The organism is Serratia sp. HMSC15F11 (assembly GCF_001808215.1).
Taxonomy (GTDB): Bacteria; Pseudomonadota; Gammaproteobacteria; order Enterobacterales; family Enterobacteriaceae; genus Serratia; species Serratia nevei.
The window spans coordinates 1-55,777 of the sequence record NZ_KV792461.1; the positions used below are offsets into that span (position 1 = coordinate 1).

The 55,777-nt window shown below is 62.1% G+C and carries 52 protein-coding genes and 1 pseudogene (1 of these 53 cut by a window edge); 24 read left to right on the forward strand and 29 right to left on the reverse strand.

Annotated elements, in window-relative coordinates; all coding sequences use genetic code 11:
- Positions 1-47: 47 nt before the first annotated feature.
- The gene (locus tag HMPREF3138_RS12065) at positions 48-578 is read right to left on the reverse strand and encodes a M10 family metallopeptidase C-terminal domain-containing protein (RefSeq protein WP_049193415.1); all 531 of its coding nucleotides are present in this window, start codon (positions 576-578) and stop codon (positions 48-50) included.
- A 602-nt stretch (positions 579-1,180) separates the two neighbouring features.
- On the opposite strand from HMPREF3138_RS12065, the gene HMPREF3138_RS12070 reads away from it, so the two are divergent.
- Positions 1,181-1,534 (forward strand): protease inhibitor Inh/omp19 family protein, encoded by a 354-nt coding sequence (locus HMPREF3138_RS12070; protein ID WP_038880671.1) that lies wholly within the window; start codon positions 1,181-1,183, stop codon positions 1,532-1,534.
- A 4-nt stretch (positions 1,535-1,538) separates the two neighbouring features.
- Here HMPREF3138_RS12070 and HMPREF3138_RS12075 read toward each other — a convergent pair whose 3' ends face one another.
- Together HMPREF3138_RS12075 and HMPREF3138_RS12080 are read right to left on the reverse strand one after the other, a co-directional pair.
- Positions 1,539-2,060, reverse strand: a complete 522-nt coding sequence (locus tag HMPREF3138_RS12075) for a chromate transporter (protein ID WP_033634482.1) — start codon at positions 2,058-2,060, stop codon at positions 1,539-1,541.
- Complete coding sequence (locus HMPREF3138_RS12080; protein ID WP_038880669.1) at positions 2,057-2,623, reverse strand: chromate transporter; 567 nt, start codon at positions 2,621-2,623, stop codon at positions 2,057-2,059. Before HMPREF3138_RS12080 ends, HMPREF3138_RS12075 begins: the two co-directional genes overlap by 4 nt.
- Before the next feature lie 103 nt (positions 2,624-2,726).
- On the opposite strand from HMPREF3138_RS12080, the gene HMPREF3138_RS12085 reads away from it, so the two are divergent.
- Together HMPREF3138_RS12085 and HMPREF3138_RS12090 are read left to right on the forward strand one after the other, a co-directional pair.
- Positions 2,727-3,638 (forward strand): LysR family transcriptional regulator, encoded by a 912-nt coding sequence (locus HMPREF3138_RS12085; RefSeq protein WP_038880667.1) that lies wholly within the window; start codon positions 2,727-2,729, stop codon positions 3,636-3,638.
- 289 nt (positions 3,639-3,927) lie between these two features.
- Complete coding sequence (locus tag HMPREF3138_RS12090; protein ID WP_038880665.1) at positions 3,928-5,097, forward strand: cupin domain-containing protein; 1,170 nt, start codon at positions 3,928-3,930, stop codon at positions 5,095-5,097.
- A 43-nt stretch (positions 5,098-5,140) separates the two neighbouring features.
- Here HMPREF3138_RS12090 and HMPREF3138_RS12095 read toward each other — a convergent pair whose 3' ends face one another.
- On the reverse strand, positions 5,141-6,061 hold the full coding sequence (locus tag HMPREF3138_RS12095; protein ID WP_038880663.1) for an alpha/beta hydrolase: 921 nt from the start codon (positions 6,059-6,061) through the stop codon (positions 5,141-5,143).
- Between the two features lie 151 nt (positions 6,062-6,212).
- Between HMPREF3138_RS12095 and HMPREF3138_RS12100 the strand changes: the two genes are divergently transcribed.
- Positions 6,213-7,124 (forward strand): LysR family transcriptional regulator, encoded by a 912-nt coding sequence (locus tag HMPREF3138_RS12100; protein WP_080213345.1) that lies wholly within the window; start codon positions 6,213-6,215, stop codon positions 7,122-7,124.
- Between the two features lie 23 nt (positions 7,125-7,147).
- Here the strand turns inward: HMPREF3138_RS12100 and HMPREF3138_RS12105 are convergent, their stop codons facing one another.
- The 5 genes from HMPREF3138_RS12105 to HMPREF3138_RS12125 form a co-directional block, all read right to left on the reverse strand.
- Positions 7,148-8,452, reverse strand: coding sequence for a cytochrome c (locus HMPREF3138_RS12105; RefSeq protein ID WP_038880661.1), 1,305 nt, complete (start codon positions 8,450-8,452; stop codon positions 7,148-7,150).
- Positions 8,453-8,463: 11 nt separating this feature from the next.
- Entirely contained in the window at positions 8,464-8,922 is a 459-nt protein-coding gene (locus tag HMPREF3138_RS12110) for a (2Fe-2S)-binding protein (RefSeq protein ID WP_038880659.1), read from the reverse strand.
- Complete coding sequence (locus tag HMPREF3138_RS12115) at positions 8,922-11,144, reverse strand: xanthine dehydrogenase family protein molybdopterin-binding subunit (protein ID WP_038880657.1); 2,223 nt, start codon at positions 11,142-11,144, stop codon at positions 8,922-8,924. The genes HMPREF3138_RS12110 and HMPREF3138_RS12115 overlap by 1 nt, the downstream gene beginning before the upstream one ends.
- A 201-nt stretch (positions 11,145-11,345) precedes the next feature.
- Positions 11,346-12,170, reverse strand: coding sequence for a M55 family metallopeptidase (locus tag HMPREF3138_RS12120; protein WP_038880655.1), 825 nt, complete (start codon positions 12,168-12,170; stop codon positions 11,346-11,348).
- 16 nt (positions 12,171-12,186) lie between these two features.
- Positions 12,187-13,245 carry a P1 family peptidase gene (locus HMPREF3138_RS12125; protein ID WP_038880653.1) on the reverse strand — a complete coding sequence of 353 codons (1,059 nt, stop codon included), beginning with the start codon at positions 13,243-13,245 and terminating at the stop codon, positions 12,187-12,189.
- 182 nt (positions 13,246-13,427) lie between these two features.
- On the opposite strand from HMPREF3138_RS12125, the gene HMPREF3138_RS26715 reads away from it, so the two are divergent.
- Entirely contained in the window at positions 13,428-13,571 is a 144-nt protein-coding gene (locus HMPREF3138_RS26715) for a hypothetical protein (protein WP_155523180.1), read from the forward strand.
- A 145-nt stretch (positions 13,572-13,716) separates the two neighbouring features.
- Here HMPREF3138_RS26715 and HMPREF3138_RS12130 read toward each other — a convergent pair whose 3' ends face one another.
- From HMPREF3138_RS12130 to HMPREF3138_RS12155, 6 genes are all read right to left on the reverse strand, one after another.
- Entirely contained in the window at positions 13,717-15,816 is a 2,100-nt protein-coding gene (locus HMPREF3138_RS12130; protein WP_038882041.1) for a peptidase domain-containing ABC transporter, read from the reverse strand.
- Entirely contained in the window at positions 15,809-17,083 is a 1,275-nt protein-coding gene (locus HMPREF3138_RS12135) for an HlyD family secretion protein (protein WP_038880647.1), read from the reverse strand. Before HMPREF3138_RS12135 ends, HMPREF3138_RS12130 begins: the two co-directional genes overlap by 8 nt.
- A 93-nt stretch (positions 17,084-17,176) precedes the next feature.
- Positions 17,177-18,454 carry a TcdA/TcdB catalytic glycosyltransferase domain-containing protein gene (locus tag HMPREF3138_RS12140; RefSeq protein ID WP_038880645.1) on the reverse strand — a complete coding sequence of 426 codons (1,278 nt, stop codon included), beginning with the start codon at positions 18,452-18,454 and terminating at the stop codon, positions 17,177-17,179.
- Between the two features lie 59 nt (positions 18,455-18,513).
- Positions 18,514-18,780, reverse strand: a complete 267-nt coding sequence (locus HMPREF3138_RS12145; RefSeq protein WP_038880676.1) for a hypothetical protein — start codon at positions 18,778-18,780, stop codon at positions 18,514-18,516.
- Positions 18,781-18,836: 56 nt separating this feature from the next.
- Complete coding sequence (locus tag HMPREF3138_RS12150) at positions 18,837-19,121, reverse strand: hypothetical protein (RefSeq protein WP_154235506.1); 285 nt, start codon at positions 19,119-19,121, stop codon at positions 18,837-18,839.
- A 208-nt stretch (positions 19,122-19,329) separates the two neighbouring features.
- Entirely contained in the window at positions 19,330-20,076 is a 747-nt protein-coding gene (locus HMPREF3138_RS12155) for a sulfite exporter TauE/SafE family protein (RefSeq protein WP_038880641.1), read from the reverse strand.
- A gap of 105 nt (positions 20,077-20,181) precedes the next feature.
- Here HMPREF3138_RS12155 and HMPREF3138_RS12160 point away from each other — a divergent pair, with 105 nt between their 5' ends.
- Entirely contained in the window at positions 20,182-21,087 is a 906-nt protein-coding gene (locus HMPREF3138_RS12160) for a LysR family transcriptional regulator (protein ID WP_038880638.1), read from the forward strand.
- On the opposite strand, the gene HMPREF3138_RS12165 is transcribed toward HMPREF3138_RS12160, so the two are convergent.
- The 5 genes from HMPREF3138_RS12165 to HMPREF3138_RS12185 all read right to left on the reverse strand — a co-directional run bounded on the left by HMPREF3138_RS12165 (position 21,071) and on the right by HMPREF3138_RS12185 (position 27,822).
- Positions 21,071-21,931, reverse strand: coding sequence for a UilS family quorum-quenching N-acyl-homoserine lactonase (locus tag HMPREF3138_RS12165; RefSeq protein WP_038880635.1), 861 nt, complete (start codon positions 21,929-21,931; stop codon positions 21,071-21,073). The genes HMPREF3138_RS12160 and HMPREF3138_RS12165 overlap by 17 nt on opposite strands.
- Before the next feature lie 99 nt (positions 21,932-22,030).
- Positions 22,031-25,603 carry a molybdopterin cofactor-binding domain-containing protein gene (locus HMPREF3138_RS12170; protein ID WP_038882046.1) on the reverse strand — a complete coding sequence of 1,191 codons (3,573 nt, stop codon included), beginning with the start codon at positions 25,601-25,603 and terminating at the stop codon, positions 22,031-22,033.
- Positions 25,596-26,138, reverse strand: coding sequence for a (2Fe-2S)-binding protein (locus HMPREF3138_RS12175; protein ID WP_038873997.1), 543 nt, complete (start codon positions 26,136-26,138; stop codon positions 25,596-25,598). Before HMPREF3138_RS12175 ends, HMPREF3138_RS12170 begins: the two co-directional genes overlap by 8 nt.
- Before the next feature lie 85 nt (positions 26,139-26,223).
- Positions 26,224-26,697 (reverse strand): MarR family winged helix-turn-helix transcriptional regulator, encoded by a 474-nt coding sequence (locus HMPREF3138_RS12180; RefSeq protein WP_033634451.1) that lies wholly within the window; start codon positions 26,695-26,697, stop codon positions 26,224-26,226.
- A 66-nt stretch (positions 26,698-26,763) separates the two neighbouring features.
- The gene (locus HMPREF3138_RS12185; protein ID WP_070559076.1) at positions 26,764-27,822 is read right to left on the reverse strand and encodes a 2,5-dihydroxypyridine 5,6-dioxygenase; all 1,059 of its coding nucleotides are present in this window, start codon (positions 27,820-27,822) and stop codon (positions 26,764-26,766) included.
- A gap of 327 nt (positions 27,823-28,149) precedes the next feature.
- Between HMPREF3138_RS12185 and HMPREF3138_RS12190 the strand changes: the two genes are divergently transcribed.
- The 5 genes from HMPREF3138_RS12190 (at position 28,150) to HMPREF3138_RS12210 (ending at position 32,952) form a co-directional block, all read left to right on the forward strand.
- The gene (locus HMPREF3138_RS12190; protein WP_033645813.1) at positions 28,150-29,301 is read left to right on the forward strand and encodes an FAD-dependent monooxygenase; all 1,152 of its coding nucleotides are present in this window, start codon (positions 28,150-28,152) and stop codon (positions 29,299-29,301) included.
- The gene (locus HMPREF3138_RS12195; RefSeq protein WP_038873990.1) at positions 29,298-30,092 is read left to right on the forward strand and encodes an alpha/beta fold hydrolase; all 795 of its coding nucleotides are present in this window, start codon (positions 29,298-29,300) and stop codon (positions 30,090-30,092) included. The genes HMPREF3138_RS12190 and HMPREF3138_RS12195 overlap by 4 nt, the downstream gene beginning before the upstream one ends.
- Positions 30,093-30,107: 15 nt before the next feature.
- The gene (locus HMPREF3138_RS12200; protein ID WP_038873987.1) at positions 30,108-30,860 is read left to right on the forward strand and encodes a maleate cis-trans isomerase family protein; all 753 of its coding nucleotides are present in this window, start codon (positions 30,108-30,110) and stop codon (positions 30,858-30,860) included.
- Between the two features lie 9 nt (positions 30,861-30,869).
- Complete coding sequence (locus HMPREF3138_RS12205) at positions 30,870-31,499, forward strand: N-carbamoylsarcosine amidohydrolase (protein WP_038873985.1); 630 nt, start codon at positions 30,870-30,872, stop codon at positions 31,497-31,499.
- A gap of 142 nt (positions 31,500-31,641) precedes the next feature.
- Positions 31,642-32,952 (forward strand): MFS transporter, encoded by a 1,311-nt coding sequence (locus HMPREF3138_RS12210; RefSeq protein WP_038873983.1) that lies wholly within the window; start codon positions 31,642-31,644, stop codon positions 32,950-32,952.
- Positions 32,953-33,024: 72 nt separating this feature from the next.
- On the opposite strand, the gene dcp is transcribed toward HMPREF3138_RS12210, so the two are convergent.
- Positions 33,025-35,226 (reverse strand): peptidyl-dipeptidase Dcp, encoded by a 2,202-nt coding sequence (gene dcp, locus HMPREF3138_RS12215; RefSeq protein ID WP_038873980.1) that lies wholly within the window; start codon positions 35,224-35,226, stop codon positions 33,025-33,027.
- A 106-nt stretch (positions 35,227-35,332) separates the two neighbouring features.
- A complete protein-coding gene (locus HMPREF3138_RS12220; RefSeq protein WP_038873977.1) occupies positions 35,333-36,247 on the reverse strand; it encodes a LysR family transcriptional regulator in 915 nt (304 codons plus the stop codon).
- Positions 36,248-36,350: 103 nt separating this feature from the next.
- Between HMPREF3138_RS12220 and HMPREF3138_RS12225 the strand changes: the two genes are divergently transcribed.
- Positions 36,351-37,514, forward strand: a complete 1,164-nt coding sequence (locus HMPREF3138_RS12225; protein WP_038873972.1) for an MFS transporter — start codon at positions 36,351-36,353, stop codon at positions 37,512-37,514.
- On the opposite strand, the gene guaD is transcribed toward HMPREF3138_RS12225, so the two are convergent.
- Positions 37,499-38,815: a guanine deaminase gene (gene guaD, locus HMPREF3138_RS12230; RefSeq protein WP_038873969.1), complete on the reverse strand. Its 1,317-nt coding sequence runs from the start codon at positions 38,813-38,815 to the stop codon at positions 37,499-37,501. The two genes, HMPREF3138_RS12225 and guaD, sit on opposite strands and share 16 nt — an antisense overlap.
- A gap of 429 nt (positions 38,816-39,244) precedes the next feature.
- On the opposite strand from guaD, the gene fecI reads away from it, so the two are divergent.
- The 5 genes from fecI (at position 39,245) to ydfG (ending at position 44,794) form a co-directional block, all read left to right on the forward strand.
- Complete coding sequence (gene fecI / locus HMPREF3138_RS12235) at positions 39,245-39,775, forward strand: ferric citrate uptake sigma factor FecI (RefSeq protein WP_038873966.1); 531 nt, start codon at positions 39,245-39,247, stop codon at positions 39,773-39,775.
- Complete coding sequence (gene fecR / locus HMPREF3138_RS12240) at positions 39,772-40,728, forward strand: ferric citrate uptake sigma factor regulator FecR (protein WP_038873965.1); 957 nt, start codon at positions 39,772-39,774, stop codon at positions 40,726-40,728. Before fecI ends, fecR begins: the two co-directional genes overlap by 4 nt.
- Before the next feature lie 115 nt (positions 40,729-40,843).
- A complete protein-coding gene (gene fecA, locus HMPREF3138_RS12245; protein WP_038873963.1) occupies positions 40,844-43,198 on the forward strand; it encodes a TonB-dependent Fe(3+) dicitrate receptor FecA in 2,355 nt (784 codons plus the stop codon).
- 200 nt (positions 43,199-43,398) lie between these two features.
- Positions 43,399-43,920 (forward strand): GNAT family N-acetyltransferase, encoded by a 522-nt coding sequence (locus HMPREF3138_RS12250; RefSeq protein ID WP_038873961.1) that lies wholly within the window; start codon positions 43,399-43,401, stop codon positions 43,918-43,920.
- Between the two features lie 124 nt (positions 43,921-44,044).
- Positions 44,045-44,794: a bifunctional NADP-dependent 3-hydroxy acid dehydrogenase/3-hydroxypropionate dehydrogenase YdfG gene (gene ydfG, locus HMPREF3138_RS12255; RefSeq protein ID WP_016927858.1), complete on the forward strand. Its 750-nt coding sequence runs from the start codon at positions 44,045-44,047 to the stop codon at positions 44,792-44,794.
- A gap of 36 nt (positions 44,795-44,830) precedes the next feature.
- Here ydfG and HMPREF3138_RS12260 read toward each other — a convergent pair whose 3' ends face one another.
- A complete protein-coding gene (locus tag HMPREF3138_RS12260) occupies positions 44,831-45,157 on the reverse strand; it encodes a YnfA family protein (RefSeq protein ID WP_025302721.1) in 327 nt (108 codons plus the stop codon).
- 148 nt (positions 45,158-45,305) lie between these two features.
- Between HMPREF3138_RS12260 and HMPREF3138_RS12265 the strand changes: the two genes are divergently transcribed.
- Together HMPREF3138_RS12265 and HMPREF3138_RS12270 are read left to right on the forward strand one after the other, a co-directional pair.
- Entirely contained in the window at positions 45,306-45,674 is a 369-nt protein-coding gene (locus HMPREF3138_RS12265; RefSeq protein WP_038873959.1) for a DUF1283 family protein, read from the forward strand.
- 89 nt (positions 45,675-45,763) lie between these two features.
- Positions 45,764-46,063, forward strand: coding sequence for a DUF1161 domain-containing protein (locus HMPREF3138_RS12270; RefSeq protein WP_038873956.1), 300 nt, complete (start codon positions 45,764-45,766; stop codon positions 46,061-46,063).
- A gap of 49 nt (positions 46,064-46,112) precedes the next feature.
- On the opposite strand, the gene HMPREF3138_RS12275 is transcribed toward HMPREF3138_RS12270, so the two are convergent.
- Positions 46,113-47,600, reverse strand: coding sequence for an MDR family MFS transporter (locus HMPREF3138_RS12275; protein WP_038873953.1), 1,488 nt, complete (start codon positions 47,598-47,600; stop codon positions 46,113-46,115).
- 212 nt (positions 47,601-47,812) lie between these two features.
- Between HMPREF3138_RS12275 and HMPREF3138_RS27140 the strand changes: the two are divergent.
- From HMPREF3138_RS27140 to clcB, 3 genes and pseudogenes are all read left to right on the forward strand, one after another.
- Positions 47,813-47,902 (forward strand): annotated as a pseudogene (locus HMPREF3138_RS27140) (choline ABC transporter permease); the annotation flags it as partial.
- Positions 47,899-49,038, forward strand: a complete 1,140-nt coding sequence (gene osmV / locus HMPREF3138_RS12280) for an osmoprotectant ABC transporter ATP-binding protein OsmV (RefSeq protein WP_038873951.1) — start codon at positions 47,899-47,901, stop codon at positions 49,036-49,038. The pseudogene HMPREF3138_RS27140 and the gene osmV, both read left to right, overlap by 4 nt.
- A gap of 125 nt (positions 49,039-49,163) precedes the next feature.
- Positions 49,164-50,465: a voltage-gated ClC-type chloride channel ClcB gene (gene clcB, locus HMPREF3138_RS12285; RefSeq protein ID WP_038873948.1), complete on the forward strand. Its 1,302-nt coding sequence runs from the start codon at positions 49,164-49,166 to the stop codon at positions 50,463-50,465.
- Here clcB and HMPREF3138_RS12290 read toward each other — a convergent pair.
- Positions 50,462-50,854: a helix-turn-helix domain-containing protein gene (locus HMPREF3138_RS12290; RefSeq protein ID WP_038873946.1), complete on the reverse strand. Its 393-nt coding sequence runs from the start codon at positions 50,852-50,854 to the stop codon at positions 50,462-50,464. The genes clcB and HMPREF3138_RS12290 overlap by 4 nt on opposite strands.
- 69 nt (positions 50,855-50,923) lie before the next feature.
- Here HMPREF3138_RS12290 and HMPREF3138_RS12295 point away from each other — a divergent pair, with 69 nt between their 5' ends.
- Positions 50,924-51,418, forward strand: coding sequence for a DUF2938 family protein (locus HMPREF3138_RS12295; RefSeq protein WP_038873945.1), 495 nt, complete (start codon positions 50,924-50,926; stop codon positions 51,416-51,418).
- A 7-nt stretch (positions 51,419-51,425) separates the two neighbouring features.
- Here HMPREF3138_RS12295 and bioD read toward each other — a convergent pair whose 3' ends face one another.
- The 3 genes from bioD to HMPREF3138_RS12310 all read right to left on the reverse strand — a co-directional run bounded on the left by bioD (position 51,426) and on the right by HMPREF3138_RS12310 (position 54,503).
- Positions 51,426-52,091, reverse strand: a complete 666-nt coding sequence (bioD, locus tag HMPREF3138_RS12300; protein ID WP_038873941.1) for a dethiobiotin synthase — start codon at positions 52,089-52,091, stop codon at positions 51,426-51,428.
- Positions 52,092-52,235: 144 nt separating this feature from the next.
- On the reverse strand, positions 52,236-53,453 hold the full coding sequence (locus tag HMPREF3138_RS12305) for a sugar metabolism global transcriptional regulator Mlc (RefSeq protein WP_038873939.1): 1,218 nt from the start codon (positions 53,451-53,453) through the stop codon (positions 52,236-52,238).
- 159 nt (positions 53,454-53,612) lie between these two features.
- Positions 53,613-54,503: a LysR substrate-binding domain-containing protein gene (locus tag HMPREF3138_RS12310; RefSeq protein ID WP_038873937.1), complete on the reverse strand. Its 891-nt coding sequence runs from the start codon at positions 54,501-54,503 to the stop codon at positions 53,613-53,615.
- 147 nt (positions 54,504-54,650) lie between these two features.
- Between HMPREF3138_RS12310 and HMPREF3138_RS12315 the strand changes: the two genes are divergently transcribed.
- Positions 54,651-55,777: the 5' portion of an MFS transporter gene (locus HMPREF3138_RS12315; protein WP_187135407.1), read on the forward strand. Its footprint extends 142 nt past the window's final position; 1,127 of the gene's 1,269 nt are visible here — the first part of the coding sequence; the start codon lies at positions 54,651-54,653; its stop codon lies beyond the right edge, outside the window.

A 55,777-nucleotide genomic window follows, 5' to 3' on the forward strand; every position in this document is an offset into this window, starting at 1 on the left:
TCCCCGGTAAAGCGCGATGAACCTTTTTTCTTTCCCCTTCATCGCCCTCAGGCAAAAAGAATATCGCTCTGCTCCACCTGCCCGACCACGTGGATCTTGAAGTCGGCGGCATAGCTGTTGCTCTGGGTGTTCATCAGCAGATCGGTGGTGCCGTTGAAGGCGTCGAAGTTGAGCTGGATCTCGCCTTTCTGGCCGCTGAAGGCGCTGCCGCTGTCGATAAAGCGCAGCTCGCTCAGGCTGTTGTTGAAGCGCAGGCCGGAGAGATCGATCTTGTCGATGCCGTGCTCGAAGTCTTCAATCACGTCGAACGCCGCCACCGTGGACTCGGTCACGTTCGCCACGTCGGCTCGCGCCTGCATCGATTTCAGCGCCTGAGCCTGCGCCGCCTGAGTCAGCGGTTGCAGCCCCTTGTCGCCGTCACCGGTCTGGCCGATGCAGTTCAGCGCGCTCTGCGTCAGGAAGGAATAGGTCAGCGCCACCGGCTGGTGATACACCTGGTCGCCGTTGTGCGTCAGGCCCGGCCGCGTCAGCTGATCGGCGGCGCGGTCGAAGCTGAAGTTATCGCGGATTTTACCCAAATTATTAATCGCCGCCCCGCCGCGCTGGTTGCTGTACAGGTTGGCGTTGTCCAGCGTAAACAGCGCGCCGTAGCCCAGGGCTGCCGGGCTGGTGATAGTAAAACTGATAGTTATGATCGTTGGGGGGATGTGGCAGACAGGCTGGTGAACTCATCGTCATCTTGCAAAATGTCGTTGTGGCGACTGCGCATTGCATTCTCCTTTTACACACTAGGAATCCACTCGCTTTGTAAGACTATTCATCAGTCGTTCTAATCTAAGCCAAGGCTTCGGATTGACCAGTATAGTAATTAACCCCGACGGCGCGAGCCCACGCCGCCGCGCGTCTTCGCGCCGGGCGTTAAGACGGAAATAATCATAACGATTTGTATTAGCGCAGTATTAATGAGAGTGATAAGCGTATCGGTGGGCTAATGACTCGTCTTTTTGGGCACGTTATCGCCGGTTAGATCAGAATTATCGAGGATTAAAAAACCTAACCCTTCCCTCACCATCAGGATGGGTACATGCTAAAGTGTGAACGGACAGCCGAAAGGAGTGACCCGATGCCAGCCCATTACCTTACGCGCGCCTTGCGCCGCGCCAGCCTGACAGGAGTTGTTATGAGCGTATTGTGCAGCAGTGCCTTGGGCAGTTCACTGCCGTTGCTGGAACCCGCCGCGCTGAAGGGCGAGTGGCAGCTCGCCGCCATCGGCGACGGTAAAGCCGTCTGCAAGGTGCAACTGAGCGACGAAGCGGTAGCCAACACCAATGCCTTCCGCTTCAGCGCCTCCGCCGAGTGCCTGCAGCCGCTGGCGCTGCAAACGTTGCCGGTCGCCTGGCGGCCGACGCCGGACGGCATGACGCTGACCGACGCCGAAGGGAGCATGGTGGCGTTTCTGGCCCTGACCGCGCCGAAGCGCTATGAGTTGATCGATCGCGGCGGCCCTTCGCGCTTTGTGCTGATCCCGCGTTAATCCCTCAGGCGAACAGCAACCCGAGCAGCGCGCCACCCGCCAGCACCCACAGCGGATGGAGGCGCTTGCTCATGCTCAGCCCCGTCGCCAGCGCCACGATCGCCGCCAGCCGCCAGCTGGGTGCGGAAGCCTCGGCGATCAAGATACCGCTGGCCGCCACCAGCCCCACGGTCAGCGGCACCAGCCCGGCCTGCACGATGCGGCGCCACGGGCGATCCTTAAAGCGCCGCCAGGCGCCCATCACCAGCAGCGTGACAATGGAAGACGGCCCGAACTTGGCGACCGAAGAAACCAGCAGCCCCGCCCAGCCGGCCACGTGCCAGCCGACCAGCGGCACGATCATCATGTTCGGCCCCGGCGCGGCCTGCGCCATGGCGAACAGCGCGCTGAACTCCTGGGCGCTCATCCATTGATGCACCTCCACCACCTGCCGCTGCATTTCCGGCAGAATGGTCATACCGCCACCAAACGCCAGCAGAGAGAGCTCGGTGAAGATCAGCGCCAGCGCAATCAGAACCCCGCTCATGACGGCCACCGCCACATCAGCAGAATGCTCAGCGGCGCCAGCACCAGCATGGTCGGCAACAGCGGCAGGCGCAGCCAGGCGATGGCGATCAATGCCAGCGCCACGATCGCCAGCGCCGGCCATTTACCGCGCAGCGGCAGCAGCATCTTGATCCCGGTCGAGAGCAGCAGCCCGGCGGCGGCGGCGGCCAGCCCGGCGAACACATGCTGCACGTGGGGATCGTTTTGGAAGCGGGCGTAGACCACTCCCAGCCCCACCACGATCGCCGTCGGCGCACTGATGAGGCCCAGCAAGGCGCACAGCGCGCCGCGCAGCCCGCGAAACTCCATCCCCACCGCCACCGATAGGTTGATCACATTGCCGCCGGGCAGGAACTGGCACAGCCCGAGCAGCTCGGTGAACTGTTCACCGCTCAGCCAGCGCCGGCGCTCCACCAGCATGCTGCGCGCCAGCGGCAGCACGCCGCCGAAGCCAATCAGCCCCAGCCACAGAAAGCCCACAAACAGCGCCGCGTTGCCCGGCGCTGCCGCCGGGTGCGGTTTTAACGTATTGATATCTGACATGACATTGCCATTCCACATCGCTTGTTTTGATATCTGGTATCATGCGCGCCGCCGTGCCATGATGTCTAATGCATTCCGGAGCAACCAAAGATACCTTTGAGGTATGGCTATGATCGAACTGCGTCGCCTGCGGGCGTTCGTCACCGTGGTGGAAGAAGGCAACATCACCCGCGCCGCCGAGCGGCTGTTTATCCAGCAGCCGCCGCTCACCCGCCTGCTGCAGGGGCTGGAAGATGAACTGGGCGTCACCTTGTTGCAGCGCCTGCCGCGCGGCGTGCGCGTCACCGAAGCCGGCGGCATGCTGTTCGAAGAGGCCCGCGCCCTGCTGGCGCGCGCCGAACGGCTGCGCGAAGCGGTGCAGCGCGCCGCTCGCGGCGAGCAGGGGCACATCGCCATCGGCTTCACCAGCTCCGCCGCGCTGCACCCGTTCGTGCCCAACCTGCTGCGCCGCTACCGCGACATCCAGCCGGGCATCACTACCCAGCTGGAAGAAGCCGGCAGCGGCGAACTGATGGAGGCGTTGCTGGAACAGCGCCTCGACGCCGCCTTCGTGCGCTCGCCGGCCAGCGGCATTCCCGGCCTGAGCGTGGAGCCGGTGCTCAGCGAACCGATGATCGTCGCCCTGCCGCTGGGCCACCGACTGGCGCAACAAACGCAGCAGCCGCTGCCGCTGGCCGAACTGGCGCACGAGGCGTTTATTCTCTATCGCCGCCCGGCCGGCCAGGGGCTGTACGACGCCATCCTGGCCGCCTGCCACCGCGCCGGCTTCAGCCCGCGCATCGTACAGGAAGCGCCGCGCCTGCCGGCCACCCTCAGCCTGGTCGGCGCCGGGCTGGGGTTGTCAGTGGTGCCCGGCTCGATGCGGCGGCTGGGCGGCGACGGCATCGTCTATCGCACCCTCGCCGAAGAGGCACAGCTCAGCGCCCCGCTTTATCTGGCGCTGCGCCGCAGCCCGGCTTCGCCGATCGTCGAGCGGTTTCGTCAGCTGGTGCTGGAGACCGTGGGGGCGTCATAAAAAGCCCAAACGGCCAATAAAAAATGCCGTTCGTTTATTATTTATTTAAACCGGGCGGCGACTAAAATTAATTCCAATTAATGACTATTCAACTTCCGGGGAATTAATCAAACCCGCTCTCACGTAGTAACAAACGCAAACAAATAAGCGCCTACCCAATAAATTCCAGCCACTAGGATTTAAGGGTCACAGCCTGTTCCCGCCGATGACAAAAATCATTTCAATGGCGCTCGCGCCTTCCCTGTCGCCTGCCTCTGCGGGCGCACGGTTTTATGTTGGAGAAAACGCTATGCTATCGCGTCGTGATATATTGAAAGTCTCCGCCGTCAGCGCGGCCGCCGCCGGCATGATCGGCGGCATCGCTAAAAATGCCGCTGCCGACGACCATCGCAATATCGTGCCCCCCAGCAGCTATCAGCCGCCTGCTAATGCGCAGCATCTCTATAAGTACAAATTCACCGACAGCAAAAAACGCAGCCTGCCCAGCGGCTGGGCGCGCGAGGCCACCGTCGAGCAATTCCCGATCTCCGAAGGCGTAGCGGGCGTCGACATGACGCTGGAGCCGGGCGGCGTGCGTGAGCTGCACTGGCACGCCATCGCCGCCGAATGGGCGTTTATGCTGGAAGGCCATGCGCGCATCACCATCCTCGATCCCGAGGGCAAATGCGAAGTGGCGGATTTCGGGCCCGGCGACGTGTGGTATTTCCCAAAAGGCTACGGCCATTCCATTCAGGCGCTGGCGGACGGCGCGCATTTTATTCTGGCGTTCGATAACGGCCATTTCTCCGAATTCGGCACCTTCAGCATCACCGATTGGGTGGCGCATATGCCGAAAGAGGTATTGGAAAAAAGCGTCGACATGCCGGCGGCGGTATTTTCCAAGGCCAAACAGGGTGAAGCCTATATTGTTGGCGGCGCCGTTCCGCCCGCCTTACCATTGCCGAAAAACGACGGCGGATTAAATAACGCCCCGCTGACCCACCGCTATGAATTAATGAAGCAAAAGCCGTTCTTTGAAAATGACGCCGGCAGCGTACATTTGGTGTCATCGAAAGAATTTCCCATTTCCACCACCATGACCGGCATCATCGAGATCGTGAAACCCGGCGCGATCCGGGAATTGCACTGGCACCCCAATGCCAACGAATGGCAATACTATATTGCCGGTAAGGGCCGCATGACGGTGTTCAGCTCGCACGGCCACGCGCAGACGGAAGAGTACGCCCCTTCAGACGTCGGCTACGTGCCGCAGGGCTTCGGCCATTACATCGAGAACATCGGCGATGAGGATTTGAAGGTGCTGATCGTGATGGACAACGGCATTTATCAGGATATTTCGTTGTCCGACTGGCTGGCGAAAACCCCGGCCTACCTGCTGGCGGATAACTTCAACAATCAGGTTGAGGACTGGCAGGATCGGCCGAAAGACAAGCGGGTGATGTCGCGGCGCAGCCGCTGACGCCACGGCGAGGGAGAGACTCCCTCGCCCTCCGGCCTGCCGATTACAGCGTGGCTTTGAAGAACGGCACCAGCTTCTCCAGCGCCTGGGCTACCGGCTCCGGTTTGTCGTAGAGATCGTAATGCGACCAGCCTTCCACCACCACCAGCTCTTTGTGCTGCGATTTGGCGCGGCGCACGATCTCATAGCCGTCGCGCAACGCGCCGAACAGGCCGGGTTTGCTGCCGACGATCACCAGCAGCGGCTGGGTCAGCAGCACTTCCGCCAGGTGGAACGCATCCCACCCCACGGCTACCGCGTTATGGGAATACAGCGTCTTGTTTACGCCGTTCGGCTTCTCGCCGCGCGCCGTCCGGTAGTATTCCGTCGCCTCACGCAGATCGATATCGGCGCCGTCTTGTTGCGCCGCCTCAACGCTCGGGTACAGGCCTACGTCCACGCGCAACGCCGCGCCGCGCGCTTCTGCGGTGCGCTGCCGGGCAATATCCTCCAGAAAAACCACAGGATCGCCATTGGCCAACACGCCCTCGCGCATCACCCGGCCATAGTTGGCGCCGGTGATGGTCGCCACCGCTTTGATGCGCCGCTCCGTCATCGAAGCGTTGATGGCGTAACCGCCGCCGCCGCAGATGCCGAGCACGCCGATACGCTGGTCATCAACGTAATCCAGCGTCACCAGATAATCGGTCACGACGCGAAAATCTTCCACGCGCTGAGCGGGATCTTCGATAAAGCGCGGTTCGCCGCCGCTCTCGCCCTGGAAGCTGGCGTCGAACGCGATGACCACAAAGCCGGCTTTCGCCAGCGCCGCGCCATAGACATTGCCCGAGGTCTGCTCTTTGCAGCTGCCGATCGGGTGGGCGCTGATGATCGCCGGGTATTTTTTCCGCTCGTCGAAATCCGGCGGGAAATGAATATCCGCCGCGATGTCCCAATACTGACGCTTGATTTTGACCGTTTTCATCATGAGTTCCTCACAGGGTTGCTGGCTCGGGAAACGCGCTCGGCATCGCTTCCGCTGGGATAACGCTTACTTTAGATGCCGTATTGTTCTTTGAGAAGCACAGGGAATGGACTACAGTGTTAAGCTGTGGTTTACAATGCGGAGCATATCGATGGACCCTTCCCTGCTTCCCTCACTGGCGTGGTTCGCGCATATCGCGCAGCACCGCAGCTTTACCAAAGCGGCGGCTCACATGGGCGTTTCCCGCGCCGCGCTGTCGCAAAACCTGAAGGCGCTGGAAAAACAGCTGAACGTCAAGCTGCTCTACCGCACCACCCGCGATATGTCGCTCACGGAGGAAGGGCAACGCCTGCTCGAGGCCCTAGCCCCAGCCCTCAACGCGATCGAACACGCCGTCGGCACGCTGGAAGAGAGTCGCCACGAGCCGGCGGGGCTGCTGCGGATAAATGCCTCGCGCACGGCCGCCAAGCACTTTATCGAACCGCATGTCGGCGAATTTCTGGCGCGTTATCCCAGGCTTAAACTTGAGCTGGTGATGGACGACGGCATGGCCAGCATCATTTCCGAAGGCTACGATGCCGGCGTGCGGCTGGGTGAAAGCCTCGCCGAGCATATGGTGGCGATCCCCATCACCCCGCAGGTGGAACTGGTGGCGGTGGCCACGCCGCAATACCTCAGCCGTTACGGCACGCCCGCCACGCCGGCGGATCTGGTCAACCACAACTGCATCGCTTTTCGCCACGCAACGAGCGGCGCCATTTATCAATGGGAGTTTTCCACTATCGAGCGGCACGCGCGCCATACCTTTTCCGTCGAGCCGCAAGGCAGCATGATCACCAACGACGACGACGGCATGATCCGCGCCGCGTTGCAGCATGTCGGCATTATTCAGCACTTTGATTTCGCCGTGAAGGCGCTGGTGGAACGCGGTGAACTGGTGCGGATCCTGCAGCCCTGGTCGCAGCCGTTTCCCGGCTTCTACCTGTATATCCCCTCCCGTGAGCACATGTCTTCCAAGGTCAGGGCGCTGCTGGACTTTCTGGTCGAGAAGCGCGCAGGCTAAGCCGGCCCGCGCGCCGTATCACGCTACTGCTTGCGCTGCTCCGCCACCTGTTTGGCGGTGACTTTGCCCTGCTTATCGCCGAAGTGGCCGACCACAAAGTTGGCGACCGCCGCTACTTCCTCGTCGGAATAGGCGCTGCCGAACGCCGGCATCATTTCATGCCGATCGCCGATGCTGATGCTCGTCCCCTTCAGAATGGCCTGCACCACGCTGCGCCCCTGCGGATCGTTCACCGCCGTGCTGCCCACCAGCGACGCATACTCGCTCTGGCGGCCCGGCCCGTTCCACTGGTGGCAGCCGCTGCAGTCGTTAGCGAACACCCGCCGCCCGAGCGAACTGTCTTGCCCACCCGGCAGGATCGGCGTGGAGGCCCCCGCGCCCTTCGGCTGCAGGTTCACCGCCGCCGCGCCGTCGCCGGCGATCGGTTCGATATCGCGCAGGTATTTCACCAGCGCCAGATTGTCTTCCGGCGTCAGGAACTGCAGGCTGTTTTCCACCGCTTCCGCCATCGGGCCGGCGGCGCTGCTGCGCCCCGGCGCATGGCCGGTGGCCAGATATTGCGACAGCTGTTGGTCGCTCCAGCCGCCAATGCCGGTCTGCTTATCCGGCGTGATGTTGGCGGCGAACCAGCCCTGCACCACTTCACCGCTCAGGTGCTTGCTCTGGTTGAGGCCGAACCCCAGATTGCGCGGCGTGTGGCACTCGCCGCAGTGGCCCAGCGCCGTCGCCAGATAGGCGCCGCGGTTCCACTGCTCGTCTTTGTTGAGATCCGGCGCAAAGCGCTGCTCATGGAAGAACGCCAGGTTCCAGAATTTCATGCCCCAACGCTGGTTGAACGGGAACGACAGATCGTTTTGCGGGTTGGCCTGCTTCACCGGTGGCAGGCTGAACAGATAATCTTTGATCGCCAGCACGTCGTCGCGGCTCAGTTCGGTATACGAGGTGTACGGCATCGCCGGATACAGGTTGCCCTGCGGGCCAATGCCCTCACGCACCGCGCGCACGAACTGATCGTCGCTCCAGTTGCCGATGCCGGTCTCCTTGTCGGCGGTGATGTTGGTGCCGTAAATGGTGCCGAACGGCAGTTTGAAAGCGAAGCCGCCCGCATACGGCGTGCCGCCCGGCGCGGTGTGGCACGCCACGCAGTCGGCGGCGCGCGCCAGGTACTCGCCGCGCGCCAGTTTATCGGTGATGCCGGCCGGCGCCCCGGCGATCGGCGCCGCAGGCTCCGCGCCGGTGGGCCGCAGCAGCGTGTACAGCGCGTATCCTCCCGCCAACACCACCACGGCGATAATCAGCCATAACAGCCCTTTCAAGGCGTTGCTCATCGCATCTCTCCCTAACCCAACGCCTTGGCGGCCTGGTGGATGGCGGCGCGAATGCGCACATAGGTGGCGCAGCGGCAGACGTTGCCGCCCATCGCCGCGTCGATGTCCGCATCGCTCGGATCCTTGCTTTGCGCCAGCAGCGCGCTGGCGCTCATGATCTGGCCGGACTGGCAGTAGCCGCACTGCACCACATCCAGATCAAGCCAGGCTTCCTGCACCGCCTTGCCTTCCGGCGTGGCGCCCACGGCTTCGATGGTGGTGATTTTTTTGCCGACGGCGGCGGAGACCGGCGTCATGCACGATCGCACCGGCACACCGTCCAGATGCACGGTACAGGCGCCGCACATGGCGATGCCGCAGCCGAACTTGGTGCCGGTCAGGCCGGCTTCGTCACGCAAAAACCACAACAGCGGCATGTGCGGATCGCCCTCGAAGGTCAGCGGCTGCTCGTTTACGGTTAATTGAATCATCAGGTTCTCTCCTTGTCAGACGCCGGGTTCGCGGTAGGATTATGCAGCGGCAGGCTCAGCGAGGTGCGCGGCCGCCCGAGCAGCGCCAGCGCGTTGCCGACCGCCGGGGCGATGGTCGGCACCCCCAGCTCGCCCACGCCGGTCGGTTTCTCGCTCGAGGGCACGATGATCACCTCGATCTCCGGCATCTCATCGATGCGCAGCGGCCGGAAGTTATTGAAGTTGGACTGTTCGACCACGCCGTCTTTCAGCGTGATATTGCCGTACAGCGCCATGCTCAGGCCGTAGCCGATGCCGCCCTCGATCTGCGCGCGGATCACGTCGGGGTTCACCGCCACGCCGCAGTCCACCGCGCACCACACCTTGTGCACTTTCGGGATGCCGCCTTCGCCGATCGAGACCTCGGCCACCTGCGCCACATAGGTATCGAACGCCTTGGCGACGCCCACGCCGCGCGCGCGTCCGTCCACCACTTTCGCGCCCTGCCAGTCAGCGGCTTTCGCTACCGCGCGCAGCACGCCCGCCGCACGCGGCGCATCGCCCATCAGCGCCAGCCGCCCTTCGACCGGATCCTGCCCGGTTTCCTGCAACAGCTGATCGATAAAGCTCTCCACCGCGTGGCCGGTGTGGGTGCTGGCCACCGACCGCAGCGAGGTGGTCGGCACCTTGCCCGGCACGATGTGCGCATCGCAGCGGAAGGCTTCGAAGGTGTATGACACCTCGCTGGCGCCCTCGACCATCATCTGATCGAGGCCGTTGACCACCAGCGCATCCATCGCGCTGTGGCGCGTCCAGGAGTGGCCGACCACGGTATCGGTCCAGCCCACCACCTTGCCGCCGCGGATGGCGCCGCGCAGGCGGTGCAGGATCATCGGGCGATACCAGCCGTTGCGGATGTCGTCCTCACGCGTCCATACCACCTTCACGCCGTGGCCGGGGCCGATGCCCTTGGCCGCCGCCGCCATGTCTGCCGCCAGATCCGGCCCCAGCGTCGGGTTGCCTAAATCGATGCGCCGGCCGAAGCTGCCGCCCGCCAGAATGGTTTCAATCTGCACCTTGTCCGGCGGCAACTCGAACAGATCGCACAGCTGCTTGTGATCGAGCGTTTGGATTTGGCAGCCGTAGCGCGCCTTGACGCTCTCGCCGTCCCAGAACAGATAGCCGTCCAGCGGCTCCATCGGCGCGTGGGCGACATAGGGGAAGGTGTATTCGGCCTCGATCACCTTGTCGGCCTTGTCGAACACCTCGTCCGGCTTACCGAGACTCTTCGCCACCACGCCGGTTTTCTGCGCCACCTGACGGAATTCGGCGTAGATCTCCTCGGTGTTGCGCCGTTCGGCCTGCGCGTCGTCCCACGTCACCTTCAGCCGCTCCCGCCCCTGGATCGCCGCCCAGGTGTTTTTGGCGTAAACCGCCACGCCGGTGGCGATTTGCTTCACCGCCACCACCCCCGGCACCGCCAGCGCCCGTTCGGCATCGAAGGTCGCCACCTTGCCGCCGAAGCGCGGCGGCTTCTTGATGGTGACGGTCAACATGTCCGGTTCGTGGATATCCTGCGAGAACTGCGCGCTGCCGTTGGTTTTCGCCAGCGAATCGACGCGGTGCAGGCCGCGCGTTTTGCCGATCAGGGTGAAATTGGCCGGATCCTTCAGCGTCAGGCTGGCGGGATCGGGCGGCGGCAGCGTGGCGGCCAGCGCGGCGAACTCGCCGAAGCCCGCCTCGCGCCCGCTGGCGGCATGGCGGATCTTGCCTGCCTGCACGGTAATTTCCTGCGCCGAGGTTTTCCAACTCTGTGCGGCGGCCTGCACCAGCAGCGCGCGCGCCATGGCGCCCATGCGCCGCATCTGCTCATAAGCATTGGCCACCGAGCTGGAACCGCCGGTGCCCTGGAATCCGAAGGTCAGGTTTTTGTAGATATTGGTGTCCACCGGCGCGGCGACGACCCGTACCTGCGCCCAGTCGGCATCGAGCTCTTCGGCGACCAGCGTCGCCATGCCGGTATAGACCCCCTGGCCCACTTCGGTGTGTTTACTGATCACGGTGACGACGCCGTCGGCGCCGATCTGAACGAAGGCGTTGGCGTCAAACGCCGCCGCGCCGGAGGCGGCCGGGGCAGCCGAACGCGCCAGCGCGCCGGTGGACGGCAGATAGGCGCCGATCACCAACGCCCCGGCGCCGACGATAAACCGCCGCCGCGAAAGCGGAACTTGGGATATGCTCATTGCTCATGACTCCAAAAAAGCCGAAGGCGTCACTGCCTTCGGCGAAACAAATCTTGTTATGGGAATGGCTTGGCGCGCCCGTCAGGTGATATAGCGCAACAGAGCAATAATTAGCGTAGCCTATTATCCAGTAGGCTTAATGTTGAAGAGGGATTTTCTATTGGAAAAACGTGCGATGCGGGCAGGAAACCCGCACCGGAGTCAGTTCTGCGTCGTCGCCAGATAGGAGAAGACGCTGAGCAGGTTGATTTGCGCCGCCATGTTGTCGCTGTCGAAGGTCACGGTCAGCGCGTCCTGGCGCTGCACGCCGGGCACCAGGCTGAACAAGTCCGCCAGCACCGGTTTGGCCGCCATCAGCGTCAGCCGATAAGGCGGCATGAAGCGGCGTTCCACCGGCAGCTTCCTGCCCTGGCGCACCTGTTGCATCGCCCGTTCGCGGATCTCGGCGCGCGCCCGCTGCGGGCTGAGCGATTCGGCGGCGGTTTGCGAGATGGCACGCTTCACGCACACATAGCCAGACTGAGGATAACGTTCAGCAATCCAGCGTTGCAGCTCGTCGTCACCGCTCACCAGCCACAGCGGCACGTTCAATTCGGCCGCCGCCGCTGCATACAGATCGCTTTCACCCACCGTTTCGCCGTTCAGGCTGACGCGGTAAAAGGCCCGGCCGTTGATGGTGTGCGCCAGCACGCCATGTTCACCGGCAGCGCTGTGGTAGCCGATAAACATCAGGCCGTCGTAGCGTTGGTGTTGCAGCCCTTCCACCATCGACAGCCCGCGCGGTTTGCCCTGCACCAGCCGCGCGCGCCCATCGATGCGATCGGCGCGCAGGTTCTGCATCATGGCGTGGCTGTCGGCCACCGTCACCTCGGTGGCCCCGCCGGCGAAAGCGCCGTCGATGGCAGCGTTGACCTCCTGTTCCATCAGTTCACGCGCCGCCGCATAGTCGGCGTGGGCCGGGTTGCACTGCTCCGGCCGCATCACGCCGGCAATACCTTCGATATCCGCAGAGATAAAGACCTTCACATCACACTCCCGTTATTTAATTTGCCGCCGCCAGCCGATCGAGCAGCGGGCCCAGCGCTGCGCGCGCATGCTGCTGGAAGCCGCTGACGCCTTCGGCGCTCAGCAACGCATCCAGCACCGCGTATTCGGTGGCGTCCGCCGCCGCCGCAAAAAGCGGCTCCAGCCTTTCGTCCGGTAGCGTGGCTCCCAGCAACCGGGTGGAAAACGCCAGCGCGATATCGCCGGAGCCATGCCCCCAATGGCTACCCACCCGCCCCAGGCCCGCGCCCGCTCTGCGGGCGATGCGGTTCAGCTGGCGACTGTCCAGCGCCCGATCGCAGGCGATGATGATAATGACCGAGCCGGCGTCCACCTGCGGCGGCGGATCCGCCAACAGCTTGCCCAGCGCCGGGCCAACGCGCACGCCGCTCAGCGTCAGCGAGTCGAGGGTACCGAAGTTGGCCAGCACCAGCACGCCGAGCATGGTGCCTAATCCCGGGCAATAGCGCGAGGCGGTGCCAATGCCGCCCTTCAGGCCGAAGCTGCTCATGCCGCGCCCGGCGCCGACGCTGCCGCGCGCAAAGCGGGTTGAATGGTTATCCAGCGCGCTGAAGACGTGCTCCTCACGCACCGCCATCGCCTGAATATCGTTGAGGTAGCCGTCGTTGCACTCCAGTACCAACGGGTTGATGGTGGCGCTGCCGCGGCCGATCTGCGGGTAGCGCAGGCAGCTGCGCCGCACCATGGCGTTGAACAGCGTGCCGACGGCGAAGGTGTTGCTCAGCAGAATAGGCGTCTGCAACTCCCCCAGCTCATTCAATTGCACCAATCCCAGCGGCTTGGCGAAGCCGTTGAGCACCGCGCTGCCGCACGGCAGCGGCTGGTTGAACAGATCGCCCGGCGGCACGATGGCGGTGACGCCGGTCTGGCATTCGCCGTCGGCCAAAGTGTGATGCCCGACGCTGACGCCCGGCACGTCGCACAGGCTGTCGGTCGGCCCGGCCGGATAGCGCGCGCCCGGCAGGCGGCGATGGCGCCGCCAATAGCTCAGCAGATTGTCGAGGCTTTGTTGTTCAAACACCTGGCTGTCTGTCATGGTTCCCTCATCTGCCGTTAGCCCATCAGAAAACCAGAATATCGCGCAATGCGCCGCGCCGTAAATTGAAAACCAAAGCGGGCAGAAAAAATAGCCTGGCCCCATCACCGTTCATTGCCTGCACGACTTTTTTGCCGCCTCTACGGCCAGGGCGACGCCGCTATCGAGTGAAACAACGGGGGTTGAAAACGTGCAAGCGCTGCGAACTCACGCACGGCAAAGGCAGAGGCATCGCCCACGGCGGGTATGAAGAACGGGAGAGCAAAATCGGCGAAGGCATCCTCTCCGGCATACAGGAGACCATTTGGGTTGGCTCGCTGGCCTGAGCCTTATTGGGGGTTTAGCGGGCAGTCGTAACCGAAACGGTGTTAGCAGCCAGTGCCGCCGGTGATATCACGTCCCCTCATTGGGTTATCATATTTATAACCTGGCGAGGGCGCTGATTATCGCCACTCGTCATGTGCCTTATTTTTAACCAAAATAAATTACCCGATCTGCCGACGCAATGGTCGTTTCACGGTGGGCAATGATCACCTTCGTGATATTGAGCCTCTTGATTGCCTGATTCACGACCGCTTCGCTCTCCTTATCCAGCGCGCTGGTGGCCTCATCCAGGAACAAAATAGCCGGTTTTTTGTAGATTGCCCGGGCGATGAACAGGCGTTGCTTTTGCCCCCCGGACAATCCTTCCCCCAGTTCGCCGATCAAGGTTTCGTACCCCATCGGCATACGTATGAGTACGTCATGCAGATAGCAGGCCCGTGCGCACGTCTCCATCCAGGCATCGTCCACTTCGTGCGAAAAACCGCAGATATTATCCCGGATCGAGCCGGAGAACAGCTTGTCGTCCTGCATCACGCAGGCGATCACCTTGTGGTAGTTGTTGATGCCGAGCTGCCGGATATCGACGCCGTTCACCTCAACCCGCCCTGAGTCCGGGGGAAACAGCCCGCACAACACTTTCATCAACGTGGTCTTGCCGGCGCCGGACGGGCCTACGATGGCCACGCTCTCGCCCGGCGCCACAGTGATGTCCAGGCCATCAAAGATGGCCGGTGACTGGCTGTCGTAACGATAACTCAGGGCATGGGTCGTCAATCCAACAGGTTGCAGGCCCGCTGTGTAAGGATGGTCGGGTTTACGCGCCTCCCGCGGATGCAGGGCGATATCGGCAATGCGCTCGTTATGCAGGCTCATCATACGCAGCTGCAGCAAAAACTCTGTCAGCGACCCGATGCGGTCGGAAAACTGCCCGCGAAAGGCGCCGAACGCGACGAACATGCCAAGGGTCATCTGATTATCGATCACCAGACTGGCTCCCAGCCAAAGAATAACGACCTGATCGCAGGCGGCAATGAAGGTGTTGATCCCGCCAAACAGCATGTCCATTCTGGTGATCCGGATACCGGTATTGATGGTGTCAATTTCAAGGTTGAGCCAGTGAGCTATGCGACGTTCCGCCATGCCCTGCATCTTGACGGTGGCGATACCGTACAGCGTTTCCATAAAATACGAGCCGGCCCGGGCCTCCCTGACCAGTGCTTCTTCGGAAAGCTGGCGGTAATGCCCATAGGTCAGCAGACGCATCAGCACGTAGAGTGCGGTGAACACGAGCACCACCCAGGTCAGCCAGCCGCCATAAAGCATCATCATCACCAGTACGCCAATCACCATGATGCCGTCCATGATGGCTCCAACGATACTGGTAGTGAAGGTGCTGCGCAGCGTATCCAGTGAGCCGAAACGCGACTGAATGTCACCCAGCTTACGTCGTTCAAAGTAGCCCAGCGGCAGGCGCAACAAGTGGGTAAACAACCCGGACTGCCACTGTACGTTGATGAGCGTCGACATGACCAGTCCGGACCATGCCCGCACCATGCCGATGGCAGCCCTCAATAAGATAAAGAGCATCAATCCGGCGCAGATAAGCGTCAGTAACCCGCGATCCCCGGCGGGAATAGCGTGATCCATCACTAATTGTGTGCCGACCGGCATCACCAGGTTGATGGTTTCGAACACCAGAGACAGGCAAAAGATTTTGCAGAGCGCCCCCTTGAGACCGTGCACGCTGCCGATCAGCGTACGAAGGCGAATTTGGTGGCGGATGCTGTCAGCAGTGAATTCGCTGCCGGGCCAGGCCTCGAGCGCCACCCCGGTGAAACTGTGCGACAACTCTGTCAGGCTGACGCTCCGGCGTCCGCGCGCCGGATCATGCAGCACTGCGTGGTTGCGTTTAACACTGACCAGCACCACGAAGTGGTTGAATTCCCAGTGCAGCAGACAGGGCATTTTCAGGGCGCTGAGTTCGTTTAGATCCAGCGATAGAGCGCGAGTGGCCAGCCCCAGTTGTTCGGCGATGCCGGTCAGTCCAACCAGCGTGACACCGCGTGTCGACAGGTTAAATTGCCGACGCAGCGCGATAAGGTCAATGTTTTTGCCGTAGTGGCCGCAAATCATCGCCAGGCAGGCCAGCCCGCACTCCGATGACTCGGCCTGATGCACCATCGGGACCCGATGGCGCAGCCGAAAATCCAGCTGTCTAACCCGCTGTTTGAACGTGGGCTTACTCATCGACCGGCCCCGTCGCGCTGTGCTTCATGTCGTAGAACGGTGACAGCATCCACTGATAAATCGTCCTTTTTTCCAGAAACAAAGTACTTTGCGCTGTCATGCCGTTTTCCAGGCTCAGACGTTTACCGTCGTAGGCAATGGCCTGTTTCTCCGGCATGACAATCACCTTGTAGTACGGCACGGCGGCGGTCAGTGCCGCTTTTGGGGCCCCCTGATAGGTCCGCATTTCCTGCGGTGAGGCCGGGGCTTTGGAGATGACGGACACGGTGCCGGCGAACTGGCCAAATTTTTCCGCCGGAAAGGCGTCATAGCGCACATTGACCTTATCTCCGGCGGTAATGTAAGGGATGGCGTCGTTGGGCACCCAAAGCACCAGAGCATAGTGTTCGATATCTTGGGGGAGTAGCTGCAGCAGGCTGTCGCCAATGTTGACCATCTGACCGACCGTGACGCTCAGAGAGTCGACTCGACCGTCGGCCAGTGCGCGGATGACGATCGCCCCGCCGGCATCGATGTTCAGTAGCTCTTTTTGCAACTCGTAGCGCTGCAACTCCATCTGGTAAATTTGGTTGTCGAATTCGGCGGCCTGGGTTTGAATCCGGCTTTCCAGCGCGGTGATCTGCAGCGCATTCTGTTCGTTCTGGCCAGACAGACTCAGCAGATTGTTGTGTTGTTGGTAATACAATGCCACCTGGTTGGTGAGCTGATCCTTGTTGATCAGCCCCTTGGTCTGATAGTGCCGGTAGTTCTCCATGTTTTCCTTTGCGATACGTATCCCTTCCTGGGCGCGTTCGAGGATGACGGTGGAGCGGGAGAACGCGGCGGTATATTGCGCCTTTTGTTTTTCCAGCATGGTGAGCGTGGCCTGCTTGCTGCTTTCCAGTCGGCTGATAATTTGTGCAATGCGCGCCTGTTGGCTATTGATGTCCCGACGTTGGTTGTCGCTGACGACACCGCTATGGGTACTCTTGCTGACGTCGATCTGGTAAATGGGCGCGCCGGCGGTGATCACCTGCCCTTCGGTGACAAACTGTTTGACCACCACCCCCTGGACGGCGGAATAGACATTGGCGGCGCGCGGATAGGTGCTGATCTCTCCGGTCACGTTGACCCGTCGGGTATAGGTACCGGCGATCGCGAAAGTGAGAAAGGCAATGAAAAAAAACAGGCAGAGCCCTGCAGCGAGCCAAAAGGGAATGCCGGGCAACAGCAATGCCCGCCCACGCCATTTCATTTTCTGACTATCGATCGCTTCCTGGCGAAACATACTCAGCGTCCCTTAGTAAAGTATCATGAAAAAATTCACACGCGAGTAGATTGGCAATAACCCATCGAAACTTAAATCACCTTACATCCAAAGCTATTTTCGCCATGTGGAATAGGCGCCATCAGGTGTATCTATGTTGTGTTGGAATAATGCAATGCCAAAATCAGAATTTTGCATGTACTCTGCTATAATATGTGGCTCAACTGAACAGTCAATATTGAATACTTTATAAGCCAACCCCAATAAAACCTCGACAATTAATCCCGGACCGGTTAAGACCGGAGTCACACAATAGTCCCTTGTTATTAACTCGGTCCGCCATGTTAAAAGCCTGGTCAGGTAACACGTGGTCTTATCATCAACGTAATAATCAAATATGCAATTATTTTTTTCCAAAAAGCGATACCTTTTCTTCATAGTTCTAAGGATGATCCTTATCGCTTTTGATTTTTGATGAGAAGATATGAAATTATTAAAATAAACACCTTTAAATCTTCTGAGCGATCCTAGCGCCAACAAATTTTTATAAACGTATGTTTCCCCCAATGGCAATATCATATCCAGAGAAAAATCAGAGAGATCCTGTTCGATAAGCCGTTTTATTTTTTCAAATCCAACAGCATCTACTCCTAACTCATTTTCATCACAGCCAATCACTGCTTCAGACCATAGCTCTTCTGAATTTATCTTTTTTAAAAAACACAGGGTCTTAAATAACAGAAACGAGTCACTCTCGACAATGCCCTCTTCTTCTATATGCTTATTTACCCCATGATATATATTGTCAGTGTATGGGAGTGTGTCAACATCGACATAAGTTCCACCATATTGGTAGATAATTAAAAGCCTGATGATGTCGCTTGCACTGGCAAGATTACATCTTAATATAATCTCATAATAATAATACTTAATGAAATCGTCAGAAACGTTGTAAAAAAGTTCTGTTATACTCTTTTTTACAAAGCCCTTGCAATCAAACCATGCGTCTTCTATAACCATTGGCTGCCTTTGATAAGGGATCTCATTTTTTATCAAAAAATCAATAACTAGCTCATCAAAAGAAAAGCCCTCATTTATTTTTTGGTATATATAATTAAAAGCTGAGTTTTTTATTTTTAACTCAGCCCTTACTTTATCCCTGATTTTTTTCGCGTTGACAAAATCTTGTATGGCATTGTTTAGTAAATGACACAGTGAAGAGTCTTTGTCATACCAAAAGAATATCTGCTTATCTTTATTCGTTTTTTTCCATATGTCGATATAATGAGTATTTACTTCATTTAAGTCACCGATCCATACAAAATGCAGGATATTTGGGACGGATAACCTTTCTATCTTTGGCAAATCGACACCCAATACGCCATGATTCATTTAAATCACCATACAAAATATAGTATAAATAACTTGAATGACTCAATACTGATTATGGCTCAGCTAAATAAATAAACCATGACCATAACAATGACGCAAATAGAACAGAGCAATAAATCACCGGAAAAATTTTTCAGTGAATCTAAATAGTCATTGCTGTTCTTATTTAGTTTGTTAATGGCATCGTTCTCGTTCTCAGCGTCTACTTCAACATGATGCTTTCTGAACCCCTTCTGCTTCATATCTTTAATTATTGCTCGTGTCACCACTTCCTTTCTCAGCACCCTTGATTCATCGCTCTTTATAAAAACAACATATTTATTCATCATATACCCCATAAAAGCACAGAATTTCACTTCTGTGCTGGGATTGCAACTGTTAATTAACGTTTGGTTCCGGATTCTCTGGTCTCTCTCGGTCCAGTGCCATTGCCGCCATACCCATTTCCTGTAGAACTGCCATTCCCCCAGAAACCACTGGCGCCGGAACCGCTGCCATAAGGGCTGTTTTTTGACAAGAATGACTGAAGCCCGCGGTCACCGCCGTTATTTCCACCACGAGCTGAAGAACCAGAGCCTCCGTTATCAGACGATCTTTTTCCACTGCCATCGCGATCCTGCCATCCCCCCGACACCGCATCAAATTGGCTACTTAAAATTTCCTTCATAAATATTCTCCTATGGGTTTACTGGTTTTACAGTCATTGAAAATAGCTTTAGTGGCAAAAGTAAAACACACTAATAACAATCCATAACCATCCTGTATTTCAGGATTAAAAACAATAAGCCAAGTGCGTTCTAAATATTGCAACCCATCATATTAGAATAAAATGCAGAATAATATACCTGACCTAATTACACATAAATGCTATCGATTTAATTAATTGAACGCCAAACAATCTCAATTCCCAAGATTAATAACCCGATAAAGAAAAGGCGGCGAAAAATCAGCGGGCTGCTGTGACGACGCACGATCCCGCCCAGCCACATGCCGCCCAGCGCCGGCAGCAGCGCCAGCAGCGAACCGCCGAGCAGCGCGCCGGGCAGCGCCTGATGCCAGGCTAATCCGGCGGCCAGCGCCAGCGTCGAGACGGTGAACGACAGCCCCAGCGCCTGCACCAGATCGTCACGCGCCAGGCCCAATGCGTTCAGATAGGGCACCGCCGGTATGACGAATACGCCGGTGGCGCCGGTCAGCGCACCGGTCACCAGGCCGCACAGCGGCCCCAGCCAAGGCTCCGCCGTGGCGGAAACGCGCCAATCGAAACGGGTGAATCCCAACAGCGCATAGCCGATCAGGCAAGCGCCCAGCGCCAGCGGCGCCAGGCGGCCGTCGGTAGCGGTGAGCGCGCCGGCGCTCAGCAACGTGCCCAGCGTGACGCACAGCATCATCGGCCAGAGCCGGCGGCACAGCGCCCCCAGCCGTGGCCCGCACAGCAACTGCCACAGATTGGTGATCAACGAGGGCAACAGCAGCAGCGCAGCGGCCTGCCCCGGTGGCATCATCAGGCTGAGCAGCCCCATCGACACCGTCGGCAATCCCAGGCCGATCGCCCCCTTGACCGTGCCGGCCAGCGTAAAAATGCCCGTCAGGGCGATAATCTCGAGTAACGTCAGCGGCATACGTCTATCCTTATGGCAATCAACGGCCCGATTGTGGCCGACGGCACGGCGCGGCACAATGCGGCAATGGCAGAGCCTGCCAGCGGCAAAAACAGAGGAAGACGCATGCATTTTGACTTTATCGATCTGCGACTGTTGGCGGCGGTGCTCGAGACCGGCAGCATCACCGCCGGCGCCGAGCGCGTCGGGCTATCGCTGGCCGCCGCCAGCGCACGCATGCGCGGGCTGGAGCAACAGGCCGGCGTGGCGTTGCTGACCCGCAATCCGCGCGGCGTCCAGGCGACGCCCGCCGGTGAACGCCTGTTGCAACACGCGCGCGTGCTGCTGCAACAGCGCGACCGGCTGCGGGGTGACATGGCCGAGTTCGCGCCAGGCCAGCGCAGCCAGCTGCGCATCGTCGCCAATACCGTCGCCGCCGACGCTTTTCTGCCGGAGCTGCTGGCGGATTTTCTGGTGCTGCACCCACACACCGACATCGCGCTGGAGGAGCTGCCCAGCCCGGTCATCGCGCAGGCGATCGCCGAACAGGCGGCGGATATCGGCATCGTGGCGGATCACGCCGATCTGCGCGGGCTGACAAGCTACCCTTTCCGGCAGGATCGTCTGGTGCTGGCGCTGCCGCCGGGGCATGCGCTCAGCGGCCGCCGCACGGTCAGCTTCGCGGACACCCTGTCTTTTGAGTTTATCGGCCTGCCGGAAGAAAGCGCGCTGCAACAGCATTTGGAGCAGCTGGCGATACGCAGCGGCGGCCCGATGCGGCTACGGGCGCGCGCCGCTAATTTCGACGCCATCTGCCGCATGGTGCGGCGCGGCGCCGGGCTGGCGGTGGTGCCGGAAGAGAGCGCCCAACGCCATCCGCAGATCCGACACGGCGCCCTGCCGCTGACGGACGATTGGGCGACCCGGCGCCTGTCGCTGGTGGTGCGCGAATGGGCGCAGCTGCCGCTGCCGACGCAGCGGCTCGTGGCGTTCCTGCGCCAGGGGGAAGGCGGAATTACAGGTGATCGTTGAACCAGGCGATCTGACGGCCGATGATGCCGGCGAAATGCGGGCCGGCGTACATGTCATAGTGCTTCGCATTCTGCTCGACATGCAGCGCCTTCTTCGCGCTGCCTACCGCCTCATACAGTGCGATGCCCTGCTCCGGCGGATTCACGGTATCGCCGCCCGCCACCACCACCAGTACCGGACATGTGACTCGCGCCGCATTGTCACGCGGCTGATAGCGCAGCGTTTCGCGCACGGTCAGGAACGGGATCTTGATGTCCATCTCCGGGTAACGCACCTTGTTCTCCTCGAAGAACGCCTTCGACTCGTCATCGCTCGACACCCGGGTGACGGCGACAAACATCTCTTTGCCGGTGGCCTGCTTCTTCTCCGCCATTTTGTCCAGCGTGGCGATGAACGTCTGTTTTTCGTCGGCGGCCATTTTCCCCGTCACGATGGTTTCCCCGTCGGCGAAGGCCAGCTGGCTAACGACGCATTTGATGGCCGGCTCGGCCGCGGCAGCGCCGAACACGTGGCAGCCGCCAAACGACGTGCCCCACAGGCCGATGCGCTCGCTGTCGATCTGCGGGTGCGTTTGCACCCACCGGCTCACCGCCAGGATATCCTCAATCTGCAGCGCCGGTACCAGCCGCCCGCGTTCACCCTCGCTGGCGCCGAAGCCGCGATAGTCAAACGTCACCGCCGCAAAACCGGCGTTGACGAAGGCCTCGGCAAAGGCCGGCAGCAACAGCTCCTGAATGCCGCAGAAGCCGTGGCACAGAATAATCGCCGGAACCTTGGCCGGGTTATCAGGTAAACGAACTGTTACGGCCAGGCCGTTTTCCATTTTATGCGTGGTTAATGCCATGTTAACTTACTGTTTTTTATAGGTAAGGTAAAAATCAGGCTAACATTAATCCCCGAATGAACGCCGCCAGTCAATAACCCAATGTAACAATTTACAATGTTAATGATTCCCCGGCTCCGCACGCAGCCGCGCCACCTGCGCCTCCACGTCGCGCCAGGCCGGTTTGTCGCCGGCATAGCGTTGGCGCAGATAATTCACCAGCGCCGTCACCTGCCGATCGGAAAAGCTGTCCTTAAAGCCCGGCATAAATCCCAATTCGGCGGTGGCCGGCTTGGGGATCCCTTGCAGGATCACCTTGATCAGGTTATCGGGGCGATCGCTGAAGATATTGGTGTTATTGGCCAGATCCGGGCTGACGCCGAACAGCTGCGGCCCGCCGGCGGCGGCACTGTGGCAGGCCTGGCAGGCGCCCTGAAACAACCGCTCGCCGGCCAGCTGCCCCGCCGCCGGCAAGGCACGGGCCGCCAACTGCGCCTGCGGTTCCACATTCAGCGTCGCCTTGGTGCTCAGCGACATCACATAGTTGGCCATCGCCCGCAGATCGCTCTGCGGCAACGTCGCCAGTTCGCTGACCACCGGCCCCATCGGCCCGGCCGCCACGCCGTGCTCGGCAGAATGCCCGCTGCGGAAGTACTGAAACAGCTGCTCCTCGGTCCAGGGCTTGTCCGCATTGGCCAATCGATTCAGCGCCGGCGCTTCCCATCCGTCCACCATCCCCCCCGCCAGGAAAGCCGCGCCGCCCTTTTCTGCCCCCAGCAGATTGCGCGGCGAATGGCAGGCGGCGCAGTGGCCGAGCCCGTTGACCAGATAGGCGCCGCGATTCCACTGCGCGCTTTGTTGCGGATCGGGTTGAAATTCCCCCTGGCGCAGGAACAGCGCGTTCCAGCCGGCCATCAGCGGCCGCAGGTTAAACGGGAAGCGCATCTGATTGGCCGGATTGCTCTGGCGCACCGCCGGTTGCGACATCAGATAAGCGTACAGCGCCTGCATGTCGCCGTCGGTCATTTTACTGAATGCGGTGTAAGGAAATGCCGGATACAGATGGCGGCCGTCGCGGGCGATGCCCTGGCGCATCGCCCGATCGAACGCGGTAAACGACCAGTTGCCGATGCCGGTTGCCACGTCCGGGGTAATGTTGGTGCTGTAAAGCGTGCCGAACGGCGTCGCCATCGCCAGCCCGCCGGCGTTGGTCGCCCCTTCCGATGCGGTATGGCAAACCGCGCAGTCTCCGGCGGCGGCCAACTGGCGGCCGCGCTCCAGCGTGGCGGCCGACCAGGTGCCGGCGCCGGGCGTCGCCACCGGCGCGATCTCCGCCCGCCACGGCAAGGCGCTGCCCGCGATGCCCAGCACCGCGCCGAACAGCCCCGCCGCTCCGCCGAACCACCATTTGCCGCGCTTCTTTTTCTTGGGCGGTGCGGCCTGCCGCTCGGCGTCCGGCCCGTTCAGCGCCTCTCGCAGCTTATCCGAGGTGATCGGCAGCTCGCGAAAACGAATGCCGGTGGCGTCGAACACCGCGTTGGCGATGGCCGCCGCGCTGGGCACCGACGCCGACTCCCCGGCGCCCAGCGGCGGATCGTAAGGGCGCGGCATCATCACCACGTCCACCTCCGGCACCTCCGGAAAGGTCAGGATCGGGTAAGCCCCCCATTCTTTGGCGGAGACCGTCGATTCCTCAAAGGTCACACGCTCTTTCAACACCCGGCTGGTCGATTGCAACACGTTGCCGTGAATTTGGTGGCGCACGCCGGCCGGGTTGACCATCATGCCCGCATCGTGGCCGACCACGATGCGCGTCACCGCCACTTCGCCGCTGGCTTTGTCGATAGCCACGTCGGCCACCCAGGCGGCCCAGGCCGCGCCAAAGCCGGGAAACTTGCTGTGGATGTAACGGGCGTAGGCAAAGCCGCGCCCGCGCAGCACGCCGTCTTCCGCCGGGGTCTGCATCGGTTCGGTATGCGGCGTCCAGCCGGCGCGCTCTGCGGTGCTGCGCATCAGCTCACTGGCGCGTTCGTCATGGATATAGCGCAGCCGGTATTCCAGCGGATCGACGCCGGCGGCGTGGGCCAGCTCATCGATATAAGATTCGTGAGCGAAGGTGTTCGGCAAGGCGGAAACGCCGCGCATCCAGGAGGCGCGCACGATCGGCGCCATGTCCTCGATGCTGACGCGCAGCGCCGGATACTCATAAGGCGGCACCGAGGTACGGTCGCCCATTTCATAGGCCACCGGCAGCGGTTCGACCCGGCCGGTCAGCAGCAGCGCCAGCGTCGGCGCGCCGTTGGAAGGATAATAGGTGCGAAAGTCGTAGGCGACCGGGTGCCCGGCGGCGTCCAGCCCGCCGTCCACTTCCATCAGCTGCGCCGTGCCCTTCGGTTCCCACACATGTTCTTGTTCGCGGGTCAGCTGCACCCGCACCGGCCTGCCCACCGCGCGCGACAGCAGCGCCGCGTCGGCGCAGACGTCATCGGCGCAATTGCGGCCATAGCAACCGGCCGCCTCCATGCGAACGATCTCGATCTGCGCTTCCGGGTATTCCAGCAGCCAGGCCAGATCGGCGCGCAGCAGGTGTGGGTTCTGGCTGCCTGACCAGACCTGCAGGCGCTCCGGCCGGTAGTCCGCCAGCGCGCAGGAAGGGCCAATCGAGGCATGCAGCTGATACGGCCACAGGTAGCTGCGGGTGAAACGCCTGTCGGCCGCCGCCAGCGCCGCGTCCACATCGCCGGTATCGTGCACCACCCGGGTCGAATGCGGGTTGTCGCGCAGCGCCTGCGCCACGTCGGTCATCTGCGGCAAATTGCGCCGCCAGTCTTTCCAGCTGACCTGCAGCGCCTGCGCCGCCTTGATCGCCTGCTCTTCGCGCTCGGCGACAATGCCGATGAAATCGCCGATCACCACCAGTTTGACGATGCCGGGAATATGCGCGATCGAGGTTTCGTCCACCGCCAGCAGGCTGGTGCCGACAAACTCGCCGCTGTCGTACCCGGCATAGGGCGGCCGCACCACCCGGCCGTGCAGCATGTTCGGCAGGCGCATATCGTGTACGTAGGTGGTTTCACCGGTCGCCTTGGCCGGAATATCGACGCGCGCGGCGCTGGTGCCCACCAGGCGATACTCCGCCTGCGGTTTCAGCGGCGCGTCGCCGGAAATCGACAGTTCGACATGACCGCCGGCCACCAGCTCGGCGTAGCTGAGCGCCTGCCCCTGCGGGCTGCGGATCACGCCCTCCTCCAGCGTCAGCTGTTCCACCGGCGCATCGAAGCGCTGCGCCGCCTGGCGCAACAGCCAACGGCGCGCTTCGGCGGCGGCGTTGCGCAGCGGCACGGCGGAGATCTGCAGCGTGGCGCTGGCGATGGTGGCGCCCTGATTCGGCGCGCGTTCGGTGTCGCCCAACACCATTCGCACCTGATCCATGCGCAGGTACAGCTCTTCGGCGACGATCTGCCCGAGCGCGGTGCGCACGCCGGTGCCGAGATCGACATGGCCGTTAAAGGCATAGATTTCGCCGCTGCCGCACAGGGCGATAAACAGCCCTTGCTCCTTGGGCTTCAGCACCGGCGTTTGCCCTTTGGGCACCGGCCCCGACGGCGGTTGCACGCTGTCGACGATCAGCAGCACGCCGTCGCGCTGCAGCAATTCGGCCTGGCTCGGCGATGAGGGACGGGAATCAGTCATGGGCGTGGGCGTCCTCATCGCGGCAGAGAATGATGGCGCGCTGAACCGCACGCAGGATTTCGAGATGGGTACCGCAGCGGCACAGGTTGCCGGACAGCGCCTGACGGATCTCCGCCTCGCTCGGGGCGGGATTGCGATCCAACAGGGCTTTGGTGGTCATGATCATGCCGTTGAGGCAGTAGCCGCATTGCGCCGCCTGCTCTTCGATAAAGGCACGCTGCACCGGGTGCGGGCGCTGGCGATCGCCAAGGCCTTCCAGGGTCACGATCGCCCGGCCGGACACGCCGAGCGCCGGGATCACGCAGGAGCGCGCCGCCACGCCGTCGATCAACACGGTACAGGCGCCGCATTCGCCCAGGCCGCAGCCGTATTTCGGGCCGTTGAGCGCCAGATCGTTGCGCAGTACCAGCAAGAGCGGCGTATCCGCCATCACCTGCGCATGCAGCTGTTCGCCGTTTACCGACAGCATCAGCGGATGCTCCGTCAGCGTGGTTTTCGCGCCTTCCCTGGGCGACTGCACTTCAGATATCGCCATTGTTCGCGTCTCCGCCTGCACTTGATGGTCTTATGGGCTGGCCTCTCGCCACCGACCACCAGGCAACCGACGTTGCGCGGGCGAATCAGCCGGTGGGCGGATCTTCCAGCATTTTATTCAGCAGGAATATCAGCGCTATCCGTTCGGCCGGGTTGAGCGTGCCGAACGTCAGCTCTGTAATTTTCGCCGCCTGCGGCACCGTTTCCGTCAGCAGCACGGCGCCGGCGTCGGTCAAGCCGACCACCACCTTGCGCCGATCCACCGGATCCGGCGTCACCGTGATCAGATCGCGCGCCTTCAGCCGCTCGACGATGCCGCGTATGGTGGCCTGATCCACCGCCGTCACCTGCACCAGCTCGGTCAGCGAGCTCGGCCCCATATCGCGCACCGCGCACAGGGTGATGAACTGCACCGCCGTCAGCTGCGAATCGCCGACGTTTTGCTGGAAAATCGCCAGGTGGCGCTGATAAACCTTGCGCAGCAGGTGCCCGACTTGCTCGGTAAAATGATAATTTTCGGGTTGGCCGCTCACGGCTGACGGGTATTCGGGGGGCGTCATTGCGTTACTCTCACCATCTATGGAATCCACGAGAATAGTACAAACCCCCGCCGTTGGCAGCAACGATTACGCCCGGCGCACGCGCGAGGCCTCCGGCGCCACCACTTCCCCGTCCGCCACCACCGTTTGCCCGTCGAGGCGGATGTCGCAGCGGCGCAGCGCGATGTCCATATGGCAAGGCGTTTTGCGCGTGCCGCCCACTTCGGTATTCGGCCCGGTGGAGAACAGGAAGTTACCGTAAAACGCGCGCGCGTCCATGCACATGCCGTCGTTCTTGTCGTGCAGGCCCATCGCCGTCCACTGGGCGCGCGGCTGCAGGCCCCAGCCGATGTGCGAGATGCCGTAAACCTCCGGATCGTCAAAGTATTTCATGTATTCGCGCAGGTATTCCGCCTCGAAACCGCCGTGAATGCGGGTAACGAACCCTTGTTCGATCTCCAGCGTGATGCGTTCGCGCGCGTAGCTTTTAAACGGCAGCAAGATATCGCCGACCTCCAGCACCAGCCCCCCTTCCGCCTGCTCCTCATTCGGCCAGGTGAACAGGAAGCCGCTCGGCCAGTGATCCCAGCGCCCCGGTTCATCGGCATAGCCGTACTCGGTCACCGTCGGGTATTGCCCGAGCGGCGCGCGGAAATCGCTGCCGGCGGCGGAGGTCACCTGCATCAGCTTCGCCTGCTCCAGCACGGCGGCGGCGGCCAGCACCCGCGCCTTGTCCTCCGCGTTGGGCAACAGGCGCGCCAGCACCTCCGGCGGCTCCACCGCCAGCAGGATGCGGGTGCCGGTTTTCAGGATCTGCTCCTGCTCCGGCGAATGCAGCAGCATCATGGTATCGACGATCAGGTCGGCGGCCTCCAGCGCACGCTGCGCCGCCAGGTTGCCGGTCAGCGCGGTATCGCCGCAATAGGCGGTCATGTCGTTGCCCATCGCCCGCGGATGGTTGAACGCCGGCAGCTCGACGGCATACACCCTGGCGCCCAGCCGCAGCGCCGCGTCGGTCGCGGCGCGCACCGTGCGCGCATCGGAATAATGGCTTTTCAAGATCGCCACGCTCTGCGAAGCATCGACCTTCGACAGCGTAAGCACCTGCTCGAACAGCTGTACCAACTGGGTTTCATTGACCGCCATGGCCTGTCTCCTGTCTCGTCAAGGGTGTCCGACGCCCGCAAGGCGGCGGTGATTTTTCAAACAATTTAAAGTGAGCACACTCATTTTTATCTAAGTCAAAAAAGCAAAGGAAAGCAAGCTGCGACTATCCATCATAAGAAAGTCCTATTTCATCCCTCTACAATCCTGTGATTAACATGAGTTTAACAGTAATGCGCCGTCAATTAGCGTGAGCAAGATCTGATTTAACACTTTTGCAACTTTGCGTTATCTAGCGCATACACTATAAATCGATCGTCCAGCCACGCGTTGGGCCTACGCTGAAAAAAGCCAACAGACAGGGGAAACATGATGAGCAAACAACCACGCATCGCCGTCGTCGGCGCCGGGCTGGGGGGCGCCGCCGCCGCCGGGCTGCTGCAAAAAGCCGGCTTTACCGTCGATCTGTATGAACAGAGCCCGGCGTTCTCGCGCCTCGGCGCCGGCATTCACATGGGGCCGAACGTCCTGAAGATTTTCCGCCGGCTCGGCATTGAGCAGCGGCTGGAGCAGATGGCGTCTCATCCCGATTTCTGGTTCAGCCGCGACGCCGAGAGCGGCGACTATTTGTCGCGCATCGAACTGGGCGCCTTCGCCCGCCGGGAGTACGGCGCTGCCTATGTGACAGTGCATCGCGGCGATTTGCAGGCGTTGCAGCTTTCCGCGTTGCAGCCCGGCACCCTGCACTTCGGCAAATGCCTGAGCAAGATTGAAGATCGCGGGGACGAGGTGGTGCTGAACTTCGTCGACGGCACCTCGGCCCATGCCGACATCGTGATCGGTGCCGACGGCATCAATTCGCGCATCCGCGAACATCTACTGGGGGCGGAAGCGCCGACCTACAGCGGCTGGGTAGCCCACCGCGCGCTGATCCGCGGCGAGAAGCTGGCGAAATACAACCTGACGTTCGAAGACTGCGTGAAGTGGTGGTCGGCGGATCGCCATCTGATGGTCTACTACACCACCCAACGGCGCGACGAGTATTACTACGTGAGCGGCGTGCCGCACCCGGCCTGGGATTTCCAGGGCAGCTTCATCGACAGCAGCCGCGAAGAGATGTTCGAGACCTTCGCCGGCTACCACCCGATCGTGCAGGCGCTGATCGAATCCAGCGAGCAGGTCACCAAATGGCCATTGCTGAACCGCAAACCGCTGCCGCTGTGGAGCGAAGGCCGCCTGGTGCTGCTCGGCGACGCCTGCCACCCGATGAAACCGCACATGGCGCAGGGCGCGGCGATGGCGATCGAAGACGCCGCCATGCTGACCCGCTGCCTGCAGGAAACCGGCCTCGGCGACTACCGCACCGCCTTCCAGCTGTATGAAGCCAACCGCAAGGAGCGCGCATCCAGGGTGCAGGCGGTGTCCAACGCCAACACCTTCCTGCGCACTCAGGAAGATCCGGCCTGGGTCTACGGCTATGACCTGTACGCGCAAGCGCTGAAATCGGAGAACGCCGCATGAGCACCTTCCTCTACGGCGCCCACGTTCACGCCAACGGCATTCGCCAACACTACCTGCGCTACGGCGGCCACGGCCCGGCGCTGATCCTGATCCCCGGTATCACCAGCCCGGCGATCACCTGGGGCTTCGTCGCCGAGCGGCTGGGAGAAAAATACGACGTCTACGTACTCGACGTGCGCGGCCGCGGTTTGTCGTCCAGCGGCCCGGAACTGGCTTATGACGCAGAGACCTGCGCGCAGGACGTCAACGCCTTCGCCGCCGCGCTGAACCTGGCCAGTTACGCCCTGCTCGGCCATTCGATGGGCGCCCGCTTCGCCCTGCGCGCCGCCGTTTTGCAGCCCGCCGGCGTGCGGCGGCTGGTGCTGGTCGATCCGCCGGTTTCCGGCCCCGGCCGCCGCGCCTATCCCGGCCAATGGCCGTGGTACGCCGACTCGATCCGGCAGTCGCTGCCGGGCATGAGCGCCGAGCAGATGCGCGCCTTCTGCCCGACCTGGAGCGAAGAGCAGCGCCGGCTGCGCGCCGAGTGGCTGCATACCTGCTACGAGCCGGCGATCCAACGCGCCTACGACGATTTTCATCAGGTGGACAGCCACCGTGACTACCCGCTGCTGACCCTGCCGACGCTGCTGATCGCCGCGGGCAAAGGCGGCGTCATTCAGCCCGAAGACCGGGCGGAGATCCGCGCGCTGCAGCCGGAGATCGCCATCGTCGAGGTCGAGAACGCCGGACACATGATCCCGTGGGACGATTTCGACGGCTTCTTCCGCGCCCTGGGCGATTTTCTGGATTAACTGAGGAACACCGACATGAGCAACCACTACCGCATCGGCCAGATCGTGCCCAGCTCCAACACCACGATGGAAACCGAGATCCCGGCGATGCTGGGCGCGCGCCAGCTGATACGCCCGGAGCGTTTCACCTTTCACTCCAGCCGCATGCGCATGAAACACGTCAATAAAGAAGAGCTGGCGGCGATGGACGCCGAGTCCGATCGCTGCGCGCTGGAGCTCTCCGACGCGCGGGTCGACGTGCTCGGCTACGCCTGCCTGGTGGCCATCATGGCAATGGGGCTGGGCTACCACCACGAATCGCAGGCCCGGCTGGCGCAGGTGACGAAAGACAATCAGGCCGCCGCGCCGGTTATCAGCAGCGCCGGCGCGCTGGTCAACGGCCTGAAGGTGATCGGCGCCAAACGCATCGCGCTGGTGGCGCCCTATATGAAACCGCTGACCCAGCTGGTGGTGGACTACATCCAGCACGAAGGCATTGAGGTCAAGGTATGGCGCGCGCTGGAGATCCCGGACAACCTCGACGTCGGCCGGCACGATCCGGCCAGGTTGCCGGGGATCGTCGCCGAGATGGATTTACGCGAGGTCGATGCTATCGTGCTGTCCGCCTGCGTACAGATGCCTTCGCTGCCGGCCGTTCCGACGGTGGAAGCCCAAACCGGCAAACCGGTGATCACCGCCGCCATCGCCACCACTTACGCGATGCTGACCGCGCTGGAGCTGGAACCGATCGTCCCCGGCGCCGGCGCCCTGCTGTCCGGCGCCTATTGAGGAGGCAGAATGAACGACACCCTCAGCGACAACTATCGCGGCGTCTGGGGCCAGCGCCTCGGCTTCGGCCGGCGCCCGGCGCTGCTGGCGATCGACTTTATGCAGGCCTACACCACCGAAGACGCGCCGCTGTTCGCGCCGGGCGTGGTGAGCGCGGTCGAGGAAAGCCGCGAGCTGCTGGCCTGTGCGCGCCGCACGGGAATTCCTGTGATCCACACCCACATCCGCTATCATGCAGGCCATTTTGCCGATGGCGGCCTGTGGGTCAAAAAAGCGCCGGTGATGAAGGACATGGTGGCGGGCAACCCGCTGGCGGCGTTCTGCCCGCCGGTGGCGCCGCTGGCCGATGAGGTGGTGCTGAGCAAGCAATACGCCAGCGCCTTCTTCGGTACCGCACTGGCGCCGCTGCTGGTGGCGCAAGGGATCGATACGCTGCTGATGATCGGCTGCTCCACCAGCGGCTGCATCCGCGCCAGCGCGGTGGACGCGGTGCAACACGGCTTTCGCGCCATGGTGGTGCGCGAGTGCGTCGGCGATCGTCACCCCGGCCCGCACGAAGCCAACCTGTTCGACATCGACAGCAAATACGGCGACGTGGTGCACAAACGGGAGGCGCTCGACTACCTGAACCGGTTATGAGTCAACGATTCACCTGCAACGACAATAACGAAGGCGCAGACAGCGCTTCACGCGACCGCCCGAAACAGGGCGGCGCCCATGCAACGCAAACACAACAGGCGCCTCCTGCGGAGGCCAACACGCACCACCTGGAGACAACATCATGGCCATTGTCGACACCCCGCTGGCGGGGAAAGCGGACGCAGAATCGCTGCTGCTGTACCGCAAAATCACCTGGAAACTGATCCCGTTTCTTTGCCTGTGTTACCTGGCGGCCTACCTCGATCGCATCAACGTCGGGCTGGCCAAGCTGCAGATGGCCGACGCGCTGCAGCTGAGCGAAGCGGCCTTCGGCCTGGGCGCCGGGCTGTTCTTCGTCGGCTATATTCTGTTCGAGGTGCCGAGCAACCTGATCCTGCAGCGCGTCGGCGCCAAAATGTGGATCGCCCGCATCATGATCACCTGGGGGCTGTTGTCCACCGCCACCATGTTCGTCACCACGCCGACCCAGTTCTACGTCATTCGCTTTCTGCTCGGCGTGGCGGAGGCCGGTTTTCTGCCCGGCGTGCTCTTTTACCTGACGCTGTGGTTCCCGACCTATCGCCGCGGCCGCATCATCGCGCTGTTCATGATCGGCCTGCCGCTGTCCAGCGTAATAGGCGGGCCGCTCTCCGGCTGGATCATGGGCCATTTCGACATGCGCCACGGGCTGCACGGCTGGCAGTGGCTGTTTTTGCTGGAGGGCATTCCCAGCGTGCTGTTGGGCGTGCTGACCTTCTGGCTGTTGCCTAACACTTATCAGCAGGCCAATTGGCTGACGCCCGAGGAGAAACAGCGCATCGCCGACGATTTGGCGCGTGACGACGCCGAGGCCGATCACGGCAAGCACAGCTTCCGCGACGGCTTCTTCAACCTGAAAGTGTGGATGCTCGGCGGCATCGACTTCGCCATTCTGCTCAGCGCCTACGCCATGGGCTTTTGGATGCCGACCTTCATCAAAACCGCCGGCGTCACCGACATCACCACCATCGGCTACCTGACGGCGATCCCCAGCGTCGCCGCCCTGCTCGGCATGCTGCTGATCGGCAGCAGTTCCGACCGACTGCGCGAACGGCGCTGGCATATCATCGTGCCGTTTATCGTCGGCGCGCTGGCAATGGCCGGCAGCACCTTCTTCACCCACAATGCGCTGGCCACGGTGCTGCTGTTCTCCATCGCCCAGGCGGCGATCATCGGTGCGGTGCCGGTATTCTTCAGCCTGCCGGCCACCTTCCTGCGCGGCACGGCGGCGGCGACCGGCTTCGCGCTGGCCTGTTCGCTGGCCAACATCGCCGGGCTGGTGAGCAATTCGCTGATGGGGCTGGCGCTGGATCTGACCGGCAAGAGCGGCGGCGCGCTTTGGGCCTTCGCCGGCTGCCTGCTGCTCAGCTCGCTGCTGGTGGTGGCCCTGCCGGCCAAGGTGGTGAACCGCTGAATGTCGGCCAAGCCGAAAAAGACGAAGGGCGCATAACGCGCCCTTTTGTTTGCTTACCGGGAATGGCCGAACTTACTCGTCCTTCAGCCCGCGGTTGATCAGCATCGGTTCGATGCTCGGCTCTTTGCCGCGCCAGTCGATGTACAGCTTCTCCAGATCCTGGCTGTTGCCGCGCGACAGGATCATGTCGCGGAAGCGCTGGCCGTTTTCGGCGGTCAAGCCACCGTGTTCGGTGAACCACTGGAAGGCGTCGTCCGCCAGCATTTCCGTCCACAGATAGGCGTAGTAGCCCGCGGCGTAGCCGTTACCCCAGATGTGCTGGAAATAGCTGGAACGGTAGCGCGGCGGCACGTAGCTGAGATCGACCTTGTCTTTTTGCAGCGATTCGGCCTCGAACTTGTCCACGTCCTGCTGCGGTTGGTCGGCGGTCAGCATGTGCCAGTGCATGTCCAACAGCGCGGCGGACAGCAGCTCGGTCATGCTGTAGCCCTTGTTGAACTTTTCGGCCTTCTTGATCTTGTCGACCAGTTCCTGCGGCATCGCCTCGCCGCTCTGGTAGTGCTTGGCGAAGTGGCTGAACACTTTCGGATCGCTGACCCAGTGCTCGTTGAACTGCGACGGGAACTCGACGAAGTCGCGCGCGGTGTTGGTGCCCGACAGGCTCGGGTATTCCTGATCGGCGAACATGCCGTGCAGCGCATGGCCGAACTCGTGGAACATCGTGATTACGTCGTCATACGACAGCAGCGCCGGCTGGCCCGGTGCCGGTTTGGTGAAGTTGGCGACGTTGTAAATCACCGGCTTGGTGCCGTTGAGCTTCGACTGATCGACGAAGTTGCTCATCCAGGCGCCGCCGCCCTTGTTGTCGCGCTTGAAGTAGTCGGTGTAGAACAGCGCCAGCGATTTGCCGTCCTTGTCGAACACTTCATACACCTTGACGTCCGGCTGGTAGACCGGGATGTCCTTGCGCTCTTTGAAGCTGATGCCGTACAGCAGGTTGGCGGCGTAGAACACGCCGTTGTTCAGCACATTGTTCAGCTCGAAGTAAGGCTTGATCTGCGACTCGTCCAGATCGTACTTGGCCTTGCGCACCTGTTCGGCGTAGAACTGCCAGTCCCAGGCCTGCACCTTGAAATCGCCTTTCTGCTGGTCGATCACCGCCTGAATGTCTTTGGCTTCACGCTCGGCGCGCGCGGTGGCCGCCGGTACGATGTTGCGCATAAAGCTCAGCGCGGCATCCGGCGTCTTGGCCATCTGGTTTTGCAGTTTCCAGGCGGCGTAGTTCGGGTAGCCCAGCAGCTTGGCCTGTTCGGCGCGCACCTTGGCCAGACGGGAAATGGTCTGACGGGTATCGTTGCCGTCGCCCTTCTCCGCACGCGTCCAGGAGGCGTCGAACAGCGCTTGGCGGGTATCGCGATCTTTCAGGCTCTGCAGCAACGGCTGTTGCGTGGTGTTTTGCAGCACCAGCAGCCACTGTTTCTCCAGCTTGCGTTCGGCGGCCGCCTGGGCCGCCGCAGCCAGCTCGCCTTCCGACAGGCCGTCCAGCTTCGCCGGGTCGGTTATCGCCAGCGCGCCGTTTTTGCTCGCCGCCAGCAGTTTGTTGGTGAACTGGGTGCTCAACGTCGCCGCTTCCTGGTTCAGCGCCTTCAGCTTGGCCTTGTCGGCGTCCGACAGGTTGGCGCCCGCCAGCTCGAAGTTCTTGTAGGTCACTTCCACCAGCCGGCGCGATTCCGGATCCAGCTTCAGCGCATCGCGATCCTGATAGATGGCCTTGATGCGAGCGAACAGCTTGCCGTTGAGCATGATGTCGTCGTTCAATGCCGCCAGCTTCGGCGAGGTTTCTTCATCCAGTTTCTGCAGCGCGTCGCTGGTGTTGGCCGAGGTCATGGCGCCGAACACGTTCATCACCCGCGTCAGCAGCGAACCGGCCCGTTCCAGCGCCACGAAGGTATTCTTGAAATTAGGCTTGGCCGGGTTGTTGGCGATCTTCTCCACCTCTTCCCGCTTTTGCTTGATGCCCGCCTCGATCGCCGGCGCGTAGTCGCTCTCCTTGATCAGGTTGAACGGCGGCGCCTGGAACGGCAGACGGCTTTGATAGAAGAACGGATTCTGAGTCTTTTGCTTGTCGTGCTGATTGGCTTCACCGGTCACGGTAGCCTCCTTCGCCTGGCCGCTGGGCAGCGCGCTATGGTCGGCGTGAGGTTGGGTTTCTGCTGCCTGTGCCTGCGCGCCCAGCGCCATGCCGATCGCCAGCACCAATGTGGATAAACGCATCAAATCGAAACTCCTCCATGTTCACGGAATAAGGTCTCGGGGAATCACTCCCTCTGAGTCACCTCCTAGCTTAGGTGCAGTTGGCAGTTTGAGCAAAAACAAGTGATTAGAAGTTAGCCGCCTTGCCAACCTGCTGTATCAGGAACGTCAGCAACGCGCGCGTTTTGGCCGGCAGATAGCGGCGGCCGGGGTAAACGGCATACAGCTGCAACGGCGCCGGCGGCAGTGCCAGCGGCACCTCAACCAAACGGCCGTCGGCGAGAAACGGCCGGCAGCCGAGCTCGGAAAGCATGGCGAACCCCACGCCGGCCAAGGCCGCCTTCAGCGCCATCTCCCCGCTGTTGACGCGATAACGCGTATTGACCGGGACGGTAACGAAGGTACCGTCCGGGCGGACGAACTGCCACGGCATCCCCTTCAGCGCATCCACCGTACTGATGCAGGGCAATTGCGTGAATTGTTCAATCGCCGACGACGGCGGCCACTGCGCCAGCAACGCCGGAGCGGCCACCACGATGCAGGGGAAAGACGCCAGCGGCTGCGCGACATAGTCGCTGTCGTCCAACATGCCCCGGCTGATCATCACCGCCAGGTCGACATCATCGAGCAGCGACGTCATACCCGCCAGGTTGGTCACGCAGCTGATTTCGATCTGCGGATGCTGCAGGGCGAACGCCGCCAGCGGTTCGCCCAACAGGTATGGCCCCACTTCATTGGGCACGCACAGGCGCAGCGGCCCGCGCAGCTGTTGCTGCCGCTCGCTGAGGGTTTGCGCGGTGTGTTCCAGCGACGCCAGCAGCGGCTGAGTGCGTTCATGCAACAGCTGGCCGTTCGGCGTCAACCGCATCGAACGGGTGCTACGTTCGAGCAATCGCTGCTCGAGCTGACGCTCCAGCTGAGAGATGTAGCGGCTGACGTTGGAAGTCGGCATCGCCAGCGCTCGCGCCGCCCCGACGAAGCTCCCCTGTTCCACCACCGCCACGAAAATGCGTAACAGATTTAAATCCAATTTGGCGCGCATGATTATCCCTAATTTGATAACAAACTATGCCATTTCTACCATCTAATCCCGACCAACGCCAAACGCTACACTGCCGGCCTGATTCTGCAACCGATGGATGCTTATGACACCCGCGAGAAAGCTGACGGCGATAGCGCTGGTCATCGCCTTTATTCAGTTCACCAATGCCCTGGAATACATGGTATTCAACCCAATATTCCTCTACATGGCCGCCGATTTTTCCGTGCCCGTCAGCTTCGCCGGCTATGTCAGCGCGGCCTATACGCTGGCTGCGGTGATTTCCGGCATCGGCGCATTTTTCTGGATCGGCGGCGTTGAGAAGCGGCGCTTTCTGCTGCTCAACGTCACGCTGCTAGGCGTGACCACCTTATTGATCGCTGCAACCCAGCAGTTTTACTGGCTGCTGGCACTGCGGCTGTTGGCCGGGCTGTTGGGCGGCACCACGATGGGCGTCGGGATCGGTCTGCTGCTCAACGCCGCACCGGCCGCGCTGCACGGCAGAATGTTGGCGACGGTGATCGCGTCCTTTTCGTTAGTGAGCATTGTCGGCATGCCGGGCATGCTGTACCTGTGCGAAGTGGCAAGCTGGCGCGCCGCGCTGGTGACTATCGGCGGGCTGTGTCTGCTGGCGGCCGTCTTGGTCGCGCTGTTCGTTCCCAGGGATGCGCCGCAGCCACGGGCTACCGCGCCCGTCGCGCTCGATCGCCGGTTGCTGCTGTTCGCCGCCGCCGCCGGCCTGACGCAGTTCAGCCCGATGCTGCTGATCCCGGTGCTGGCGCCGCTGCTCACCCAGCGGCTACAGGTGGCAGACGCGCATTTGCCCTGGCTGTTTCTCATCGGCGGCGTGGCCGGCTATCTGGCGACCGTTCTGGCGGGCCGCTGGCTGCAACGCTTTGGCGTCGTGACGCTGACGGTGGGCGCCACGCTGTTGCTGCTGGGCAGCCTGTGGCTGGCGGCGCGCGGTGGCGATCGCGGCGAGCTGTTCATGGTCGCGTTTCTCGCGGCGGCCTATGCGCGACTGGTGGCGATCTCCTCTCTGAGCATGCGCTGGCCGGACGCTCGGCAGCGCGCCGCCTTTGGCGTACTGCAAACCGCCCTGATACACCTGAGCGCCACGGCGGCCTTCCTGCTCTCCTCCGCGTTGCTGAGCAGCGGCCTCACCCCGCTTAGCCTGCAACGCCTGTTATGGCTGTGCGCGCTGAGCGCGGTCGCCGTCGCGCCGCTCAGCGTTTGGCTGCAGGCGCGGCTGCGTCAGCGCGGCGCCTGATAAACCACCTTGCCGTCCACATAGGTGCGATAAATGTTGCGATCGTCCCCCAGCGTCATCAGCACGAACCCTTGTTCCGCCGACGTGGCGCTGTTGGCGTAGCGCAACTGCTGCAGCGGCGTGACCGCCGGATCGAGCACCACGAAATCCGCCTCTTTGCCGACGTTGAAGTTGCCGATTTTGTCGTCCAGCGCCAGCGCGCGGGCGCCGCCCAGGGTGGCGTGATAGAACGCTTCTACGGCGGAGAGCCGGTAATGCTGCAGCTGGCCGACTTTGTACGCCTCGCCCAGCGTACGCAGCATATTGAAGGTGGTGCCGGCCCCCACGTCGGTACCGATGCCGAGCTTCACCCGCTTGCGCCAGGCCTGCTGCAGATCGAACAGCCCGCTGCCGAGGAACAGGTTGGAGGTGGGGCAAAACGCGATTGCCGAGCGGGTCTCGCACAGGCAGTCCCACTCCTGCTCCTCCAGGTGCAGGCAGTGGGCGAACACGCTTTTGCCGCCGGTCATGCCATAGCGGTGGTAAACGTCCAGATAGCTTTGGCTCTGCGGGAACAGTGATTTTACCCAGGCCACTTCCTGCGGATTCTCGCTCAGGTGCGTCTGCAGCCAAACGTCGGGGAATTCTTCGCGCAGCCGCTGCACCTGCGCCAGCAGCGCCGGGGTACTGGTGGGCGCAAAGCGCGGCGTAATGGCGTAACCGAGGCGGCCTTTGCCGTGCCAGCGCTCGATCAGCGCACGCGTCTGGCGATAACTTTGCTCCGGCGTTTCCAGCAGCGCCTCCGGCGCATGGCGATCCATCATCACCTTACCGGCGATCAGGCGCATGTTCAGCGTTTGCGCCTGGGTGAACAGCGCATCGACCGACTGCGGATGCACGCTGCCGAACACCAGCGCGGTGGTGGTGCCGTTGCTCAGCAACTCCCGCAGAAAGAAGGCCGACATCTCGTCGGCGTGCTGCTCGCAACCGTAACGGCTTTCGGTCGGGAAGGTGTAATTGTTTAACCAGCCCAGCAGCTGGTCGCCATAGGCGCCAATCATTTCGGTTTGCGGGTAGTGGATGTGGGTATCGATAAACCCCGGCACTATCGGTTTGTCGCGATACTCCGTGACCGCGAAACCCGGCGGCAACAGCGCCTCACCCTGCTGCCAGCTGCCGAACCAGACGATGGTGCCCTCGTTGAGCAGCAACAAACCGTCGGGAATGTGCCGCAGGCGTTCGTCAAGCTGTTGCGGTTCCTCCACGCAGGCGGTGATATCAAAAAAATTGCCACGAATAGCCGTAGTGAATTGCAGTGCCATTATTTTCTTCCTTGTGACGACCGGCCAGGCTCACCCGCGTAATAATCTTCGCTGATGAAACAATGCCTTTTATTACCCAAACTTAAAGACCGGGTTAAGCATAGCAAGCCGTGTGCCAATAGGCGGCCATAAAATATATTTCCATTTAAAAACAGAGATATATTAATTCAATCAAAGAGAACCAACCGATGAAAAAGAATAAAACGCGCGGCGGCCTTCAGCGGCAGACCAATAGCAACCGTTTGCTTGCCGGAATAACACCGTGCCGCTGCACCTTTACGGGGCAAGCGGATAATTTCGCGGCCGTTGCGGTTATTTTAACGCGATGCAAAGCGGTCAGACCCATTCCGCAGGCCACCCGACAAACTTGAAACGATAACCATTCTCAATTATCATCCGCGCATCTTTTTGACCAGCAATGCGAAAACCATGTCCGCCACCGCCACCGCTTCCGCACCGCACACCGCGCTGTCGCGCCTTTACGCCACCCACCATGCCTGGTTGCAGGGATGGCTGCGCAGGCGGCTGGGCTGCGCTTTCGACGCGGACGACGTGGCGCAGGACACCTTCATGCGCCTGCTGAAAAGCGACGCCGCGGCGACCCTGCGCGAGCCGAAAGATTTTCTGGTCACCGTCGCCAAACGGGTGATGGTCGATCTGTTTCGCCGCAGAACGCTGGAGCGCGCCTATCTGGAGATGCTGGCGCTGATCCCGGATGGCTATGCCCCGTCGCCGGAGCAGCGCCAGAGCCTGCTGGAAAGCCTGCAGCAGATAGACGCCATGCTCGACGGCCTGGGGCCGAAGGTGAAACAGGCCTTCCTGCTGTCGCAGCTCGAAGGCCTGGGCTATGCGGACATCGCCGTGCGCCTCGGCGTGTCGATCAGCTCGGTTAAAAAATACATGGCCAAGGCCACCGAGCATTGCCTGCTGTTCAGCCTGGAAAACGACGTTTTCTCATGAGCAACGCCATCACCCCAGAGCAGCGCCAGGCGCTGAAGATGGCCGCACACTGGTATGCCCTGCTGTGCGATGAGCACGTCACCGACCGCCAGCGCCAACAGTGGCAAGCCTGGCATCAGCAGCATGACGATCACCGCTGGGCCTGGCAGCGCGTCGAAGCGTTGCAGAGCCAGCTGCAGGGCGTGCCGGGCAAGTTCAGCTACCGCGCGCTCGATCGCGCCGGCCGCCAATCGGCGATCGATCGCCGCACCCTGCTGAAGAGCCTGCTGCTGTTGCTCGGCGTGGGTGGCAGCGGCTTCCTTTACCAGTCGCCGCTCGGCCGGGAGCTGCGCGCCGACTACCGCACCGCCACCGGCGAGATCAAACCCATTGTGTTAAGCGACGGCACCCAGCTGGTGCTGAACACCGCCAGCGCGGTGGACGTGCATTACGACGATCGCCAACGGCTGATCCGCCTGCACGCCGGGGAAATCAGCCTGGTTACCGGACGCGACCCCCGGCCGCTGTGGGTGCAAAGCCCGCAGGGAGCGATGCGCGCGCTCGGCACCCGCTTTTTGGTGCGTGAGAGTGGCGGCGAGACTCGGCTGACGGTGCTGGAGCATGCGGTCGAAGCGCAGCTGGCGCAGGACGCGCGGCAAACGCGCCGGGTGGAGGCCGGAGAACAGATCGGCTTCAGCGCCACGGCCTTCAGCGAAAAGCAACCGGCTGCGGCGGAGGACGGCTGGCTGCGCGGCGTGCTGAGCGTCAGCCAGTGGCGGCTGGACCGGGTGATCGCCGAACTGGCGCGCTACCGGCGCGGCCACCTGAGCTGCGATCCGGCCGTCGCCGGCCTGCGCGTCAGCGGCAGTTTCCCGCTCAGCGATACCGATCGCGCCCTCGCCCTGCTCCGCCAGACCCTGCCGGTGCGCCTGCAGAGCTTTACCCGCTATTGGCTGCAAATCGTCCCCGCCTGAATCCCTTTAAATGAAAATGATAAAAAATCGCATTCTTGATTATCCCTTTTGCTTTGCTCATCCGACTCCCAGGAAAACACTGCAGCAATAAATAAAAAATGATTCAGGAGAAGGTATGAACAACGCTTGGGGAAAGGGAGCGCCGGCTTCGCTTTGGGGAAAACGGGCCACGCCGCTGGCCGTGGCCATGGGTCTGGCCTTCGCCGCACCGCTGACGGCGAGCGCCGCCAGCGCCGCTGCAACCTACCACATTCCGGCCGGTGAGCTGGACGGCGCGCTGAACGCGTTCGCCGCGCGCGCCGGCATCGCGCTCTCGGTGGACGGCACGCTGACCGCCGGTAAACGTTCGCCGGGCCTGAGCGGCAGCTACGGCGTCGATGACGGCCTGAACGCCCTGCTGGCCGGCAGCGGCCTGCAGGCTAAGGCGCTCGGCAACCACGGTTACACGCTGGCCAAACTGCCGCAGCCGCAGAAAAAAGAAGAAGACATCACCGTGGTCGGTGACTGGCTGGCGGAAGGCCGTCAGGTAGACGTGTTCGAACATCCCGGCGCGCGCGACGTAGTGCGCCGCGAAGAATTCGCCAAAACCGGCACCACCACCGTGCGCGAAGCGTTGAACCGTGTGCCGGGCGTGGTGGCGCCGGAGAACAACGGCACCGGCAGCCATGACATGGCGCTGAACTTCGGCATTCGCGGCCTCAACCCGCGCCTCGCCAGCCGCTCCACCGTGTTGATGGACGGCATCCCGGTGCCCTTCGCCCCTTACGGCCAGCCGCAGCTGTCGCTGGCGCCGGTCTCGCTCGGCAATATGGATGCAATTGACGTGGTGCGCGGCGGCGGCGCGGTGCGTTACGGGCCACAGAGCGTCGGCGGCGTCGTCAACTTCGTCACCCGTGCCATCCCGAAAACCTTCGGCATGGAGGCCGGTATGCAAGGGCAGCTCAGCCCGACCTCGCGCCAGGATCACCCGAAAGGCACCGGCAACCTGATGATCGGCGGCACCGCCGACAACGGCCTCGGCGCGGCGCTGCTCTACTCCGGCACCCGCGGCAGCGACTGGCGCGAACACAGCGCGACCAAGATCGACGACGTGATGCTGAAAAGCCGTTACGCTCCGAACGAGGTGCACACCTTCAACAGCCTGCTGCAATACTACGAAGGCGAAGCGGACATGCCGGGCGGCCTGAGCCGGGCGGACTACAACGCCAACCCGTTCCAGTCGACGCGACCGTACGACAAGTTCTGGGGCCGGCGCCAGCTGGCGAACTTCGGCTATCAGTATCAGCCGGATCAGCAGCACAAGTTCGACGTGCAGAGCTTCTACACCTATACCCTGCGCAGCGGCTATTTGGATCAGGGCAAAAACCTGACGCTGTCGCCGCGCGAATACTGGGTGCGCGGCGTGGAACCGCGCTACAGCCAGAGCTTCCGCTGGGGCGATTCGGCCCATGAGGTCGGCGTCGGCTACCGCTACGTCAGCGAATCCACCCACGAACTGCGCTACACCAGCAAGGCCGGCACCGGCCGGCTGCCGTCCACCGCCAGCCCGTACGATCGCGACACCCAGTCCGGCACCGAGGCGCACGCCTTCTATATCGACGATCGCATCGACATCGGCGACTGGACCATTACGCCGGGCATGCGCTACGAGTACATCAAGTCGTATCAGAACAACTACATCAAGAACAACCGCCTCGACGTCAGCTATAACGCGCCGCTGCCGGCGTTGAACGTGATGTATCACCTGAACGAATACTGGAACCTGTACGCCAACACCGAAGGCTCCTTCGGCACCGTACAGTACAGCCAGATGGGTAAAGCGGTCGACAGCGGCAAGATTGAACCCGAGAAGGCGCGCACCTGGGAGCTGGGCACCCGCTACGCCGGCGATGCGCTGACCGGTGAGATCGGGCTGTTCCTGATCAACTTCAACAACCAGTACGACTCCAACCAGGTGACCGACAGCGTGACCGCGCGCGGCAAAACCCGCCACGCCGGGCTGGAAGGCAGCCTGCGTTACGATCTGTCGCAGCTGACGCCGAAACTGGACGACCTGACCGCCTACGCCAGCTACGCCTACGTCAACGCCACCATCCGTGAAGACGGCGGCTACAAGGGCAATCAGGTGCCGTTCTCGCCGAAGCATAAAGGCACGCTGGGGCTGGACTACACGCCGGGCAACTGGGCGTTTAACCTTAACGGCGAGTTCCAATCCAGCCAGTTCGCCGACAACGCCAACACCGTGGCGGAAAGCGCCGACGGCAGCACCGGCCGCATTCCCGGCTATATGCTGTGGGGCGTGCGCGCCGCCTATGATTTCGGCCCGGAAATGGCCGGTCTGAATCTGGGCGTCGGCGTGAAAAACCTGTTCAACCACGAGTATTTCACCCGCGCCTATGACGACAATAACAAAGGTCTGTACATCGGCCAGCCGCGCACGATCTATCTGCAAGGCTCGGTGAAGTTCTGACACTCAGCGGCGGGCGCACCTCATCGCGCTCGCCGCCTCACTTATAGCGTGACATTGTCACCAAGCCCATTCTTTCCATGTTGCCCAAGCGACGAAAAATAAGTCGCTTCTGCCGCCAATGCGCGTAATATCGACGATCCGCCCTAATTTATAGGCGCGGATTTTTTGCCGTTCTGGCCTGAAAAGCGAGGGGAAATAAGATGAATCATAATGACCTTTCTCAGTGCCGCGTGGACACCGACCGTTTGTTGATTGCCCCCTTTACCGCAGCAGACGCCGACGATGTTTACCAGGCGATCACCCCCACTCTGACGCGCTTTATGACCTTTGAGCCGGAGGCGTCGCCGGAAGATTTCGCCAACGTCTGGCAAGGCTGGCTGCCGCTGATGCGCGAAGGTGAAGAAGTGATCTTCGTCGCCCGCCGGCGTGAAGACCGGCAGTTCGTCGGCGTCGGCGGCGCGCATAACCTGCGCAGCCACACCCCGGAGCTGGGCATCTGGGTGAAAGAGGGCCTGCACGGCCAGGGCTACGGCCGCGAAATCGTGCAGCGTATCGCGCGCTGGGCCACCGAGCGCTTTCAGCCGCCGCACCTTGTCTACCCGGTGGCCGAACAGAATACCGCCAGCCGCCGCCTGGCCGAGTCGCTGGGCGGCGTGCTGGCCGGCCGCTGCGAACGCGTCAAGTATGACGCCGTGGTCTACCACCTGCCGCCTCAACATTGATCCGCACCATGCCACGGCCCGGCTTGGCCTTTTTTTCTCTGCGCCGCGATAACCGCTGCCACTGCCTGCGGGTTTGTGCTAATGATAGAGGCATGTAGGGTAAAAACAGTTGAGGAACAGCAACATGATTATTTTTGTTACCGGCGCCACCTCCGGTTTCGGCGAGGCCATTGCGCGCCGTTTTATCCGTGAAGGCCATCAGGTGATCGCCGCCGGGCGCCGCCTTGAGCGTCTCGAAGAGCTGCAGGAAGAACTCGGGCAAGCGCTGCACATCGTGCGGCTCGACGTGCGCAACCGCGCCGCCATTCAACAGGCGATCGAAGCACTGCCGGCCGAGCTGCGCCAGATCGACGTGCTGGTGAACAACGCCGGGCTGGCGCTGGGGCTGGAGCCGGCGCACAAGGCCAACGCCGATGACTGGGAAACCATGATCGACACCAACGCCAAAGGGCTGGTGAACATGACGCGTGCGCTGCTGCCGGCCATGGTCGAGCGCAACGTCGGCCATGTGATCAACATCGGCTCCACCGCCGCCAACTGGCCTTACGCCGGCGGCAACGTGTACGGCGCCACCAAGGCGTTCGTCAAACAGTTCAGCCTGGGCCTGCGCGCCGATCTGCACGGCACGCGCATCCGCGTGACCGATATCGAGCCGGGCCTGGTGGGCGGCACCGAATTCTCCAACGTGCGCTTCAAAGGCGATGACGGCAAGGTCAACAAAACCTACGAAGGCGCCGATGCGCTGACGCCGGAAGACATCGCCGAGTCGGTGTTCTGGGTCGCGACGCTGCCGGCGCGCGTCAACATCAACACGCTGGAAATGATGCCGGTCAGCCAGTCCTTCGCCGGGCTGAACATCCACCGCGGCGCCTGATCTCCAACGGCGGGAGGCGACTCCCGCCCTGTTTCCTCAGGCCGCACGCCAGCCGGAAACGATGATCAGCATGCCCACCAGCGCCACCCCGGCGCCCACCCAGTCCAGCGCGGACAGCTTCACCCCGTCCACCACCCGCAGCCACAGCAGCGCCGTCGCCACATACACGCCGCCATAGGCCGCGTAGACCCGCCCGCTGGCCGCCGGATGCAGCGTCAACAGCCAGACAAACAGCATCAGGCTCAATGCCGCCGGCAGCAATAGCCAGGCGCTGCCCTGCTTCTTGAGCCAGAGATAAGGCAGGAAACAGCCGATAATTTCGGCGAGCGCAGTGGCGAAAAACAACAGCGTGGTTTTTAACATCGGTCGCAGTTTTCTCTCGGTAAATTAAACGAATCGGCGCTTGGCTGGTGAATTCCAGGAACGCAGTGGTATATTTGTCACCACGCCTGCGGGCGAGGTAACGCCAGTGTCGCCATCATCAGGCGCACTCACTCATAAGGATGAAACGATGAAAACATTTTCGACCCAACGACTGCTACGCGGGATGCTGCCGGTCGCCATGCTGGCCGTCATGGGCGCCTGGCAGGCGCCGGCGCTGGCCGCCACCTGCACTCAGGGCAGCACCTGCGTCACCGTCGATGGCAAAGGCAGCGGCGCGATGAGCACCGAAGAAGCGCGCCAGAGCAAAGAGCAGTGGAATGATACCAAAACCCTGCGCCACAAGGTTAACACTCGCGTCGAGAAAGAGTTCGACAAGGCCGATCGCGCGGCGGATGACGAAGACCGCTGCAACGACAGCAACAACGTCAACGCGTACTGGGAGCCGGACACCCGTAAATGCCTGGATCGCCAGACCGGGCGTCGGATTATTCCTTAATCCGCCTGCGGCGGGCGGGCAAGCGTGAAACCCGGCCGCCGTTACTGCTATCCTGTTACAGGAAGTCCATTGTCTAAAAGGATGACGTGATGAAAAAAACGCTGATATTAACCGCTGTATTGCTGGCCGGCGCGCCGTTGGCAGCCCTGGCCTCCTGCGAAAGCGTGAAAGCGGACATTTCGCAAAAAATCATCAATAACGGCGTTCCGGAGTCCGGCTTCAAACTGGAGATCGTGCCTAACGATCAGGCCGATCAGGCCGGCGGCCAAGTGGTCGGCCACTGCGAAAACGACACCCAGAAGATCGTCTATACCCGCCTGAACAACGGCGACGATCGCGGTGACGCGGCGCAGACCGGCACCAGCCAGGACACCTCCAACGCGCAGTAAGCCGCTTCGGCTACCCAGGGCGCGCAACATCGCGCCCTTTCCTTTTCCCTTAAGCCTGCTCCGCCTCTTCCTCTTCGCCCTGCGGTCGACAACGCGCCGGGATCAGCATCGCCGCCGCCAGCGCCAGCAACGACACCAACGCCGACACCAGGAACACCCAATGCAGCGAAGCCGCCACCTGCTGGATAAGCTGCGCCAGCGCTTCGCTCCCTATGCTCTGCCGCACCGCCGGCTCCATCAGCCGCTGCACCGGATCGTCGATTTCCGGCAAACGCCACTGCAGGTTGAGGTTCAGCGTGGCGCCCAGAATGGCGGTGCCGATGGCCGAACCCACCATGCGGGTAAATACCGTACAGGCGGTGGCGATGCCGCGAATGCTGTAATGCGCCGCGTTCTGCACCGACACTAAAAACGTGGTGTTGCACAGCCCCATGCCGGCGCCGACCATAAACGCCGCCACCCGGCCCCACAGCAGGCCGCCGTTCGGCTGCAGCATCAGCAGGATCAGGCCGCCGGCCACCAACAGCAGCGCCCCCAGCAGCGCCGTCGCGCGATACGAGGTCATCAGCATCAAACGGCCGCTCAGCGTGCTGGCCAGCGGCCAACCGATCGACATCAGCGCCAGCGTGGTGCCCGCCTCCAGCGGCGAGCCGCCCATCACGCCCTGAATGAAGGTGGGCAGGAAGGCGCTGATGCCCATCATCGCCGCGCCGATCACCAGCCCGCCGATGTTACCGGCGACGATCACCCGGCTTTGCCACAGCGCCAGCGGGAACAGCGGTTCGACCGCGCGCCGCTCCTGGCGGACAAGCAGCGCCAGCGACGCCGCCGCCAGCGCGAGCAACGGCGCCACCCACCATCCCAGGCTTTCCATCTGCAACAGCGCTAGCAGCAGCGCCGAAACGAACAGCGTCAGCCAGGCGGTGCCCGCCAGATCCAGCGCGTGCCGCCGCAGCTGCTGATGCGCAGGCAGATAGCGCCAGAGGAAGAACATCGCCAGCAGGCCGATCGGCAGGTTGACCCAGAACACCAGCGCCCACGGCAGATGCTGGACGATAAACGCGCCCAGCAGCGGGCCGATGATCGCCGACACGCCCCACACGCTCGACAGGTAGCCCATCACCTTCGGCCGCTCGGTGGCGCTGTAGATGTCGCCGATGATGGTGGAGGCGATCGGCATGATGGCGCCGGCGCCCAACCCTTGCAGCAGACGGAAGCCGATCAGCCAATACATGTCGGGGGCGAAGCCGCACAGCACCGATCCCAGCAGGAACAGCGTAGCGCCGAAGAAGAACACCCGCTTGCGGCCGTAGAGATCCGCCAAGCGGCCGTAGATGGGGATGGTGATCGCCTGCGCCAGCAAATAGACCGCGAACACCCACCCCAGCAGCGAGAAGCCGCCGAGATCGCCGATGATGGTCGGCATGGCGGTGGCGACGATGGTGGCTTCGATCGCCGACATGAACATCGCCAGCATGCAGGCGATCAGAATCAACGGGCGGTGGGCGATGGGTGCGGGTGAAACGTTATTTGTCATGGCGTTATGCAGGTTTCCTGGCGTTTTTATTTTCCATGAGTATATCAGCAAGCGCCTGCGCCAAGTCTATCCGCCCTCACATCCTGCCTTTGCCGGCGGCGAATCGCACCATTTGGACTGATTGTTACAGCGTAACGTTTTGCTGCGGATTTTTTTCACTTTCCCCGCATCCCAGCGCTGACGCGGGCTGAGGCGCCGATCCGCGTAATCGCGCCGTGATGATCAGCCTGCTGGCGATCGTTCTCGATTGGTTATTGCACCGCTTGCAAATTGCGCTAACGCCCAAGGGGATCCGCTCATGATTAAATTGGAAAATCTGACCAAACAGTTCATGCAGAAGAACGGCACGCCGTTCAACGCCGTCGACAACATCAATCTGGACGTGCCGGAAGGCGAAATCTGCGTGCTGCTCGGCCCTTCCGGCTGCGGCAAAACCACCACGCTCAAGATGATCAACCGCCTGATCGAACCCACCGGCGGCACCATTCTGATCAACGGTGAAGACACCAGCGCGCTGGATACCGTCAGCCTGCGCCGCAAAATCGGCTACGTCATCCAGCAGATCGGTCTGTTCCCCAACATGACCATCGAGGAAAACATCACCGTGGTGCCGCGCATGCTGGGCTGGGACAAAAAACGCTGCCACGATCGCGCCGAGGAGCTGATGAGCATGGTGGCGCTGGATCCCAAGCGCTTTTTGCACCGCTACCCGAAAGAGATGTCCGGCGGGCAGCAGCAGCGCATCGGCGTGATCCGCGCGCTGGCGGCCGATCCGCCGGTGCTGCTGATGGATGAACCCTTCGGCGCGGTGGATCCGATCAACCGCGAAACCATCCAGAACGAGTTTCTCGACATGCAGCGCCAGCTGAAAAAGACCGTGATGCTGGTGAGCCACGACATCGATGAAGCGCTGAAGCTCGGCGATCGCATCGCGGTGTTCCGCCAGGGTAAAATCGTACAGAACGCCAGCGCCGATGAGCTGCTGGCGCGGCCGGCGAACGAGTTCGTCGCCTCCTTTGTCGGCCAGGACCGCACGCTGAAGCGCCTGCTGCTGGTGCAGGCCGGCGACGTGGCCGATCAGCAGCAAACGGTGACGGTGCGGCGGGAAACGCCGCTAGTGGAAGCGTTCGGGCTGATGGACGATATCGACGCTCGCTCGGTGACGGTGGTGGACGCCGACGGCAAGCCGCTGGGGTACGTCAAGCGCCGCGAGGCGCGCGGCGCGCCGGGCGTCTGCGCCGACAGTCTGCACCGTTTCCGCGTCACCGCCCGTGCGGAGGAGAACCTGCGCGTGGTGCTGTCGAAGCTGTACGAGCACAACACCTCCTGGATGCCGATCGTCGATGAAGACGGCCGCTACAGCGGCGAAATCTCGCAGGATTACATCGCCGACTACCTCAGCTCCGGCCGCACGCGCCGGGTGCTGACGCCGCAATAACTCACTCAGGGGCGCTCACCGCCCCGCCCCCGCCGCAGTTTGCTAAAGATTCACTGGTCATCGGCCGGAGCGCCAAGCACAATGCGCTGATGACCCTTTGATTTTTCTCACGACGCCGCCCACGCATGAAAAGATTGGTCCACCTGCACCACTATCGCGCCCTGTTGCGCAGCCTGTTTATCGCCGTGTTCATCGGCGTCGCCGCCGCTCTGGCGGTGTGGCTGTTCCACCGTTCGATGATTGGCCTCGAGTGGCTGCTGCTCGGCAATGCCGACGGCAGCCTGGTGGCCGCCGCCGCCGCGCTGCCCGGCTGGCGGCGCGCCCTCACTCCGGCGCTGGGCGGCCTGGCGGCGGGCCTGCTGCTGTATATTCACCAGCGCTACCGCCACCAGCGCCCGGCGGCGCCCACCGACTATATGGAAGCGATCGAGACCGGCAACGGCAAGCTGGACACCGGTGCCAGCCTGGTGAAGTGCCTGGCGTCGCTGCTGGTGGTGTCGAGCGGCAGCGCCATCGGCCGTGAAGGTGCGATGATCCTGCTGGCGGCGCTGGTGGGCTCGCTGTTCGCTCAGCGCTTTACGCACGAGAAAGAGTGGAAACTGTGGGTGGCCTGCGCCGCCGCCGCCGGGATGGCCAGCGCCTATCATGCGCCGCTGGCGGGCAGCCTGTTTATCGCCGAGATCCTGTTCGGCACCCTGATGCTGGCCTCGCTCGGCCCGGTGGTGATCGCCGCGGTCAGCGCCCTGCTGATGACCAACCTGCTCAACGGCGGCCAGGCGCCGCTCTATCTGGTGACGCCGCTCGCCGCCCCCTTGCCGACGCAATACCTGCTGATGGCGCTGGTCGGCGTGGTGGCCGGCGCCGGCGGGCCGCTGTTTTTATGGCTGATGACCGCCACCGGCCATGCCTTCCGCTCGCTGCGGTTGAAGCCGCCGTTGCAGCTGGCGCTGGGCGGCCTGATCGTCGGGCTGCTTTCGCTGCTGTTCCCGCAGGTATGGGGCAACGGTTACAGCGTGGTGCAGGCGCTGCTGATCGCGCCGCCGGGGGTGCTGCTGCTGGGGGCGATTCTGGTGTGCAAACTGTTGGCGATCCTGGCCAGCAGCGGGTCGGGCGCACCGGGCGGGGTCTTCACCCCGACGCTGTTCGTCGGCGCCGCGCTCGGTTCGATCATCGGTCAGCTGTTTGGCCTGTGGCCGGGCATGGATACGGCGGTGCCGCTGCTGCTGGCGCTGACCGGCATGGCTACCCTGCTGGCCGCCACCACCCATGCGCCGATCATGGCGGCGCTGATGGTGTTTGAAATGACCGGCGAGTACGCCCTGCTGCCCGGCATTCTGCTCTCGTGCGTGATCGCCACCACTGTGTCGCGCGGCCTGCGGCCGGTGTCGGTGTATCACTCGGCGCCGCCGCCCAAACGCGAGGCTTAGAACTCGCCCTGCTGCAGGATTTTCCTGAACTGCGGGCACTGCAGGTGCTCGGGTTCAGGGCAATCGACCAGGTGGCGCAGCCCGTCGCGCACCTGCACCAGGCGCTGGATATGGCGATCCAGCTCATCCGCCCGCGCCGCCAGCAGCCCGCGATCGAGCGCTATCTTGCCCCGTTCGTCAAACAAGGCGCTCATCTCGTCCAGCGTAAAGCCGGCCAGGCGCGCCAGCGCGATCAGCCGCAGTTGGTCAAGCACGCCGGCGGCGTATTGGCGACGCAAACCGTGGCGGCCCGTCGACGCGATCAGCCCTTTCTTCTCGTAATGCCGCAGCGCGGAAGGCGCGATCCCGCTCAGGCGCGCCACCGCGCCGATATCCAGTTCTTTTGCCATTGACTTGAAGCCGACTTTAAGTTGCACACTGTGCGCACATTATCACGTCACTGAGCCAAGGACACCCCTATGACCCCCGATCTGTTAGTGCGCATCCTGTTAACCGGCGCCGGCGCCACCCTCTGCATGGATCTGTGGGCGCTGCTGCTGAAGCGGCGCTTCGGCATCCCTTCTCTCGATTATGCGCTGGTGGGCCGCTGGTTTCTCGGCATGTTCGACGGCCGCTGGTTTCACGCCAACATCGTTACGGCGCCGCCGCGCCGGGGGGAGAGAACAATCGGCTGGATATTGCATTACGCCGTCGGCATCGCGTTTGCCTTTATCCCGATCGGTTTGGCGGGCATCGGGTGGTATACGGCGCCGGAGCCGCTCATCGCGCTGTTGAGCGGCTGGCTGAGCCTGGCGGCGCCGTTTCTGGTGATGCAGCCCGCGCTGGGCTTTGGCGTGGCGGCGGCGAAAACCGCCTACCCACGAAAAGCGCGGCTCCTCAGCCTGCTCACCCACACGGTGTATGGGCTGGGCCTGCTGATCGCCGCCCGGCTGTTGGCGGCGCTGTGCGCCTAGAGCGGGCTTACAGCAGCGTGGAAATATCGAGGTAGTGCGCCAGCTCGCGCTGCTCCGCGCGTGGCAAATAGGGAATTTCACCCAGCAGCGGCGCGGGAATGCGCTGCTGCAGCGCCGCGATGGTTTCGGCATAGTGCGCCAACCCCGGGTTGATGCGGTTGGCCACCCAGCCCAGCAGCGGCAGGCCGTCGTTGATGATCGACTGCGCGGTCAGCAGCGCGTGGCTGACGCAGCCCAGCTTGATGCCCACCACCAGCACCACCGGCAACTGTTCCTGCACCACCCACTCGGCGTAAGGCCGCAGATCGTTCATCAGCACCCGCCAACCGCCGCTGCCTTCCACCACCACCGTGTCGGCTTTGACGGAAAGATCCCGCAGACCGCTGCTCATCACGCCATAGTTGATGTCCTCGGTCGCATGCGCGTGAAACACCTCATCCAGGCAGGTGATGGGATTGATCTCCTCGTAGGACAGCGGCAGGGTTGAAGATGCCTGCAACACCAAAGCGTCTTTATTGCGGATACCCTCGCTGGTTTCCTGACAGCGTGCGGCGATCGGCTTGTAGCCGGCCACCGAACGGCCCTCGGCGGCCAGCGCCTGCATCAACCCGCGGGAAACCACGGTTTTACCGACGTCGGTATCCGTGCCTGTCACAAATAAACGCTTCAACATGAATAAAATGCCCCAGAATGCCCCGTTAACAATGTGTCGCCGCACCGGCGGCGAAGAAGTCTTTCGGAAAAATTCTAGGGGATGCTGCCACGTAGGGGCTTGAGGTAGCTCAATCTTTTGCGGGATTATTAAGAAGTTCTGATGTTAGCCCTGCAGCAGCTGTACCAGCAATGAACCGTTGTACAGCGCCTCTTTCACCAGCGCCGCACCGGGCATGGTGCCCTGATTGAAGAACTGCGTGGCTTCGACCTTGACCTGCTCGCTGTAGGCCGGCAGCGCCTGTTGGCGAATGCAGGAGGCGATGGCCGGGTGCAGGATCTCCGCCGCGCGGTTGAGCGGCGAGCCCACCAGGATCTTCTCCGGATTGAACAGGTTGACCATGATTGCCAGAATGCGCCCCACGCTGTGCCCAACGCCGAGAATGATGTCCCGCGCCAGCTGATCGCCCGCCAGCGCGGCGTCGCACAGCGATTCGACGGTCAGCGGCGCGCCGTGCAGGCTGGAGCTCATCGAACCGTTCAGCCGCTGCTGGGCGATCTCCAGGATGTTCTCAATGCTGGCCACGGTTTCAAGGCAGCCGTGGTTACCGCAATAGCAGCGTTTGCCGTAGGGATCGACCTGGGTGTGGCCGATCTCCACCACGCTGTGGCTGCCGGCATGCAGCACATGGCCGCCGGTGATCACCCCGGCGCCGACGTTGTGGTCGATCACCACCTGAATGACGTTCTGGCTGCCGCGCGAGGCGCCGTACAGCGCTTCGGCCATAGTCCAGGCGCTGATATCGTGCTGCAGGTAAACCGGCAGGCCGGTGCGGGTTTCCAGCGCCGGGCCGAGCGGCATTTCCAGCGCGTCGTAAAACGGCATGCGGTGCACCACGCCGGACTGCACGTCGATCATGCCCGGCAGCGTGATGGCAATCGCCGTCAGCCGCTCCAGCTTGCTTTGGTGGCGGATAAAGAATTGGTCGACTTCGGTCAGGATGCGTTTCAGCAGCGGTTCAGGGTGTTCGGCCGCCAGCGGCAGCTGCTCCTCAACCACCAGTTTGCTGCTGAGATCGCGCAGCGCCAGCGTGATGCTGTCGCGGCTGATGCGGGCGGAAAGGTAGTGCCAAGCCTCGGTGTCCAGCACCAGCCCCACCGCCGGGCGGCCCCGGCTGCCGATTTCCTGGTACTCGGTTTCCTTGACCAGATGGGCTTCCAGCAGTTCGCGCACGATCTTGGTGATGCTGGCGGGCGCCAGCTGCGCGCGTTTTGACAGTTCGATGCGCGAAATCGGGCCCAGTTGATCGATTAGCCGATAAACCGCCCCCGCATTGGTCTGCTTGATTTGATCGATATGCCCAGGCTGCCCAACCGCAATCACAAACCTGCTCCTACTATTTTTCGCGCTTCTAAATAAAGACTAGGGGTTATGGTGGGGCTTTTGTCATACAGCGTCAACTATTTGATTCGTTATGTGATTTGCTGCACAAATTCCTCGCAATTTCAGCGTGAATTGATTTTTATTTGCCCAAGCTCAACGTCATTTCAGCATCAACGCCATCAGCGCCTGTGCGGCGGCGGTCAGCGGCCGCCGGCGGTGATACACCAGCCACACTTCGGTGGTGGCGTCCGGCTCCGCCAGCGGCAAATAGCGCACGCCGTCCACCCGCACCCGGGCAAATGAGGCCGGCAGAATCGACACCCCTAACCCGGCGGAGACCAGCCCGATGATGGTCATCGCTTCCCCCACTTCCTGGGTGATGTACGGGGTAATGCCGGCCTTGCCGAGCAACAGCAGTATTTCGTCGTACAGCGCGGTGCCCACTTCGCGCGAGAAGAACACGAACGGCTCCTGCGCCAGATGTTGGAAACGCAGCGCGCCGCCGGGCGTTTCCGCCAGCGGATGCCCTTCCGGCACCACCGCCACCAGCGGTTCGCGCAGCAGCAGCTGGTAGTGGAGCGCCTCCGGCAGCCGCGTATTGCGCATCACCCCCAGATCCAGCTCACCGTTCAGCAACGGCTCGATCTGCTGTTTGGTGTTGATTTCGCGCATTTTGATATGCACCTGCGGGGAGTGCTGACGGAAAGCGCGCAGGCTGCGCGACACCACGCCGATGAAGGGCGCGGAAGAGGTAAAGCCGATAGTCATTTCCCCCAGCTCGCCGCGATCCAGACGCGCCGCCTTTTCCGCCGCCCGCCCGACCTGATCGAGCACCTGATAGGTTTCTTTGAGGAACATCTCCCCGGCCTGGGTCAAACTGACGTTGCGGTTGTTGCGCGCCAGCAGCCGCGCGCCGACCATCTCTTCCAACGCCTGGATTTGCTGGCTGAGCGGCGGCTGGGAGATCCGCAGCCGTTCGGCGGCGCGGCCAAAATGCAGCTCTTCCGCCACGGCGATAAAGTAACGCAGGTGTCTCAATTCGATATTCATATTTAAAACGTCTTAATTTTAATTATTAATATATTAGACAAAAAATTCGCCGCTCCCTATCATTTTGTTATCTGTAAAGTGTCTGTTTATCTCCCCGATGTTCGGTAAGGAAACGCTGTGACAACCCCTGTGCGTTCTGCGGCCGTGATGCCGTCGACGCTGGCCGCCAACGATGACGCGGCCGCTGCGCCAAAAGTAAAACGTTCCACCCTCAACAACAAACTCCCCTATATCGAACGCGGCACGCCGCAGTTTATGCGCGTGACGCTGGCGCTGTTTTCCGCCGGGCTGGCGACCTTCGCGTTGCTTTACTGCGTGCAGCCGATCCTGCCGGTGCTGTCGCAAGATTTCGGCGTATCGCCGGCGGAAAGCAGCCTGTCGCTTTCGGTGTCCACCGGCCTGCTGGCGATCGGCCTGATGTTCACCGGGCCGCTGTCCGACGCCATTGGCCGCAAGTCAGTGATGGTGGTGGCGTTGCTGCTGGCGGCGGTCTGCACGCTGATCTGCGCCTTTATGACCAGCTGGCACGGCATTTTGCTGATGCGCGCGCTGATCGGCCTGTCGCTGAGCGGCGTGGCTGCGGTCGGCATGACCTACCTCAGCGAAGAGATCCACCCCAGCTTCGTCGCCTTCTCAATGGGGCTGTACATCAGCGGCAACTCGATCGGCGGCATGAGCGGCCGCCTGGTGACCGGGGTGTTGACCGACTTTTTCTCCTGGCGCGTGTCGCTCGGAGTCATCGGGGTGTTCGCCCTCGCCGCCGCCTGCATGTTCTGGCGCATCCTGCCCGCCTCGCGGCATTTTCGCGCCAGCTCGCTGCGCCCGCGCACCCTGCTGATCAACTTCAAGCTGCATTGGCACGATAAGGGCCTGCCGCTGCTGTTTGCGGAAGGTTTCCTGCTGATGGGCAGCTTCGTCACCCTGTTCAACTACATCGGCTATCGCCTGCTGGCGGATCCTTACCACCTGAGCCAGGCGATTGTCGGCCTGCTGTCGGTGGTGTACCTCACCGGCTCCTACAGCTCGCCCAAGGCCGGCGCGCTCACCTCGCGCTTCGGGCGCGGCCCGGTGCTGCTGGCCTCGATCGTGATTATGCTGATCGGGATTCTGATTACCGCACTGCCGCAGGTGCCGGCTATCTTTATTGGCATGATGCTGTTCACCGCCGGTTTCTTCGCCGCCCATTCGGTGGCCAGCAGTTGGATCGGCCGCCGTGCGCGCCGCGCCAAAGGCCAGGCGTCGTCGCTGTATCTGTTCTGCTATTACGTTGGTTC

Coding starts and splice junctions, on each gene's coding strand:
- HMPREF3138_RS12190 (WP_033645813.1), top strand. CDS start 28,150: ATGATGAGCAAACAACCACGCATCGCCGTCGTCGGCGCCGGGCTGGGG.
- clcB (WP_038873948.1), top strand. CDS start 49,164: ATGAAAAGATTGGTCCACCTGCACCACTATCGCGCCCTGTTGCGCAGC.
- HMPREF3138_RS12260 (WP_025302721.1), bottom strand. CDS start 45,157: ATGTTAAAAACCACGCTGTTGTTTTTCGCCACTGCGCTCGCCGAAATT.
- HMPREF3138_RS12105 (WP_038880661.1), bottom strand. CDS start 8,452: ATGAGCAACGCCTTGAAAGGGCTGTTATGGCTGATTATCGCCGTGGTG.
- HMPREF3138_RS12220 (WP_038873977.1), bottom strand. CDS start 36,247: ATGCGCGCCAAATTGGATTTAAATCTGTTACGCATTTTCGTGGCGGTG.
- fecR (WP_038873965.1), top strand. CDS start 39,772: ATGAGCAACGCCATCACCCCAGAGCAGCGCCAGGCGCTGAAGATGGCC.
- HMPREF3138_RS12155 (WP_038880641.1), bottom strand. CDS start 20,076: ATGCCGCTGACGTTACTCGAGATTATCGCCCTGACGGGCATTTTTACG.
- fecI (WP_038873966.1), top strand. CDS start 39,245: ATGTCCGCCACCGCCACCGCTTCCGCACCGCACACCGCGCTGTCGCGC.
- HMPREF3138_RS12310 (WP_038873937.1), bottom strand. CDS start 54,503: ATGAATATCGAATTGAGACACCTGCGTTACTTTATCGCCGTGGCGGAA.
- HMPREF3138_RS12275 (WP_038873953.1), bottom strand. CDS start 47,600: ATGACAAATAACGTTTCACCCGCACCCATCGCCCACCGCCCGTTGATT.
- bioD (WP_038873941.1), bottom strand. CDS start 52,091: ATGTTGAAGCGTTTATTTGTGACAGGCACGGATACCGACGTCGGTAAA.
- HMPREF3138_RS12175 (WP_038873997.1), bottom strand. CDS start 26,138: ATGGCGATATCTGAAGTGCAGTCGCCCAGGGAAGGCGCGAAAACCACG.
- HMPREF3138_RS12145 (WP_038880676.1), bottom strand. CDS start 18,780: ATGAATAAATATGTTGTTTTTATAAAGAGCGATGAATCAAGGGTGCTG.
- HMPREF3138_RS12095 (WP_038880663.1), bottom strand. CDS start 6,061: ATGAAAACGGTCAAAATCAAGCGTCAGTATTGGGACATCGCGGCGGAT.
- HMPREF3138_RS12200 (WP_038873987.1), top strand. CDS start 30,108: ATGAGCAACCACTACCGCATCGGCCAGATCGTGCCCAGCTCCAACACC.
- HMPREF3138_RS12225 (WP_038873972.1), top strand. CDS start 36,351: ATGACACCCGCGAGAAAGCTGACGGCGATAGCGCTGGTCATCGCCTTT.
- HMPREF3138_RS12150 (WP_154235506.1), bottom strand. CDS start 19,121: ATGAAGGAAATTTTAAGTAGCCAATTTGATGCGGTGTCGGGGGGATGG.
- fecA (WP_038873963.1), top strand. CDS start 40,844: ATGAACAACGCTTGGGGAAAGGGAGCGCCGGCTTCGCTTTGGGGAAAA.
- HMPREF3138_RS12070 (WP_038880671.1), top strand. CDS start 1,181: ATGAGCGTATTGTGCAGCAGTGCCTTGGGCAGTTCACTGCCGTTGCTG.
- HMPREF3138_RS12110 (WP_038880659.1), bottom strand. CDS start 8,922: ATGATTCAATTAACCGTAAACGAGCAGCCGCTGACCTTCGAGGGCGAT.
- HMPREF3138_RS12135 (WP_038880647.1), bottom strand. CDS start 17,083: ATGTTTCGCCAGGAAGCGATCGATAGTCAGAAAATGAAATGGCGTGGG.
- HMPREF3138_RS12140 (WP_038880645.1), bottom strand. CDS start 18,454: ATGAATCATGGCGTATTGGGTGTCGATTTGCCAAAGATAGAAAGGTTA.
- HMPREF3138_RS12130 (WP_038882041.1), bottom strand. CDS start 15,816: ATGAGTAAGCCCACGTTCAAACAGCGGGTTAGACAGCTGGATTTTCGG.
- HMPREF3138_RS12290 (WP_038873946.1), bottom strand. CDS start 50,854: ATGGCAAAAGAACTGGATATCGGCGCGGTGGCGCGCCTGAGCGGGATC.
- HMPREF3138_RS12080 (WP_038880669.1), bottom strand. CDS start 2,623: ATGTCAGATATCAATACGTTAAAACCGCACCCGGCGGCAGCGCCGGGC.
- dcp (WP_038873980.1), bottom strand. CDS start 35,226: ATGCGTTTATCCACATTGGTGCTGGCGATCGGCATGGCGCTGGGCGCG.
- HMPREF3138_RS12160 (WP_038880638.1), top strand. CDS start 20,182: ATGCATTTTGACTTTATCGATCTGCGACTGTTGGCGGCGGTGCTCGAG.
- HMPREF3138_RS12250 (WP_038873961.1), top strand. CDS start 43,399: ATGAATCATAATGACCTTTCTCAGTGCCGCGTGGACACCGACCGTTTG.
- HMPREF3138_RS12090 (WP_038880665.1), top strand. CDS start 3,928: ATGCTATCGCGTCGTGATATATTGAAAGTCTCCGCCGTCAGCGCGGCC.
- HMPREF3138_RS12205 (WP_038873985.1), top strand. CDS start 30,870: ATGAACGACACCCTCAGCGACAACTATCGCGGCGTCTGGGGCCAGCGC.
- HMPREF3138_RS12115 (WP_038880657.1), bottom strand. CDS start 11,144: ATGAGCATATCCCAAGTTCCGCTTTCGCGGCGGCGGTTTATCGTCGGC.
- HMPREF3138_RS12295 (WP_038873945.1), top strand. CDS start 50,924: ATGACCCCCGATCTGTTAGTGCGCATCCTGTTAACCGGCGCCGGCGCC.
- HMPREF3138_RS12165 (WP_038880635.1), bottom strand. CDS start 21,931: ATGGCATTAACCACGCATAAAATGGAAAACGGCCTGGCCGTAACAGTT.
- HMPREF3138_RS12210 (WP_038873983.1), top strand. CDS start 31,642: ATGGCCATTGTCGACACCCCGCTGGCGGGGAAAGCGGACGCAGAATCG.
- osmV (WP_038873951.1), top strand. CDS start 47,899: ATGATTAAATTGGAAAATCTGACCAAACAGTTCATGCAGAAGAACGGC.
- guaD (WP_038873969.1), bottom strand. CDS start 38,815: ATGGCACTGCAATTCACTACGGCTATTCGTGGCAATTTTTTTGATATC.
- HMPREF3138_RS12100 (WP_080213345.1), top strand. CDS start 6,213: ATGGACCCTTCCCTGCTTCCCTCACTGGCGTGGTTCGCGCATATCGCG.
- HMPREF3138_RS12085 (WP_038880667.1), top strand. CDS start 2,727: ATGGCTATGATCGAACTGCGTCGCCTGCGGGCGTTCGTCACCGTGGTG.
- HMPREF3138_RS12125 (WP_038880653.1), bottom strand. CDS start 13,245: ATGACAGACAGCCAGGTGTTTGAACAACAAAGCCTCGACAATCTGCTG.
- HMPREF3138_RS12270 (WP_038873956.1), top strand. CDS start 45,764: ATGAAAAAAACGCTGATATTAACCGCTGTATTGCTGGCCGGCGCGCCG.
- HMPREF3138_RS12265 (WP_038873959.1), top strand. CDS start 45,306: ATGAAAACATTTTCGACCCAACGACTGCTACGCGGGATGCTGCCGGTC.
- HMPREF3138_RS12170 (WP_038882046.1), bottom strand. CDS start 25,603: ATGACTGATTCCCGTCCCTCATCGCCGAGCCAGGCCGAATTGCTGCAG.
- ydfG (WP_016927858.1), top strand. CDS start 44,045: ATGATTATTTTTGTTACCGGCGCCACCTCCGGTTTCGGCGAGGCCATT.
- HMPREF3138_RS12195 (WP_038873990.1), top strand. CDS start 29,298: ATGAGCACCTTCCTCTACGGCGCCCACGTTCACGCCAACGGCATTCGC.
- HMPREF3138_RS12185 (WP_070559076.1), bottom strand. CDS start 27,822: ATGGCGGTCAATGAAACCCAGTTGGTACAGCTGTTCGAGCAGGTGCTT.
- HMPREF3138_RS12075 (WP_033634482.1), bottom strand. CDS start 2,060: ATGAGCGGGGTTCTGATTGCGCTGGCGCTGATCTTCACCGAGCTCTCT.
- HMPREF3138_RS12180 (WP_033634451.1), bottom strand. CDS start 26,697: ATGACGCCCCCCGAATACCCGTCAGCCGTGAGCGGCCAACCCGAAAAT.